The 57,671-nt window shown below is 50.1% G+C and carries 46 protein-coding genes, 1 pseudogene and 1 riboswitch (2 of these 48 only partly in view); of the genes and pseudogenes, 24 read left to right on the forward strand and 23 right to left on the reverse strand.

All coding sequences use genetic code 11. From position 1 onward, the window contains the following. Positions 1-1,079, reverse strand: the 5' portion of a protein-coding gene (locus tag GI364_RS00720) for an acyl-CoA dehydrogenase family protein (RefSeq protein WP_198851841.1). It extends 529 nt beyond the left edge of the window; the window shows 1,079 of its 1,608 coding nt (coding positions 1-1,079); the start codon lies at positions 1,077-1,079; its stop codon lies beyond the left edge, outside the window. A gap of 28 nt (positions 1,080-1,107) precedes the next feature. On the opposite strand from GI364_RS00720, the gene GI364_RS00725 reads away from it, so the two are divergent. Further along, positions 1,108-1,341 (forward strand): hypothetical protein, encoded by a 234-nt coding sequence (locus GI364_RS00725; RefSeq protein WP_198851842.1) that lies wholly within the window; start codon positions 1,108-1,110, stop codon positions 1,339-1,341. On the opposite strand, the gene GI364_RS00730 is transcribed toward GI364_RS00725, so the two are convergent. Then, positions 1,342-1,737, reverse strand: coding sequence for a MerR family transcriptional regulator (locus GI364_RS00730; RefSeq protein ID WP_198851843.1), 396 nt, complete (start codon positions 1,735-1,737; stop codon positions 1,342-1,344). Positions 1,738-2,770: 1,033 nt separating this feature from the next. Beyond that, positions 2,771-3,478, reverse strand: coding sequence for a LytR/AlgR family response regulator transcription factor (locus tag GI364_RS00735; protein WP_198851844.1), 708 nt, complete (start codon positions 3,476-3,478; stop codon positions 2,771-2,773). A gap of 333 nt (positions 3,479-3,811) precedes the next feature. Between GI364_RS00735 and GI364_RS00740 the strand changes: the two genes are divergently transcribed. Continuing rightward, on the forward strand, positions 3,812-5,401 hold the full coding sequence (locus GI364_RS00740; protein ID WP_198851845.1) for a succinyl-CoA:acetate CoA-transferase ScpC: 1,590 nt from the start codon (positions 3,812-3,814) through the stop codon (positions 5,399-5,401). Positions 5,402-5,661: 260 nt separating this feature from the next. On the opposite strand, the gene GI364_RS00745 is transcribed toward GI364_RS00740, so the two are convergent. After that, complete coding sequence (locus GI364_RS00745; RefSeq protein WP_198851846.1) at positions 5,662-6,066, reverse strand: alpha/beta hydrolase family protein; 405 nt, start codon at positions 6,064-6,066, stop codon at positions 5,662-5,664. Positions 6,067-6,162: 96 nt separating this feature from the next. Beyond that, positions 6,163-6,438, reverse strand: coding sequence for a hypothetical protein (locus tag GI364_RS00750; RefSeq protein WP_198851847.1), 276 nt, complete (start codon positions 6,436-6,438; stop codon positions 6,163-6,165). 278 nt (positions 6,439-6,716) lie between these two features. On the opposite strand from GI364_RS00750, the gene GI364_RS00755 reads away from it, so the two are divergent. Continuing rightward, positions 6,717-7,688: a Gfo/Idh/MocA family protein gene (locus GI364_RS00755; RefSeq protein ID WP_233095959.1), complete on the forward strand. Its 972-nt coding sequence runs from the start codon at positions 6,717-6,719 to the stop codon at positions 7,686-7,688. Beyond that, positions 7,685-8,710, forward strand: coding sequence for a S66 family peptidase (locus GI364_RS00760; RefSeq protein WP_198851848.1), 1,026 nt, complete (start codon positions 7,685-7,687; stop codon positions 8,708-8,710). The genes GI364_RS00755 and GI364_RS00760 overlap by 4 nt, the downstream gene beginning before the upstream one ends. Before the next feature lie 1,311 nt (positions 8,711-10,021). Here GI364_RS00760 and GI364_RS00765 read toward each other — a convergent pair. Further along, on the reverse strand, positions 10,022-11,014 hold the full coding sequence (locus GI364_RS00765) for an ABC transporter permease (RefSeq protein ID WP_198851849.1): 993 nt from the start codon (positions 11,012-11,014) through the stop codon (positions 10,022-10,024). Continuing rightward, entirely contained in the window at positions 11,015-12,043 is a 1,029-nt protein-coding gene (locus tag GI364_RS00770; protein ID WP_198851850.1) for an ABC transporter ATP-binding protein, read from the reverse strand. Between the two features lie 90 nt (positions 12,044-12,133). Here GI364_RS00770 and GI364_RS00775 point away from each other — a divergent pair, with 90 nt between their 5' ends. The 8 genes from GI364_RS00775 (at position 12,134) to GI364_RS00810 (ending at position 19,934) form a co-directional block, all read left to right on the forward strand. Further along, positions 12,134-13,108 carry a GDSL-type esterase/lipase family protein gene (locus GI364_RS00775; protein ID WP_198851851.1) on the forward strand — a complete coding sequence of 325 codons (975 nt, stop codon included), beginning with the start codon at positions 12,134-12,136 and terminating at the stop codon, positions 13,106-13,108. 49 nt (positions 13,109-13,157) lie between these two features. Further along, a complete protein-coding gene (locus tag GI364_RS00780) occupies positions 13,158-14,045 on the forward strand; it encodes a dihydrodipicolinate synthase family protein (RefSeq protein ID WP_233096120.1) in 888 nt (295 codons plus the stop codon). 29 nt (positions 14,046-14,074) lie between these two features. Next, a complete protein-coding gene (locus tag GI364_RS00785; protein WP_198851853.1) occupies positions 14,075-15,355 on the forward strand; it encodes a WD40/YVTN/BNR-like repeat-containing protein in 1,281 nt (426 codons plus the stop codon). Between the two features lie 567 nt (positions 15,356-15,922). After that, complete coding sequence (gene qoxA / locus GI364_RS00790) at positions 15,923-16,759, forward strand: cytochrome aa3 quinol oxidase subunit II (RefSeq protein ID WP_198853790.1); 837 nt, start codon at positions 15,923-15,925, stop codon at positions 16,757-16,759. 74 nt (positions 16,760-16,833) lie between these two features. Continuing rightward, positions 16,834-18,756: a cytochrome aa3 quinol oxidase subunit I gene (gene qoxB, locus GI364_RS00795; RefSeq protein WP_198853791.1), complete on the forward strand. Its 1,923-nt coding sequence runs from the start codon at positions 16,834-16,836 to the stop codon at positions 18,754-18,756. Between the two features lie 2 nt (positions 18,757-18,758). Beyond that, a complete protein-coding gene (gene qoxC / locus GI364_RS00800) occupies positions 18,759-19,400 on the forward strand; it encodes a cytochrome aa3 quinol oxidase subunit III (RefSeq protein WP_198851854.1) in 642 nt (213 codons plus the stop codon). A 2-nt stretch (positions 19,401-19,402) separates the two neighbouring features. After that, the gene (gene qoxD / locus GI364_RS00805; protein ID WP_198853792.1) at positions 19,403-19,735 is read left to right on the forward strand and encodes a cytochrome aa3 quinol oxidase subunit IV; all 333 of its coding nucleotides are present in this window, start codon (positions 19,403-19,405) and stop codon (positions 19,733-19,735) included. Then, positions 19,725-19,934 (forward strand): hypothetical protein, encoded by a 210-nt coding sequence (locus GI364_RS00810; protein ID WP_198851855.1) that lies wholly within the window; start codon positions 19,725-19,727, stop codon positions 19,932-19,934. The genes qoxD and GI364_RS00810 overlap by 11 nt, the downstream gene beginning before the upstream one ends. An 871-nt stretch (positions 19,935-20,805) precedes the next feature. Here GI364_RS00810 and GI364_RS00815 read toward each other — a convergent pair. Further along, positions 20,806-21,039: a hypothetical protein gene (locus GI364_RS00815; RefSeq protein WP_198851856.1), complete on the reverse strand. Its 234-nt coding sequence runs from the start codon at positions 21,037-21,039 to the stop codon at positions 20,806-20,808. Between the two features lie 856 nt (positions 21,040-21,895). On the opposite strand from GI364_RS00815, the gene GI364_RS00820 reads away from it, so the two are divergent. Next, positions 21,896-23,158, forward strand: a complete 1,263-nt coding sequence (locus GI364_RS00820) for a beta-ketoacyl-[acyl-carrier-protein] synthase family protein (RefSeq protein ID WP_198851857.1) — start codon at positions 21,896-21,898, stop codon at positions 23,156-23,158. A gap of 141 nt (positions 23,159-23,299) precedes the next feature. Here GI364_RS00820 and GI364_RS24790 read toward each other — a convergent pair whose 3' ends face one another. From GI364_RS24790 to GI364_RS00855, 8 genes are all read right to left on the reverse strand, one after another. After that, a complete protein-coding gene (locus GI364_RS24790) occupies positions 23,300-23,551 on the reverse strand; it encodes a hypothetical protein (protein WP_233095960.1) in 252 nt (83 codons plus the stop codon). Positions 23,552-23,616: 65 nt separating this feature from the next. Beyond that, the gene (locus GI364_RS00825; RefSeq protein WP_233095961.1) at positions 23,617-24,381 is read right to left on the reverse strand and encodes an SDR family oxidoreductase; all 765 of its coding nucleotides are present in this window, start codon (positions 24,379-24,381) and stop codon (positions 23,617-23,619) included. A gap of 104 nt (positions 24,382-24,485) precedes the next feature. Next, positions 24,486-26,264: an AMP-binding protein gene (locus tag GI364_RS00830; protein WP_198851859.1), complete on the reverse strand. Its 1,779-nt coding sequence runs from the start codon at positions 26,262-26,264 to the stop codon at positions 24,486-24,488. After that, the gene (locus tag GI364_RS00835) at positions 26,254-27,972 is read right to left on the reverse strand and encodes a class I adenylate-forming enzyme family protein (protein ID WP_198851860.1); all 1,719 of its coding nucleotides are present in this window, start codon (positions 27,970-27,972) and stop codon (positions 26,254-26,256) included. Before GI364_RS00835 ends, GI364_RS00830 begins: the two co-directional genes overlap by 11 nt. Before the next feature lie 262 nt (positions 27,973-28,234). Next, positions 28,235-29,485, reverse strand: a complete 1,251-nt coding sequence (locus GI364_RS00840) for a sensor histidine kinase (protein WP_198851861.1) — start codon at positions 29,483-29,485, stop codon at positions 28,235-28,237. After that, entirely contained in the window at positions 29,482-30,165 is a 684-nt protein-coding gene (locus GI364_RS00845) for a response regulator transcription factor (RefSeq protein ID WP_198851862.1), read from the reverse strand. Before GI364_RS00845 ends, GI364_RS00840 begins: the two co-directional genes overlap by 4 nt. 413 nt (positions 30,166-30,578) lie before the next feature. After that, positions 30,579-31,703 carry a hypothetical protein gene (locus tag GI364_RS00850; RefSeq protein ID WP_198851863.1) on the reverse strand — a complete coding sequence of 375 codons (1,125 nt, stop codon included), beginning with the start codon at positions 31,701-31,703 and terminating at the stop codon, positions 30,579-30,581. 122 nt (positions 31,704-31,825) lie between these two features. Next, positions 31,826-32,104 (reverse strand): hypothetical protein, encoded by a 279-nt coding sequence (locus GI364_RS00855; RefSeq protein WP_233095962.1) that lies wholly within the window; start codon positions 32,102-32,104, stop codon positions 31,826-31,828. A gap of 169 nt (positions 32,105-32,273) precedes the next feature. Between GI364_RS00855 and GI364_RS00860 the strand changes: the two genes are divergently transcribed. Further along, positions 32,274-33,626, forward strand: a complete 1,353-nt coding sequence (locus GI364_RS00860; protein ID WP_198851865.1) for an MFS transporter — start codon at positions 32,274-32,276, stop codon at positions 33,624-33,626. An 839-nt stretch (positions 33,627-34,465) separates the two neighbouring features. Continuing rightward, positions 34,466-36,133, forward strand: coding sequence for an IS1182 family transposase (locus tag GI364_RS00865; RefSeq protein ID WP_198850109.1), 1,668 nt, complete (start codon positions 34,466-34,468; stop codon positions 36,131-36,133). A 204-nt stretch (positions 36,134-36,337) separates the two neighbouring features. Here GI364_RS00865 and GI364_RS00870 read toward each other — a convergent pair whose 3' ends face one another. Together GI364_RS00870 and aspA are read right to left on the reverse strand one after the other, a co-directional pair. Further along, entirely contained in the window at positions 36,338-36,592 is a 255-nt protein-coding gene (locus GI364_RS00870; protein WP_198851866.1) for a hypothetical protein, read from the reverse strand. A gap of 74 nt (positions 36,593-36,666) precedes the next feature. After that, complete coding sequence (gene aspA / locus GI364_RS00875; protein WP_198851867.1) at positions 36,667-38,166, reverse strand: aspartate ammonia-lyase; 1,500 nt, start codon at positions 38,164-38,166, stop codon at positions 36,667-36,669. A gap of 458 nt (positions 38,167-38,624) precedes the next feature. Between aspA and GI364_RS00880 the strand changes: the two genes are divergently transcribed. Beyond that, the gene (locus tag GI364_RS00880) at positions 38,625-39,764 is read left to right on the forward strand and encodes a glycerate kinase (protein ID WP_198851868.1); all 1,140 of its coding nucleotides are present in this window, start codon (positions 38,625-38,627) and stop codon (positions 39,762-39,764) included. Between the two features lie 204 nt (positions 39,765-39,968). Next, positions 39,969-41,333: an APC family permease gene (locus tag GI364_RS00885; RefSeq protein WP_198851869.1), complete on the forward strand. Its 1,365-nt coding sequence runs from the start codon at positions 39,969-39,971 to the stop codon at positions 41,331-41,333. A 100-nt stretch (positions 41,334-41,433) separates the two neighbouring features. On the opposite strand, the gene GI364_RS00890 is transcribed toward GI364_RS00885, so the two are convergent. After that, a complete protein-coding gene (locus tag GI364_RS00890; RefSeq protein ID WP_198851870.1) occupies positions 41,434-43,017 on the reverse strand; it encodes a phospholipase C in 1,584 nt (527 codons plus the stop codon). Positions 43,018-43,286: 269 nt separating this feature from the next. On the opposite strand from GI364_RS00890, the gene GI364_RS00895 reads away from it, so the two are divergent. From GI364_RS00895 to GI364_RS00905, 3 genes are all read left to right on the forward strand, one after another. Next, the gene (locus tag GI364_RS00895; protein ID WP_198853793.1) at positions 43,287-44,153 is read left to right on the forward strand and encodes an acetamidase/formamidase family protein; all 867 of its coding nucleotides are present in this window, start codon (positions 43,287-43,289) and stop codon (positions 44,151-44,153) included. Between the two features lie 205 nt (positions 44,154-44,358). After that, positions 44,359-45,240: a proline iminopeptidase-family hydrolase gene (locus GI364_RS00900; RefSeq protein ID WP_198851871.1), complete on the forward strand. Its 882-nt coding sequence runs from the start codon at positions 44,359-44,361 to the stop codon at positions 45,238-45,240. 205 nt (positions 45,241-45,445) lie between these two features. Then, complete coding sequence (locus GI364_RS00905) at positions 45,446-45,898, forward strand: SRPBCC family protein (protein ID WP_198851872.1); 453 nt, start codon at positions 45,446-45,448, stop codon at positions 45,896-45,898. A gap of 1,868 nt (positions 45,899-47,766) precedes the next feature. Here GI364_RS00905 and GI364_RS25265 read toward each other — a convergent pair. The 3 genes and pseudogenes from GI364_RS25265 to GI364_RS00920 all read right to left on the reverse strand — a co-directional run. Then, positions 47,767-47,844, reverse strand: a pseudogene (locus GI364_RS25265) (SEC-C metal-binding domain-containing protein); the annotation flags it as partial. A gap of 385 nt (positions 47,845-48,229) precedes the next feature. After that, positions 48,230-49,693 carry a protoporphyrinogen oxidase gene (gene hemG / locus GI364_RS00915; protein ID WP_198851873.1) on the reverse strand — a complete coding sequence of 488 codons (1,464 nt, stop codon included), beginning with the start codon at positions 49,691-49,693 and terminating at the stop codon, positions 48,230-48,232. A 187-nt stretch (positions 49,694-49,880) separates the two neighbouring features. Continuing rightward, positions 49,881-50,978: an LCP family glycopolymer transferase gene (locus GI364_RS00920; protein ID WP_198851874.1), complete on the reverse strand. Its 1,098-nt coding sequence runs from the start codon at positions 50,976-50,978 to the stop codon at positions 49,881-49,883. Between the two features lie 378 nt (positions 50,979-51,356). Next, positions 51,357-51,488, forward strand: a riboswitch (cyclic di-AMP (ydaO/yuaA leader). A gap of 307 nt (positions 51,489-51,795) precedes the next feature. Here GI364_RS00920 and GI364_RS00925 point away from each other — a divergent pair. From GI364_RS00925 to GI364_RS00935, 3 genes are all read left to right on the forward strand, one after another. Beyond that, positions 51,796-52,731 (forward strand): glycine betaine ABC transporter substrate-binding protein, encoded by a 936-nt coding sequence (locus tag GI364_RS00925; RefSeq protein WP_198851875.1) that lies wholly within the window; start codon positions 51,796-51,798, stop codon positions 52,729-52,731. 337 nt (positions 52,732-53,068) lie between these two features. Further along, complete coding sequence (locus GI364_RS00930) at positions 53,069-53,959, forward strand: RluA family pseudouridine synthase (protein ID WP_233095963.1); 891 nt, start codon at positions 53,069-53,071, stop codon at positions 53,957-53,959. 250 nt (positions 53,960-54,209) lie between these two features. Further along, on the forward strand, positions 54,210-54,710 hold the full coding sequence (locus GI364_RS00935) for a hypothetical protein (RefSeq protein ID WP_198851876.1): 501 nt from the start codon (positions 54,210-54,212) through the stop codon (positions 54,708-54,710). A 1,070-nt stretch (positions 54,711-55,780) separates the two neighbouring features. Here GI364_RS00935 and GI364_RS00940 read toward each other — a convergent pair. Then, the gene (locus tag GI364_RS00940; protein WP_198851877.1) at positions 55,781-56,293 is read right to left on the reverse strand and encodes a hypothetical protein; all 513 of its coding nucleotides are present in this window, start codon (positions 56,291-56,293) and stop codon (positions 55,781-55,783) included. Between the two features lie 242 nt (positions 56,294-56,535). Between GI364_RS00940 and GI364_RS00945 the strand changes: the two genes are divergently transcribed. Further along, on the forward strand, positions 56,536-57,671 hold the 5' portion of the coding sequence (locus GI364_RS00945) for a sensor histidine kinase (protein WP_198851878.1). Its footprint extends 34 nt past the window's final position; the window shows 1,136 of its 1,170 coding nt (coding positions 1-1,136); it begins with the start codon at positions 56,536-56,538; the stop codon falls past the right edge of the window.

Here is a 57,671-nt window from a genome sequence, read left to right on the forward strand (position 1 = left end):
AACCGAGCGTAATGGTATTCCGGTGTGTAAGGTGGGCGAGCATCCCATGCGTTATCAAACTTTTCAATGGCATGAAAAGCGAGCGCCAGACCTCCGGCTAGACGAACAGCCATATCTGTCAGGTCTCTGCGAATCAGCGGATGTTCATGAAGCAGTTTGCCAAAGGTTTTGCGGTGCCCGACACGTGCGATGACTTCCAGATGAGCCTTACGTGCGGTACCCATGGCCCCAACAGAATTGGCCAGGCGCGAAACCGTCAGATTTTCCAGCGTATAATAGATACCTTCCTCTTTCTTTCCAATTAAATAGGCTTCACTGTTGTTCAGCTCTGCTTCACCGGATGGTACGCTCCTTGTTGCAGATTTGTCTTTCAAGCGGCGGATGTTGAAGTTCAATTCGCCTTTCTGATTTAGGCGCGGCATCAGGTATAGCGCCAGCCCTTTTGGTCCGCCCTTGCCGCCTTCCGGTCGGGCTGTGGTGATAGCCACATCAGTCAGTCCGGCACCGCTGGCAAAGTATTTGTCAGCAGTGATGTGCCAAGTATCGCCGTCCGGGTCCTGGGTTGCAACGGCTTCGTTGGCCCCTAAATCACTCCCGCCTTGTGACTCGGTCATCCAGGTTGCGCCAAACGCTTGCCCTGATATGAGCTGCTCCTTCCACTCTGAGAATTCCGGTGCATACTTGTGGATCGCGTAGACTGTCTGGCCCGTAATGGTGAGGACGCAGTAGAGGCCGGGATCGCCGATTAGGTACCCGAGAGCATAATGATGGTGCCAACTGCCGCCTTCATACTGCGGACGGTTGATATGTGCGGTCTGCTGCAGGGCCTGACGATGGACTGGGCTGAGCCGGACTCTATCCACCCGATTGCCGTCCAAGTCGTGGGTGACCAGGATGGGTGGGGCATCGTGATCGACGTGGTAAACGCTTTCATAGATTTCAGTTCCAACCAATTTTCCAAAGTCTAGCAGTTCGCCCTCATGCGTCTCGTAGTCTTTCCAGTAGTGCTGCAAAACCGTCTGCAAGTCGACATCAGAGGCAAAGTGGTTCTGGCCGTAGGCGTAGGAGATGTGTTTCAAGTCGACAACACCCTTTCGGTGAAAGATTATGGAGATTCAAGTGTTGATTGGAGTCGGAGTCAGCGACGGGGTCAGCGCAAGAGCAAGTGCAAGCTGGCGAGTACAAACAGTGTGCGGATTCAAGATGAATTTTGGATTCGAGCGAAATTTGGATTGGAGTAAATTTTGGATTGCGGAAAGTCTCCCATTGGAGCAAAATTTCGGATTGGAGCAAATTATTGAACTCAAATCTGAGCGGTTTACGGAACGAGACTTTACCTAATCATTCATCTCCTCTCGTCCGGCGTTTTTCTTCCAAGGTTTGTTGCATTCTTTGGCGAAGTTCCAGCAATTCGTCTCGTACTGCTGTAAGGTCTTGAATCTGCCGATTGATCTCGCTAATCTTCACATCACCGCGTTCGATGACTTCTTCCAACTGTGTGACTTCAGTAGGATCCGTGTTGTACAAATCAATCATTTCTGCAATCTCCTGAAGTGAAAAGCCAAGGCGACGGCCTCTCAGGATGAGTTGGATACGGACTCTGTCGCTGTCGTGGTAAAGCCGCTGTCCGCCTCGCCGCTCTGGTGCGATGAGTCCGATTTCTTCGTAATACCGCAGGGTTCTGGCTGTAATATCAAAGCGGTTGGTGAGGTCAGAAATAGTGTATATCGGATCCACTCTGTACTTCACCTTCCTTCAGAATGAATATACTGAAAATTTACGTTAACGTCAACGGCAAGCGGAGGTGAAGGGAGGTGAAGGGAGGTGAAGGGAGAGGCCCGCGACCTCACTCTGGCCGAAGAAATAAGCCTCTCAAACAAGCTTATTTGGCTGAATCAGAGTGAGGAGCGGCAATAAGCTTGTCTCGGATCCTTATATGCAGTTTATTGGCGTTTTTTCGGCTAAATTGACCTATTAAGCACTTGCGGAGAGCTTATTTCAGTAGAGGTATCGATTGATTTGAGTATAAGCGCGTGTGGGATCGCTATTTTGGAAATTTCACCGCTAGTTTCGCTTTGGTGTATCCGTGGACACATTTCTGCCACACTATGGACGCGTTTTGCAGACGTTTGTGACCCATCTGTGAACAAACAGTCGAGTTCCGAATTGATGAGGCCCGTGCCACTGGAATTATAGTAAATATTGGAATAATTTTAGTGGTTTTGCAATTCACAAACTCAGGCTTTGTGCCGCCCCCCTGTACTACGTTGCGTTTCCTTTATTCATCTCTCTCTTTTTTCTCCAGTGTACTGAGTCAACTGGATGCTGATGATGCTGCCATGCTGGGTCAGAGGGTCAGTGCAGTGACCCTGTGAGGCAGTAGCCGTATCAGGCAGAGGGTCAGAGGTTCAGATAGTGCCTGGAAAGATCACTAGTGGCCAAAGGGCGATGGATTTGTGATCGCGATGATCCTTAATGCCCCGCGCCCCCACACATTAGTGATCGGAGTGATCACTAATGTGTGGGAGCCAGTGTGGGGCGTTGGGTGATAGGGAGCAGCGGGATCCCTATTTTAGACGGCTGTTGGTCTTAGTGATCGAATCGATCACTATGGTTTAGCGCTCATCATAATAAGGCGCAAAAGGGTCCTTAACAACAAGCGTGACTCCAGACAACCAACGTGCTCCGCCGGTCCCCTAACTCCAATCCAACTCCCGTCAGCCGGATGTCCCAGCCGGATGCCCTCCCCCTCAACTGGCAAGCTTTACATCTAGAATCCCAACTTAGTGCGGACTTCTCGCAGGTAGGATTGGCTGACAGGCAGCCTTTTGTCTTTCGGTGAAGAGAGTGTAATGGTGAGCGGGGATGATAAATCGCGGCTGATATGATGGATCGCCGCAATATTGACAATGTACGAACGATGAATTCGTAAAAAGGACTGTGGCAGTTGCGTTTCCAGGGATTGAAGGGTGAACTGCGTGGTGTAGGCGGCGGAAGCGGTGTGCAGCCAGGTTTTCTTTGCGTAACTCTCGAAGTATGCAACCTCTTCAACCGGAATTGGGCGCCACACGTTGTCGCTCTGTCCCGTGATGTAGGACAGAGTGGGTTGGGGCATAGCTACCTGGCCGTTAGAGGGCAGCAGCAGTCTCTGTTGTCCAGAGTCGATTGTCTTTCCCGGCGGGAAAATTACCGTTACGGCTCCCCAACTGCTTTCCAGATGAAAGGGATAGCCCCGTCCGAAGTAAGGGACGCCGAATAGCGACTCGTCAATAAAGGATTCAATGTTAGACTTTTGATTTACCACACGGGCTGAAATACTCCCAGATGGAATTTCCGATCCCGGTTGGATATGGATATCATGCTTCCCCGCCCGATAGTCTAGATACTGGTGTTCGTCAGCAATCGCAATGGACGCTTCGGGCGGGAGGAAGTCACGCAAAATGCGGCTGATTTGTAACCAAAGTTCCTCGCGATCCACCACTCCACCCCCAGTCACCAGTCTTACCTTAAAATGTATCCCATGTCGTAAGTGTTTGTCATGTTTTCGTTCGCTCGGGGCAGTCCCAGCTCATTCTAGCCGTCTTGGTCGACCGCACTCGTCTGGCTCCGGAATGCCCTACTTCAAACGCCCCGCTCCGAGCCGTCCGGGTCCGGAACGTCCTGAGCACAAACCCAGAAAGCCAGACTGTTTTATCCATCATATTTGCACTCCATCACTAAATGCAACGGTCTGTCACCAAATTGAGACAAAATCCGGTGAGTCTCTATATATTTCAGATAAATCAAATTGTAACCGTTTACGTAAGGAGTGATGAACGTGTACGAGGAGAGAATTCGCCATGAGGGTCTTCGTTCACAGGTGATCAGCGCGGGAGTAGCACAAGCGCTGATTCAGGATGGTATGAGTGTAGGCGTAAGCGGTTTTACCCGAAGTGGTGACGCAAAGGCCGTTCCCAGGGCGTTGGCGCACCGACTGGAGACCGATACTGATAACGATATGCAACCCCTTCGCATCAACTTGTATTCCGGCGCATCACTGGCAGAGACGGACACCATATTAAGTCAAAAAAACATGATTGAAAGACGGTTGCCTTATCAAAGTGACGCAACGCTTCGCGCGCGTATCAATCGCGGTGAGGTAGCGTATGTCGATCAACACCTCAGCCACACAGCAGAATGGACTCGTTCAGGTATCCTAGGCGAATTTGACATTGCAATTATAGAAGCTGTGGCCATTACCGAAGAGGGAGGCATCATACCCACCACATCCGTTGGCAACAGCGCAATTTTCGTAGAGCAGGCGAAAAAGGTCATCGTTGAATTGAATCTTGCCATTCCTCAGGAATTTGAAGGCATTCATGATATTTACGATCCCGGTCCCCGCCCCCACCGCCAACCGATACCAATCGTTAATCCGTCTGATCGAATTGGCACAACCTACATTCCCTGCCACCCGGAGAAAATAGCCGGTATCGTCATCACTAACGAGTACGATTCACCGTCTACCATTGTTCAACCTGATGCTGAAACACAGTTAATGGCAAACTACATTTTGGAATTCCTTGAGAACGAAGTAAAGAACGGTCGCCTTCCGCAAAACCTGGCACCCCTTCAAAGCGGCGTCGGGTCTGTTGCCAATGCTGTACTGTCTGGACTGAAGGATTCTTCTTTTGAAAACTTGGAGATTTATACGGAAGTCATGCAGGATGCAGTGTTTGAACTGTTTGAAGCAGGCAAAGTCTCTTTTGCATCAAGCTGCTCATTTACACTCTCAGACCACATGCTGCAAAAGGTCGTAGGGAACATCGGTGCTTATAAAGACAAAGTCATTCTCCGTCCGCAGGAGATTTCAAATCATCCCGAAGTCATTCGCAGACTGGGAATCATCGCAATTAATGCCGCCCTCGAAGTGGATATCTTCGGTAATGTGAATTCTACGCATGTAGGCGGTACTCATATGATGAACGGTCTCGGCGGCTCAGGCGACTTTGCCCGCAACGCAGGAATCGGGATCTTCGTGACCAAATCGATTGCCAAAGGCGGCCAAATTTCCAGTGTGGTTCCGTTTGTCAGCCATGTTGACCACACAGAGCACGATGTCGATGTTCTTGTGACAGAACGCGGCATTGCTGACTTGCGCGGATTGGCACCCAGAGAGCGTGCTCGTGCAATTATTGAAAAGCTTGCACACCCCATGTATCAAGATGCGTTGTGGGATTACTTCGACAGGGCGTCTGAGAACGGCGGAAACACTCCGCATCTCCTCGATGAAGCATTGAGTTGGCATCAGTGCTATGCAGAGACGAAGGATATGCGTGCAGTCAAAACCTGGAGGCGGCGTAAGCAAGGTGCGTCGAAAGAGATCCAGCGCAAGGAAGTTGCCACGGCTTCTTCACTCTAATGAGGAAATTATAAGGCGTTGCGGGAAGTCCTCATCGGACAATGTGGATCGTCACATTTCTCGCTTTTTTCAATAACAGTGTGAACAACCGTAATGTATCGGTTTGTATAGTCGCCAAGTTCTGAAAAAAGAGCTTCGAGCAAGTTCTAGCGTCGGTGTTCACCCCCATGAACATAAATGATTTCACGGACTGTCACGGAGATTTCACGGGCAGTCCTCTTTTCTGTTCCTTGCACCACTTACCCCCTTGCTCTTGATAGTCAGCCATTGAGTTGTCCTTTGATCCATTTGTACGCATACTCAAACATTCCAAGACTGATATAGTGATTCGTTCTAGGGATTTCTTGAAATTCGACTAAATTTATACTTTTCCCCTCGTAAACCTTTCGTAATTCCTTATAGAACTTACGCTGCCCGTCTATCGGAACGATGCAATCGGAAGTACCGTGTTGCAGGAGAATAGGACGATGCGGTAGGTCTGCTATCTTCCGTATAGGGTCAAACACGCGAATCAGATACAATTCTTTATATTGGTCTTTAGCTGAATCCCAACCGTGATACAGAAAAAGTGTAGGCAGCGATTCCGATGCACACTGTTTAGGTGCGAATTGAGAGAGCGGGATCCCGTCAACCATTGAATCTTCGTGTATGACCATTGAATGCATTCAGCACACCCTCAATATGCTTTCCTGTTAAATACTTCTCCCGTTTGAATCGAACTGTTCATTGAACTGTTCATACCTACCCCTACTTTAGTTGCTTCAGTTTCCACTAGCAGATTGTGAGGATGATGTAGCCGATGTTCCATGTGCTGTAGCCAGTGGATATACAGAACTAAGTGACACCAGTATCCCTAAGACGCACGCCCCAATCCATATCCAAGACCGGCTCCGTTTCTTGAAAACAGATACAATGATTGCGATGCACAGGCTAATCAGTGCCGGAATCCTTACAACAACACCGGCAAAGCTAATGACTGAAAACAAAACCAATAACACTGTCAGAACCCACAAGATCATAAGCAGAATTTTTGACACGAATTTCACCACCTTCTTCAAGACCGTAGTCTCATCCCAGAACCTTGTAAGTTTCTAAAGACTCTTGGAGCTTCCGTGATCACATCACCTCGCTTGCAGTCGTTGTATGGAGAAGAGACAGAGACAAGAGAGCGTCCGAGTGTACGTATTTGATTTCCATTTTATAGAACAAACCAATAAATATCTATAATTGACAAAAGATTTCCGCCCCTTTTTTGGATGCAGGAGTTTTCTGATAACATAGAGTGAAATGGATACGCAAAAGAGGAGGAATACATATGATTCGGTGGGGCATTTTGGGGGCGGCTCGAATTGCAGAAGGCGAGCTCATTCCGGCCATAAAGCAGGCGAGTAACGCGGAGTTGGTGGCAGTGGCCAGTCGAGACGCAGCCAAAGGACAAGCTTATGCAGAGAAGAATGGTATCGGCAAAGTCTACTCAAGCTACGAAGACTTGCTTGACAGCCCTGACATTGATGCGGTCTACATTCCGTTGCCCAACCATTTGCATGCGAAGTGGTCGATTGAAGCAGCGAAGCGAGGCAAACACGTGCTGTGTGAAAAACCTGCAGCTCTGACAGCTGATGAAACGAGAGCAATGGTAGAGGCAGCGAACCAGCACTCTGTCCTGTGGATGGAGGCATTTATGTATCAGTTTCATCCGCAATGGCAACGCGTCGGAGAAATTATTGACTCTGGAGAAATCGGCGATGTAAAGCTGATTGAAGCTCACTTCTCATTCAAGCTGGACAGACCTGGTGATATTCGCTGGGATCCCGCTAAAGGCGGCGGCTCCTTATATGACGTGGGCAGCTATGCGGTACATGTATGCCGGGCGCTGGCGGGGGATGAGGTCCCTTCGCAAATCGAAGGTGCTGCGGTGTTTAAGGAAGATGGGATGGTGGACCTTACGGCGTCTGCAGTCATGAAGTTTCCAAACGGCATTATTGCTCATCTGGACAGCTCCTTTGACGTGGCAGGCAGACAGGAAGTGGAGTTGGCAGGGAGCAAGGGGAGTTTGGTGATAAGCCATGCGTTCCGACCGGATCAAGGGGACGCAAAACTACGTATCACAACCTCCGACGGCTATCGAGAGGAGTCGGTGGAACAGGAGAACATGTATAGACTGCAAGTCGAACACTTCGGTAACGCAGTGGAACAAGGTCTTCCACTGCGAAATACTCCAGAGCAGTCTATACGCAATATGGAGATCATCGATGCCATCTACGCTGCTGCAGGGAGAAAAGAATGAGGTATCCTGTCTTAAAACCAGGGGCTGTCGTTGGCGTCACAGCCCCCTCCTCCGGGGTACAAACTGCATTGCATAACATACTGAAACTTGCCTGCCGGAGAATGGAGGAAAAAGGCTACGGCATTCAGTGCGGAGAGACGATATGGACGCAGCACAAGGCCAAGTCCGCAGCAGCGAAAGTCCGTGCAGATGAATTCAACGCCATGATGAAAGATGATGAGGTCGATATCATCATTCCTCCTTGGGGAGGAGAATTGTTGATTGAAATCCTGGAATACATCGAGTTTGACTCCATTCCCGCAAAATGGATATTGGGGTACTCCGATGTGAGTGCACTACTGTTCACAGTGACCGTTAAGACTGGCATTGCCACTGCACACGGCACGAATCTGATGGACTTAAGAGGCGAGTATTCGGATGAGACAACGGCAGCTTGGGAGGCTGTTTTAGCTGCGGGTGGGGGTGGCACCGTGATCCAATATTCGTCAGAGAAGTATCAAACGGAATGGGATCACGATAATCCATCTCCCTGCATTTACCATCTGACAGAGCCTACAATGTGGAAGACGGTGTCTGGTATCACAGAACATTTGAAGGGACGCCTGCTTGGCGGGTGCATCGACGTCATCAGGCATTTGGTCGGAACACCATTTGGCGATGTGGCTGCGTTTCGAGAGAAATTCACACGCAACGAGCCCATCCTGTGGTACTTCGAGAATGCGGAGATGAACACTGTTGAGTTACGCAGATCGTTAGTCCAAATGAGACTAGCCGGCTGGTTTGACCACGCTGCCGGAATTATGTTTGGCCGCAGCAGCGCGAATCAAGCGGTAGACGGCTACACGGTAGAAGACGTCTATCGCGAACTTTCAGCAGAACTCCAACTTCCAATCGTCTATGACGTGGACTGCGGCCACGTTCCGCCCCAAGTGACGCTGATAAACGGTGCGCGTGCAGAGGTGGAGGTGGAAGTGGAGGTGAATGGAGAGGGCAGAGGAAAGCTGGTTCAGCATTTCGTCTGACGACTCGTCTGGGGATGACTGGGGTGCCCGCGCTCGCCGACACACTTCTGACACATTGTGATGCATTCCTGCTGCTTATGTGTCCGATTTGTGAACAGGTGGGGGTCTGCCGGGAAAGAGGGGGTGCCATGGCGTTTGTTAAGGATCCCATTGATCCCTATGACGATACTCGCCAGACATTAGTGATCAATTCGATCCCTACTCCCAATGAGCCATTTCAATTAGGGATCCCATTGATCCCTATCACCCAGGCTGCATTTTGACGCTACCCAGTTTAGGGATCATTCATGACACTAATGTCTCAGGCAAGGGGGCATTAGGGATCGTTGCGATCCCTATCCCACGTCACTCCGGGCAATAGGGATCTTTCGAGTCACTAAGCGCCGCGGGCCGCGCCCCAGCCCGCGCCCCAGCCCGCGCCCCAGCCTCCCAGCAGCCCAACTTGGGAACCACCAGTTAATGCCCCTTAATGCAGAGGATAAACGGGAGGCCCGTTTATCTCCTTCTCATGTTCGTCTACATCTCACTTGTGCCACAAAACTCCGTTTTGGTCCCTTTCTAAGTGGCCGTCGCAAAATGTCAGGTACGCTGAAACTGTGGTTGAGTCCACATAATTGGAGGCAGATACTGGTGCAGGCTGCGAATTGGTGCGCCATGGAGTTTGCTGCCATGGCGTTTGTTAAGGATCCCATTGATCCCTATGACGATACTCGCCAGACATTAGTGATCAATTCGATCCCTACTGCCCAATGAGCCATTTCAATTAGGGATCCCGTTGATCCCTATCACCCAGGCTGCATTTTGACGCTACCCAGTTTAGTGATCATTCATGACACTAATGTCTCAGGCAAGGGGGCATTAGGGATCATTGCGATCCCTATCCCACGTCACTCCGGGCAATAGGGATCTTTCGAGTCACTAAGCGCCGCGCCCCAGCCTCAGCCCGCCTAAGCGCCGCGCCCCAGCCCGCGCCCCAGCCTCCCAGCAGCCCAGCTTGGGAACCACCCGTTAATGCCCCTTAATGCAGAGGATAAACGGGAGGCCCGTTTATCTCCTTCTCATGTTCGTCTACATCTCACTTGTGCCACAAAAGTCCGGCTAGGCCTCCTCCAGGTCGCCAAACTGGCCATAGCCGGGAAGGTGCGTGTCCGCTCGGTCCTATTTCGCTGCAGTGTGTCCTTTCGGTTCTCCGTCAGATTGCCCAACTGGCTGCTGCCGCCGCCGCGGGGTGCACGTCCGCTCAGTCCGCTGCGGCGCATCTTCCGAGCCCGGTAAGGTGCTGTGGAGAATCCTAGGTTAAAGAGTAAATGTCTATCCCAGGATGTCTCGTTGCGTGAAGACCCAGAAGCTCACTGCCAATGCTGCAATGCTCCACACAGTCAGGATTACCATGGAGAAAGAGAAGTTCATGCCTGCCACGGGCGGCGGACTGCCGTTAAGATAGGTACTCAGCTGCAGATTGACGACGGGCAGGTATTTTGCTGTCTGCCAGGAACTTGCCAGGCTCGTCAGGAGTGTACCGGAAATCAGGGCCGCCATCATAATCCCCATACTAGAGGCAGTGGAGCGAACCAGAACAGAGACCATGAACGATAGAACCGCTACGGCAAGGCTGGATATGAACCCGAGCCCATAGGTCATAATCAGATACTTCCACTGGGTAATGGTATAGACGTGAGTGACACTGATGGTACCGTTAGCCAGCGTATGGAATCCCATGGGTATGGGCAAGTGAAAACCCTGGTAACCGAAGAAGATGCCCGAGACCACATAGGCGGATAAACCGACGGCGCCAATCAGCATGGCAGTTAAAAAGACTAATGCCACTAACTTGCTGGCGAGGACCTTCCACCTGGGAACGCCTCTAGTCAGCAGGACTTTAATGGTACCTCCGCTCATCTCCGAAGACACCATGTCTGATGCAATGACCACAACCAGCATCGGAATCAGCAAAAGGCTGCCTTCATCCATGAAGGTTTTCATGAAACTGGGAGCCCCCGGTGCATAAGGGTCAATGTTGTGGTTTAATTCGTACTGAAACTCGGACATCTGTGCCTTAATAACTGCTGATTCGGTACCCGTCAGAAACGGGCTCTTCAATCTGTTTGCATCGTGTGTAATCTGCTTTTGGACGTGTACATGCCAGTCTGCAGTTCCAAGTTGCTTTGTGACTTGTATGCTGGCCTGGTGTTCTGCATAGGAAAACACGGCCATCAAGACAAACAAAATAGCAAGGACAACGTGAAACCGGCGCTTTTTCAACATTTTTGTCAATTCGTTTTGAACGAGGTGGATGAAATTCACTTAAGCGTCAACTCCCGTTGTCTCAAGAAAGACGTCTTCAAGCGTGGCTTTCTGTTTTATAATTTGCTGGATTTGGCACCCGGCTGCAATTAATTTCTCGGTTGCGGCAGTTATCTTCGATTCAGGCAGGTTACAGCGCAAGTGCTGATGAGATCCTTGGCCGACGACTTCAATCGAGAAGTCGGAGCCAGCGGAACTGGAGCCAGCGGAATCAGACTGAGCCGACTCCACTCCAGCCGAACTGGAGCCAGAGTCGGCGGGATCAGAAGACATCCCTGTTGTGCTCTCCGCCAGAGCTTCCTGCAGAACCTGTTGGGCCGTATCCAATGGATAGACATACAAGTCAACGGATTGTGAGGATTCGGCCAAGAGGGCCTGAATTTCTCCGGTCCGAATCAATTCACCGTTTCGAATCATGGCTACGTAATTGCACAACAACTCCACTTCAGACAATAGGTGACTGCTGATGATGATGCTCATGCCATCCCGTGCAAGCTCTTGGAGAAAGGTTCTGAGTTCGCGGATGCCGGCGGGATCGAGACCATTTGTCGGTTCGTCCAGAATGAGCAACTTTGGGTTGTTCAAGAGCGCTTGCGCAATGCCCAAGCGTTGACGCATGCCAAGGGAGTATGTACCCACTTTGTCGTAAATCCGATCCGTTAATCGAACCATATCAACGACTTCTTCAATGCGTGAAACGGCTCCTGGCCCTTGCATCTGTGCCAGCTGGTACAAGTTGTCATAACCGGACAAATAGGGGTACAAGTCAGGATTCTCCACGATACAACCGACTTGCCTCAATGCGGCGAGAGAATTTTTGCGAAGATTGTGGCCGTTAATGGTAATACTGCCTGCAGTGGGGCGGATCAGACCGACAAGCATTCGCATGGTTGTCGTCTTTCCTGCACCGTTCGGTCCGAGAAATCCCAGAATTTGTCCTGCCTCAACGGTAAAGGAGATGTCTTTTACAATCTCATGGCGTCCAATGGTCTTTTTAAGTCCGTTCACTTCCAATACCGGTTGTGTCATGTAGTGTCCCCCTTTCCGGAAACTTTTTTGAGAAAATGTAGATCTCGTTTCAGTATAGTACAATAGAGCGCAAATAAGGAGGAACTCATCGTGGCTGACAAGGGCAATTCACATCAGACTTTGAATATACATAAGAAACGTCGAACTCCATCCCACACCCTCATTCGTATGGCCAGTGTACTCAGTGTTGCAATTGCCCTGTTCCTCGCAGGTGGATTTGTATATGGTGCGTATGCTGCTTCGGGTCATACAGTTGGATCCCGTCAGAAGCCTGCACCTTCAACGATCTCAGGCACCGGCTCTGGTACCGGAGCCTCACAGGGATCCGCATCAAATGGCGGCATAGGCACCTCACAGTCAGGCACCTCACAGGGACAATCATCAGGGTCGGGCAGTCAGGGAGCCGGAGGCGGGAAGGCAGCGGGATCGAACACGGTGCGCGTTGTGGCTTTGGGTGACTCTTTAACCCACGGGTTTGGAGATACATCCGGAAAAGGATATGTTGGCGATGTCATTGGACACTTAAAGCAACAGCACTACAAAGTTGTGCAGTCCAATCTGGGTGTGGACGGATTGACTTCGGCCGGATTACTGAAACAATTGAAGCAACCTCAAGTACAGCAGGAGATAAGGAAGGCTAACCTCGTACTCATCTCCATCGGCGGAAACGATTTAAACGATGCTGCAGGACTGCCTGCCATTCATACCAAGAAGATTCAAGCTGCAGAAAAGCAGTTTGATGCGAACCTCGGCCAAATTATGTCGAAGCTTCGCAAGTGGAATCAGAAGGCCCCTGTTTTACTGGTTGGGCTGTACAATCCGTACGGTGATATTCAAAAGATCCGCAACCAAACCAACCGCATTGTTGAGCAGTGGAATGCAGATGAACTGCAAATTACTCGAAAATATGCAGATACAGTCGTTGTACAAACCTACGATCTCTTCGAGCTGAACCCAGCAAAGTTCCTTTATTACGATCACTTTCATCCAAATCAACTGGGCTACGAACGCATCGCCGAGCGGTTATGGCAGGACATTCAAGGCATCCCGCTGGCTCAAAAGTAAAGGTTGACGCGGTCAATTTCAGTGCGAAAGGAAGTGAACTATCTTGACCATGATGGGCGTTATACCAGCGATGGTGACACCAATGCATTCCAACAACCAAGTGAATTTCCGTGCATTGATGAAGTATGCAAAATGGCTGGTTCAATACGATATTGCCGGGCTGTTTGCTTTGGGTACGACGGGTGAGGGGCTGTTGATACCAAGAGACGACTGGGCCCGTACAGTTTTGGTTACTGTGCAATCTGCTGAAGGAAAATGCCCGGTCATCATCCAGTGCGGCGGAGCGTCGTTTCCGGATACGCAGTGGCGAATTGAAACCGCAGTAGAAAGCGGTGCTGATGCCGTCGCAATAATAGCTCCATACTTCTATCGGCACAGTGAGAAGGCTTTGGAACGGTATTTTTCCGAAATTTTTCAGCGTTGGCCAGAGGTCGATTTCTACCTCTACAACATACCCGTTTACTCCAATAATGTAATTTCGCCAGAGTTGTTTGGAACACTGTTTCACAGGTTTGCGAACTTGAAGGGCATAAAGGATTCCACAGGCAGTGAAAAATCCTTGGAATCGTTTGTGCGCGCAGCACCTGATGCGGTCGTTTACACAGGCAGTGAAGCGATTTTGCAGGAAGCCTATGAACTGGGGGCAGCGGGGTCGATTTCCGGGATCGCTGCGGCACTCCCCGAAATCGTCATCAGTGCTTGGAAGGACGTCGAGACTGAGGACTTTGCCAGGGCACATCAACTGAAAGAAGCAGTCAATCTGTTTGACTCATATTCAACCATCGCGTCTGTAAAAGCTGTGCTTGCAGAGCTGGGATTCGACGTAGGCAAAGCTTTGCCGCCGCTGCGGACCCTGGATAAGTCTGCGCGAGTACAACTTGTGCAAGCGCTGGCTGATATTGGACTGGATATCAAGAAACTCAATCTGAATTCCTGATTGAGCACACTCTGGAGGTACAATTGTTCATGCTGGTAAATCGGATTAGGACCTTCGCAGTTCCACTGACTGTACTGCTTGCCGTGACAGGCTGCAGCACTGGAGGAGGCACTGGATCAACAAATCACGCGAAAAACGCCGTCAGCAACCAGACGATACATCAAGGCGGGGGAACAGCAAACTCAGTTACCGGTAACAGTACCGCCAGTCGGCCGCTGAAAGGACCAAACAGGACTGCCGTGGCGAAGGGATTTATGCCTACCGCCGTTCAGGTAATCGGGACGCAGCAGGCGTATATTGCAGCACGCAACACGTTGTACGAAACGATTGACGGAGGCCGTGATTGGACTGTGAACTGGAGCGGCCAGGGCCAAATCCTGAAACTGGACTTTGAAAATGGAGTCGACGGATTTGCCTTGGTCAACAAGGGACAGACGCAATCCGGACACCTGACCGATGTGCAGTTGTGGCACACTACGGACGGTGGAACAACTTGGTCCAAAATTGCAGACTCATCGACCATGCAACTCTCATCGGTTCCGGCCAATGCATATTTTACTGTTAGTTTTCAAAACCGCGAAGTTGGAATTGTTACAATCACTCCCCTTGGAGGAACCAAGCAGTCTGCATCTGTGCTTATGACAACAGACGGCGGCACTACGTGGACGCACACACCTTTACCGAGTCAAACTGCTGCAGCGGCGTTTTTAAGCACTGGGACCGGGTACGCTTTGTCTCATACAGGGAACACCTACAGTATCGACAAGACAACGGATGGCGGGCAAAGTTGGACGGAATTAAAATCGATTCCGCTGACACGGCTGATGTCGGCGCGCATACAAACTTTTGGCAGCAGCAGTGTTTGGGTGATGGCGTCGCGAGGGCAGAACATGTATCAGGCATCGTATGTCCTTTATCGGAGTACGGACAGCGGTGCGAGTTGGACAGCCATTATAAACCAGCATAATGCTGTAAACTATGGTTCTTCCAAACCAGTCGGCCAGCCATTTGCAACCAGGGGGCCGGGCACAATTCCTGTCATGCTCGATCCCGTTAGCAAAACGTCAGCCATCCTCCTCGGCGCTTCACCCGCCCGCGGGCAGGGGCAATCTCAAATTGCCAAACTCAACAGCAACAGCGTGCACATCCTCAGTCACTATTTCCCGGGAACCAAAGGGTGGGTGCTGTTTCTAAACAGTCATGCTGGTTGGGTTGTGACGGGAGAAGACGGTCAGCCGACGCATGTTTACCGGACTATTAACAGTGGTGCAACCTGGAAACTGCAATTTCAGTTCGTACCAACCGGATGAGCTGTGACCAGATGAGCACAGACCGGATGAGCTGCGACCAGATGAGCATAGACCGGATGAGCATAGACCGGATGAGCACCGCGCTGTACTTCAGCAAGCCTCCTTTTCATGCGCCCTAGCGACATTTCATGGTACCTTTCTCCTCCTTGTTTCCCTCTTGCTATATGGAAGTTACTTCTCTTTTGAGACTTAAAAAGCCCGTCAATTCAGAAAATAGAACAGTTTAAATGCCTAGTTTTTCTATTAGCTAGAGCTAATTGTGAACAAGGTGTTACACTTTGTTTCTGCCCCCCTTTATACAAGCTTGTAATCATATCACTTTCACAAGTGTACTGATATGATACAGATCACACTGGTCCTTATGAACTAGTCGTAACCACCTAGTTAACGTTAGAGCATTTAGTCTTGACGTTGCATGGGAATACATCCAGAGGTGTATCAGTTGGTGCTTTGGTGCTACTCGTGGATTTCTCAAGGCAGTGTAATGTCGGGTTCTATGTACTCTAGCGATGCTTCAATTGCAAGCCCCATTTTATTACCGAAAGGAGAGGAGCATAAGTGCAGAAAATGAGACGGTTCGGGAAACTTCTCATAGCAACACTGGTTCCTGTCTTGGCGTTAACTGGTTGTGGGCAGAACATTCAAGTGTTTCATCCCCAAGGCCCGGTTGCCAAACAGGAGCTCGACCTGATTCTCTGGTCTTTTGCTCTTATGTTCTTAGTGGTTTTGGCCGTCTTTATCCTGTTTTTCTACGTCATGATAAAGTACCGGGCGAAGCCTGAGAACGAAGGTTATGAGCCGCCTGAGATTTCAGGAAACAGAAAACTGGAGACGATTTGGACGATCATCCCGATTATCGTTGTCATCGCGCTGGCGATTCCTACAGTAGCAACAACGTATCGATTGCAGAAACCGCCTAAAAACGCCTCTAAGGATCCACTAGTGATTAATGTTACATCCGTGGATTGGAAATGGCTGTTCAGCTATCCGAAGCAGGGCATCGAGACAGTCAACTATGTCGTGATTCCTGCGGGGCAACCGGTTAAGTTTGAGCAGAATGCGATTGGTCCAATGAACTCTTTCTGGGTACCTGAACTTGGCGGTATGGAAATGGATATGCCAGGACGGCGTCTGGGACTGTGGCTGCAGGCGAACAAGCCTGGCGACTACCTTGGCCGATCCGCAAACTTTTCCGGAAAAGGTTTCGCTCACATGACATTCCATGTGATATCCAAGAATCCGAACCAGTTTAATCAATGGGCACAGCAAGTCAAGTCGACAAAATCGCCTCTTACCAAGGCTGAGTACAAAACCTTGCTGAAGCCGGGGACAACGGGTCGTCATACCTATTCTACTAACCAGCCGCCCCCGAAAATGGAGCATCACAGTATTACCGTACAGTAAATTGATGACCTTTAGAGCAAAAGGAGGGTGTGGTCCTCATGATTAATTGGCAATACTTGACGCAGGATATTCTGATGTGGAAAGAGGGTCCTCTGATTATCGGATCCGACTTGGCCATTCTTTTGACGAGTATCGGCGTTGTGGCCGTAGTGACATATTTCAAGAAATGGCGCTATTTGTGGACTGAGTGGCTGACAACTACCGATCATAAAAAAATCGGGATCATGTACATCATCGCAGCACTTTTGATGCTCTTCCGAGGCGGTACAGACGCGCTCCTGATGCGAACGCAGTTGGCCCTGCCAAATGAACATTTCTTGTCAGCGCAGCACTATGACGGCATTTTTACAACACACGGAACCATCATGATTTTGTTCATGGCTATGCCCTTTATCATTGGGCTGATGAATGTCGCGGTTCCACTCCAAATTGGAGCGAGAGACGTAGCGTTTCCTTATTTAAATGCAATTAGTTTTTGGCTGTTCTTCTTTGCAGCAATGTTGTTTAATCTATCGTTTGTCATCGGGGGTTCACCCGTTGCAGGCTGGACCAGTTACGCACCTCTGGCAGGACTTCAGTTCAGTCCTGGACCTGGTGAAAACTACTATCTAATTGCTTTGCAGATGACCGGTATTGGTACGATTGCCACAGGTGTCAACTTCCTGGTTACAATTCTCAAGATGCGTGCACCGGGAATGAAACTCATGCGGATGCCGATGTTTACCTGGTCGGTCCTTATTACATCACTGATTATCCTGTTCGCTTTCCCGGTACTGGCCGTCGCATTGGCGATGTTGACAATCGACAGGCTGTTCGGAGCCCACTTCTTTACCGTAGCTGCAGGCGGAATGCCGATGCAGTGGGTAAACTTGTTCTGGATTTGGGGACATCCCGAGGTTTACATCGTAATCTTGCCGGCCTTTGGCGTACTGTCTGAAGTGGTTGCCACTTTCTCCAGCAAACGGCTGTTTGGTTACGGCGCGATGGTGGCTTCGATGGTTGCAATTTCCGTACTCAGCTTCGTTGTCTGGGTTCACCACTTCTTTACGATGGGTGCAGGCCCAGGTGTCAACGCATTCTTCGGTATTGCAACAATGGCAATTGCAATTCCAACAGGCGTGAAAGTGTTTAACTGGCTGCTTACGATGTATAAGGGAAGGATTCGGCTGACGGTGCCAATGTTGTGGGCGACCGCCTTTATTCCCAACTTCCTGATTGGCGGATTGACAGGTGTCATGCTGGCCATCGCACCTGCTGACTACCAGTATCACAACAGTTACTTCCTAGTCTCTCACTTCCACTACACGCTGATTGGCGGTACTGTCTTCGGTGTGATGTCTGGGTTGTTCTACTGGTGGCCAAAAATGTTTGGGACACACTTAAATGAACGCATCGGAAAGCATGCATTTTGGTGGTTCATGATTGGCTTCAATGTCTGCTTCCTGCCGCAGTACTTGCTTGGCTTTGAAGGTATGACGCGGCGTATGTACACCTATCCAGCCGGTTTGGGATGGGGACCATGGAACTTTATTTCCACCATTGGCGCGTTTATGCAAGGCGTCGGGTTCCTGCTCATCGTTTGGAATGTGGTGTACAGCCTCCGTCATCCGGAACGTGATTTGACAGGAGACCCGTGGAATGGACGTACGTTGGAGTGGTCCTTGCCGTCACCCGCACCGGAGTACAATTTTGCACGTATTCCAGTTGTCCATGACCGGGATGAGTTCTGGGAAATCAAGAAGGGTCGCGTAGAAGCGGAATATGCAGAAGAGCTGAAGCCCATTCATATGCCCAACAGTTCCGGGCGGCCGTTTATTCTCTCGTTCATTTTCTTTGTCGCAGGATTTGCTCTTGTCTTCGAAATCTACTGGCTGGCCATTGCAGCTTTGGCAGGTATTCTGCTGATGTTGCTGCGCCGATCGTTTGAATTTGACTACTATCACCACATACCGGTGGAAGAAGTCAAAGAAACAGAAGCCGCATGGGGGAGGTTGTAATTATGGGCACAGGTACTATTGAAAACGCACCAGTCCACGACCACCATGGGCAAGGCTCAAGTGAATTTCTCGAGTACTCTACTGAAGACGGAAGTCTAAGAATCATTGGTTTCTGGGTCTTCCTCGCTGCTGAAGTGGTCCTGTTCTCCTGCTTGTTTGCCACGTACATTCTCTACCACGGGCAGACAGCAGGAGGCCCGACCTCCAAGCAATTGTTCGATGTACCCGGATTTGCAATCGAAACAATTCTGTTGTTAACAAGTTCGTTTACCTATGGAATTGCCACCTACTTCATGCGCAAGATGAACAAGACCGCCGTCGTTGGCTGGCTCATCTTCACAGCTCTCTTGGGCATGGGCTTTGTGGGAATGGAAATCTCAGAGTTTACGACCTACGTTGGCCAAGGTGCTACCATGCAGACCAGCGCGTTTCTGACAGCGTTCTATACGTTGGTCGGTACGCATGGTGCGCACGTAAGCCTCGGTATCCTGTGGATGATCGCGGTAATTATCCAGGTAGCCATACGCGGCATCGACAACATGACATCTCGTAAGGTGTTCATTGTCGGTTTGTACTGGCACTTTCTTGACGTCGTATGGGTATTCATCTTTACGGTGGTCTACCTGACAGGGAAGGTGTTGTAGTGATGGAAAACGCAAATCCAAACACCAACGTTCACCAAGGGCATGACGGGTTTCCGTGGAAGCACGTGATTGGGTATATTCTATCCATCATTCTCACCGCCCTGGCATTTTGGTTTGTCCTTTCCGTTCACATGACAAAAGCAGCAACCATTGTTTCCATACTAGTGCTTGCTGTGTTTCAGGTTTTAGTCCAGTTGCTCATGTTTATGCACTTCACAGAACGAGATAAAGGCCCCGCATATCAGGTGACTGCCGTGCTGTTCGGCTTCTTTATCGCCTTTACTGTTGTCGGCGGAAGCATCTGGATTATGGCGTTTAAAGCAATTGTCTCATAGCGTCAAGTCGGCTGAGGTCCGACTGGCTGAGGCAGAAGTGGCTGAGGTAGAAGTGACTGAGGTCCGACTGGCTGAGGCAGAAGTGGCTGAGGTAGAAGTGACTGAGGTAGAAGTGACTGAGGTAGAAGTGACTCGAACGGTACCAGCGATGTCCCGCCTCGCCAGCCGGAGTGAGATACAGGCTCTGAGGCAGACATAGATGCGGTTGAAGCGTAGACCGCAACGAAAAGCGGAGTAGGAACGATAGAAGAGCGGAGAACGAACGGAGAACGAACGGAGAACGAACGGAGAACGAACGGAGAACGAACGGAGAACGAACGAGCGCGGGCTCTACTGAAACGCGAGTGAATCTTATGACGGGCTGTCCCAGACTGTTGACACAGTTAGGGCAGCCCTTTTTTTAAGTGGCCACGTGTACGCCGGGCAGCAATGGTGGCAGTGAGGCAGCATTCTTCCCTGATGTGGAAAAAATCAGAGTGGAAGGTGGGGGGCTGGGTGCCAGGAGGGGAGCGGTGAGTTGGTTAGTGATCCGAAAGATCACTATCAGTCGCGGTGACGTGGGATAGGGATCCCAATGATCATTAATGCTACCGCACCCAAGACATTAGTGTCATAAATGGACACTAATGTGGGGAGCGCCGGGGTGGGGGGTGGGAGATAGGGAGCAGCGGGATCCTTATTGCGGACGGCCATTGGCCATAGGGATCGCAGAGATCACTATTCTTTGGCCGGGCTCGTGATAGGGAGCGAAAGGATCACTAACAAGCGCTACCGCCGACACACTCGCACGCTGACAACCGTGACCGCCGACAAGCTCCTTCGCCAACAACCGTGACCGCCAACCAACGCGCCCGCCGACACACTCGCACGCCGACAACCGTGGTCGCCGACACACTCGCTTGGGAGCCAACGAGCTATGGAGGTTGTCGTTTTAGTGTTCAGATTCGATTTCCATTATGATGCTCCAAAATATGATGCTCCAGAATTTCAACGGGTTTCATGAGCATCATTGTATATGTTTGTTTCCTATTGAAGGCAGTGGGCTTACGCGATTGTTCTATGCAGGGAAACTACTTTGAAGGCTTTAACGTGAGTGTTTCGTGTTTTCCACGGTAATTCACGGTTAGTTGATACTTGTCCCGCGCATAGGTTTTGAAATTGACTGTCCCCACCAGGAAACCAATTGTGTTGCCCTGTGTCTTGGTATCCATGGCTTGGAGGTTCCCTCGTAAGGTTCCATCTCTGCTTTTCAAGAGAATGCTGATATCAGCAAGGGGTGGCAGTTGTCGACCTTTGCACGTCATGTAAACCCAGTTGATTTTTTTCTTCTCATACAGATCAGGGTTGTAGACATACTCGGCCTTCCAATTCGGAGCATATCCCACAAATTTGATGTTGTGTTGCGCCGGGATCTGCCTCTGAACAGTCCCTCAAGCCGGTAGCAGCAATACTGCCGCAGAACACAGTAGAAGTCTTATTCTCATCTGCTCCCCCCTGTGAACGAGTTCATGTACAATGTAGTGTTTTTGAACGTGAATCTCAACGAGTCAGAATGATTCCACTTATCCTTTTCGTCGATCACGCTATTCTCACCAGCCTCGCTGCCAAGCGGTGGAGCGGTGAGTTGGTTAGTGATCCGAAAGATCACTATCAGTCGCGGTGACGTGGGATAGGGATCCCAATGATCATTAATGCTACCGCACCCAAGACATTAGTGTCATAAATGGACACTAATGTGGGGAGCGCCGGGGTGGGGGTGGGAGATAGGGAGCAGCGGGATCCTTATTGCGGAGGGCCATTGGCCATAGGGATCGCAGCGATCACTATTCTTTGGCCGGGCTCGTGATAGGGAGCGAAAGGATCACTAACAAGCGCTACCGCCAACACACTCGCACGCTGACAACCGTGACCGCCGACAAGCTCCTTCGCCAACAACCGTGATCGCCGGACAACCGTGATCACTAACAAGCACGATTGGAAACAAGCGCAACTAGATTGAAAGCCGGCATCAGCATTTTTAGTGCACATGGTCAAACGACCTAAAACATCCCATAATTGGGCTGTGCAACTGTCCGGATGAGGGGTTCGTGTCCGATTTATGCTATGGTAAGAAGGAACTATTTTATACATATCGTTGGCGTCTCGAAAGGGGAATGAAGCATGTCGCAGGCTGTACAAATTGCGATAACCGGACTGGGCGCGGTTACTCCCTACGGGGCAGGAACATCCGCATTCTGGAACGGAATACTAGAAGGTAACTCCGTGACAACGAAAATGGAAGACGAGGAACTTGCTCGTTGGACACCGGTTGCGGCACAAGTTACGAATGTGGACTTCGAATCTTACTTAGGCCGAAAGACTGTTAAAGATACAGATAGGTTCACGCAGTTGGCCCTCGTCGCTGCACAGGAAGCACTGCGTGATGCAGATCTAATTGACTCGAGCCAAAACGTGAAGTCCCATATGGTAAAGGCAGACGATGTGGGGATTGCTCTGGGTTCGGCTTTTGGGGGTGTCCAGTCGCTGGAAGCGGGATCAGCCAAATTGGCACGATTAAACACTGCACGGGTCAGCCCTCGCATTGTCTCAAAGTCCATACCGAATGCTGCAGCCGCAGCCATTGCCAAGGAATACAGTTTTCGCGGTCCGGTTATGACATACGCGACTGCCTGTGCATCTGCCGCAAATGCAATTGGAGAATCGGTTCATTGGATCTTGCAAGGGAACGCCGAAGTGATTGTTGCCGGCGGGGCAGAGTGTCTCTTCACCCCATCGGTTTTGGCGGGTTTGCGGGCCGCAGGTGCTGTAGCCACAACGGGACCGGAGGATGTGCGTCAGTGGTCCCGGCCCTTCCATCGTGACAGAAAAGGCATGGTAATGGGTGAAGGATCGGCACTGTTGGTTCTGGAGACGTTGGAACACGCCAAAGCCCGCGGTGCCAAGGTCTACGGGGTACTGTCAGGATATGGTGCTTCCAATGATGCCTACCACGAGACTTCACCTCACCCTGAAGGGGCAGGCGGTTTGCTGGCTATGCAACGAGCCTTGCGGGGTGCCGGGTTGGACCCAGCAGATATTGATTATGTCAACGCTCATGCAACCGCAACACCAGCCGGGGACGCTGCAGAGTCGATCGCGCTGAGGACCTTGTTTGGAGACAACGTGGGGGCAACCCCTGTCAGTTCCATTAAGGGTGCTGTCGGTCATATGTTGGGTACGGCCGGTGCGATAGAAAGTATTGCTTGTGTCAAGGCATTGGAGACAGGATGGTTACCTCCGACGATAAATTGTGACATACCGGATGAGCTCGCTCCACCGGATATTGTCCCGCAGGCGCGACGCGCACCGGTGCGCCACGTAATGAGCAATTCTTTTGGATTCGGCGGACAGAACGGTGTGCTTATCTGGAGTCAGCCAGAATAGGTACTGTGGTTCGTGCATGGGCTTCTGCGGATGGTGGAGCCTTGGAGGCGAGGAATAAGCATCGCTCAGGTGCTTATTTGAGTTTTAATTGATGAATGGAGAAATATAAGCGCTTGTGGAGCGCTTATATACCAATTTTCTTTAGATTTCTCTCGTTTTCTGGCTAATAGGCTTCTCTGGAGCGCTTATTTGTGTCCGTGGTGCATGGTTTAGGTAAATAAGCGCTTGCCGAGAGCTTATTTGCCCGCTGGCTGCTCGCCCGCTGGCTGCCCGCTGCCCGCTGCTCGCTGGCTGCTCGCTGGCTGCTCGCTGGCTGCCCGCTGGCTGCTCGCCCGCTGCTCGCCCGCTGCTCGCCCGCTGCCCGCTGCCCGCCCGCTGGCCGGCGGCCGCCATCGCCGGTCGGCCGACTGGCTACCGCCGCCGACCGGCTTCAGCGGGATCGTCTGGGTGAGCGGGACTTATGGAACCTTCAACGTAAGGCCGCCGTCTAGACGAACAGACTGGCCGCGAATCATTTCAGCTTCAGGGGAACAGAGGAACAACGCTAAGTTAGCCACATCATCTGCATTGACCATGCGTGGATAAGGTAGTTTTTTCTCCATCTGTGCCCACGTTGTTTCTATATCAGGGAAGTTTTTCAATTCACCAGTTACGACAGCTCCGGCAGAAATGGCGTTTGCATTGATACGCTTGTCCGCCAGTTCGACTGCAAAATATCGAACAAGCGATTCCAGTGCAGCTTTGGATGCGCCGACGCTTGTGTAGTAGGGAAAAACGTGATCGGAACCGAACGAAGAAATGGCTAGCAAAGCACCGCCGTCCTTCATGAGCTTGGCAGCGTGTTGGGCACCGAGCAAGAACGCTCTCGCGTTAACGTCTTGTGTCCAGTCCCATCCTTTTATATCGAGATCCATCGCTTGTCGATTGCGGCTGGAAGCTGCATTGTGAATAAAAACGTCAAGTTGTCCAAATTTGGCACGAATTTCTTGGAACATGACTTGAATTCTATCTGGTTGCGTCAAATTAGCTTTGACCACCAATGCTTCCTGGCCAGCCTCTTCAACCATTCTCGCTGTTTCCTTTGCTCCCGCCGTATTGCGGAAACAGTGGACGGCAACATTGGCCCCTTCTTCTGCGAAACGGACGGCAAGTTTCTGCCCAATTCCGCGGGAACTCCCGGTAATACATACGACTTTTCCTGCATACCGCTGTACTGTTGTCACAGGCACACCTCGTTTCCGGTACTTAAATCCATCAAGCCGCTACATCATGTTAGGTCTTATGTCATATTTTCGAGGGGCGGCTTGTGTTGAACCAGTATACATGTTTATCGGCTTGGTAGAACACCCTCTTGTTCCAACTTTTTCTGAATTTCTTTACGCAGGACGAATTTTTGAATCTTCCCGCTGGGCGTCCTCGGGAAGTCGGCAACGACTTCCAACCGTTCCGGCCAGTCCTGCTGCCTGATGCCGTTGTTGCGCAGAAACTCTCGCATTTTATCAATGGTGAACCGTTCGTTAGACGATGAGGACAGCCATCCGCCTGCCGATGTGCCCGATGACCCGCCTGTCGATCCGCCTGTCGATCCGTTTGCCGATCCGTTTGTCAATCCGCTCCCCGCCCGCGCACCGGACCGTGCACTCTTTCTGAGGCTGACCAAGGCGCAGCCTACCTCGGCGCTGGGATCTGCGGGGTCCGCCATAGCGACTACTTGTGCGACAGCGACGTCGGGGTGTTCGTGGAGCAGGTTTTCCAGCAGAGTCACAGGAACCTGTTCACCGTGATGTCGAATGATATCGCTGCTTCTCCCAGCTAAACGAATGTATCCGTCTGAATCCATTACGGCTCTGTCACCTGTCTTGAACCAGTCGCCCACATACTGCTCACGTGTAAACTCAATTCTGTCCAGGTATCCGACAAACATTGCCGGGCCGCGGCACCACAAGTCTCCTTCTGTGTCCGCAGGACAGGGGTTGCCTTCCAGATTGACAACGCTCAGTTCCATGCCGGGACAAGGGTACCCGGCAGTATTGCAAAGCTTGTCTTCCGAGTCATCGAGATAGGTTAAAGTCACGAGACCGTTCTCTGACTGACCCCATCCTGCCAGAATGGTACACGGAAGTTTTTTTGCGGCTTCTTTGACCAGAGACGGCGGGACTGGGGCGCCGGCAGTGCAGAATGCGCGGAAAGAACTTAAGTCTCTGTCTTCAATGTCTTCTACATTAACGGCGTCAGACAAATACGGAGTGGCACCCATTGTAACGGACACACCGTCCTGTTCAATTCTGTCCAGGAATTCAGAGGCATTCCATTCATCCTGATAAATGGCCGTACAGCCGCAGTGCACTTGGATTCTTGCACCGTATAGAAATCCCGTCTGGTGAGCAAAAGTCGATGCCATGAATACGACGTCTTCACTGGTAATGTTCAGCCTCTCCTTAAAATACTCGGTAGAGACACACAACGAGTTGTGCGTGTGCATGACACCTTTTGGTTCGCCGGTGGTTCCTGAGGTAAACACAATTTCCGTGACATCGTTTGGATCCACATACAGCAGATCCAACTCTGCTTTGTCGTCCCGCTCTTCCCATGGTTCATCCATGAGTTTGCTGAAGGATTCCATGGGCTCGGGGACTTTGTCGCCGATAACCAGGACATGTTCCATCATTGGCCAGCCGTCTTTTAATCTGTCGACCATTGCCGTGAAATCAAAGCCGCCAAACTCATCTGGGATGACCAGCAGCTTTGATTTGGCAGCTTTGACCATATAGTCTATCTGTTCGTCTCGGTAAATAGGAATGAGAGGATTACTGATAGCACCAATGCGCGTTGCGGCAAAGTGCAAGATAACAAACTCATTCCAGTTTGGCAGTTGGAAGGAGATGACGTCATCGGGGACTACCCCCATGGCTTTGAGACCCAATGCAACTCTGTCTACTTGACGGGAGAGTTCACGAAAGGTGTAGCTGGATCTGCCGTCTGAAATGGCTGTTTTATCCGGTTGTGCTGCAGCTGATTCCTTGAGATAGTCAATAATAGTCTTGTTCGGCCAGCGTGACTTGTATTTGTCTATGAGTTCTGCCGTTAGCGTCGTTTCAAGATTCATACGTAACAACCTCCTCAGATTCTGCAATAAGCTGCAACAGGTGGCTGCGGCTAAGAGCGGATGTTTGTTTTTCTTTGGGCACCGTTACGAACGCGAGTCTGTCAGGTACTTGCCATGATGCGAGCCCTTTCTCCAATAAGTACAAACGCAAATCTTCCAGTGTTAGTTTTGCTGTCTCTGGACTCAGTACCAAATAGGCAAGAGTCCGTTTCCCGAGCGTTTTGTCAGGTATACCGATTACCGCAGCCGCATCAATCAGCGGGTGGGTGAGGCACATCGTTTCTACTTCTTTCGGATCAATTTTCGTGCCGCCCCGGTTAATCACCGCATCTCGGCGGCCCCTGTATCGGAACCGTCCTTCACTGTCCTGCTGCAGCAGGTCTCCCGAGTGGAACCAGCCGTCTGCATCCCACCGATTACGGGAAAACTCAGGCTGCTTGTAGTACCCGGCACTGAAACTAGGACCCTTGCACCACACCTCGCCAATCATGCCCTGCCTGACGGTGTCCCCTTTGTCATCCACCAGCTTAACCTGCATACCCGGAATGGCAGTACCTACTGTTTCGTTGACAGCTTCAACGGGGCTATCCGGTCGTGTTGCCGACGCAAGGAAGCCTTCACTCCAGCCAAACATGGCTCCAACTTTCCAGCCTGTGTCTCGCTGCAGTTGCTTCAAAGTATTTGTTGGAACGGGGGCTCCCGCGTAGAAAAACATTTTGGCTGAGGACACGTCTGCCTTCTGCAAGTGAGGCGATTCTGCGATGTGTATTAAGTGCGGCGGAGCTCCTACCATGTAACGGACCTGATACGATTCAATCCACTTCAACGTTGTTCGAACGGAAAAGCGATTTTGCAGCAGTATCCTGCCATTGCTTACAATCGGCATAGTCAGTCCGACCAGAAAACCGGTGAGGTGGTAGAGGGGGGCCAGACACAGCATCGCTTCTTCGGCTTCCAGACCGTATAAGTTGGCATAAGTCCGCGCTGCCCACAGGGTGTTTGCGTGTAAGTGGACAATTCCCTTCGGCCGGCCTGTCGTACCAGCGGTAAATACCATGACAAAGGGACTCAGAGCCTGGGGCCGATTTTCATTCTCGGCTGTCGGAGCAAGCTTCTTGCCGCTCAACTTGGCCCCGGTGTAAGACAACACACGGACTCCAGTGACATCACCGCTGGCGTCATCATGGCGGGTGTCATCCAGGTTGTCAGCACTGTGTTGCTCACTGCGGTTGTCGTCCCGGATGAGAATGGTCTCTAGGTGCGGCAAGTCAGGAGCCATGGTTATGGCTGTCTGGGCGACATCGTGGCCTTTGATATTGTCTGCCACAATCAATACGGAGGCTTCAGCCAGGTGGAGGCTGTCTTTGATGGCTTGGGAACCGAGATCGGCCTGGAGAATCACTGCAATTGCCCCAATCCGTGCTGCCGCAAACACAGCAACGACGAAATCCAGTGACGTGGGGAGTTGAATAGCGACCTTGCTGCCTCTATGTATGCCGAGCTCCAGCAAAACAGTGGCAACAGATTCCGCTTCTTGCCACAATTCCTTGTTGCTAAGCGTGCGGCTGTCGTCCCCATGCATGAGATGCGGGTATGCCTGAACGTTTTGCGCAAAGACATCCACAAATGTCTCCTCCGGCCAGGTCCCTGTGTCCAGCCAATTTTGTGCTTCCTCCATGTTTAGCACACTTCCGGGAAATAAGTCCATTTTATCCCTCCTGTCACGAGTGATATTCTTACCGATTTCGCTGACAAAGTACGGGCTCCATTCCCCTATTATATCGAAAGAACAACTATAGTTCGAATATTCGGTGACAATTGATAGTTGTGGTATGCATCAGCCGACCGGGGTCATGGGCTGACAGGGCAGCGATGGTAGGGAGTGGCCCACCTGGACAATCGGTTGGCAGGGCAGCGATGGGAACGGCTGACGGTTGTGACGGCAGCTGTTCAATGAGGGCATCCGGTGCTTAGAGCACAACGGTCACCGTTGTGCCTTTGTCCGGAGTGCTGGTGAGGGAGATGTCTCCGCCGTGAGCGTCCACAATCCACTTGGCGATGGAGAGGCCTAATCCGCTGCCGCCGGTCTTTCGTGATCGGGCCTTGTCAGCACGGTAAAATCGATGAAAAACATTTGGAATATCCGCTTCATCAATGCCAATCCCGGTATCCTCTACAGTCACTTCAATGCCCTTGCCGCGGCGGTTGCACACGACATGAATCTTGCCGCCGGGGCGATTGTACTTCACTGCATTGTCCAAAAGGATATAGAGTAACTGCCGAAACCGCTCGTCGTCCAGTTCTGCAGTGAGGGGGCGATGACATTCCAACGAGATCCCGATATCTTCACTTTTGCAAAGGGGCACAAAATTATCTATGGTCTTATCCAGCACCTCAGGAACAGACACCTGGTGCTTTTCAATTTGGATTGCATTTGAATCGCCCCTCGACAAGGTCAACAGGTTGTCCACCAGCCGTGATACACGCTTTGCCTCCTGATAGATACTGCCAATTTTCTCCGACTCTTCATCGATTGTCTTGTCTGGATTATGCAGGAGCATCTCAGCTCGGGCCTGAATTGCCATGAGCGGCGTGCGCAGTTCATGGGATGCATCAGCTACGAATTGTGTTTGCCTGTCCCAAGACTTTCGAATGGGAATCAGGGCTCTGTCGGCTAACATGAAGCCGATAAAAACGGATAATGCTGCCGCAATCACCGTGCCCAAAATCAAGAGGAACAGCAAGTTATGCAAAGTAGAACGCAGTTGGTCTTCGTTGCGCACAAGCTGGAGAATGAGATGCCGTTTGTTGACGATGACGGCTGCGTTGATCACACGGTAGTAGTGTCCGTCAAAGCTGATTGTCAGGTGGTTGTCGTTCAAATGGGATTTCAATACCTCAACTTGATTGGATGAGGCAAAGAGGGGCTGTTTGGAAATCAGGTGCCCTTTTTTGTTCCATAGAAACATAGCCAAGGGAGCACGCATTGCCCCCTGACTCGTTTGTGTACTCAGCGTATCGCCGCGAATCAATTTTTTTGGAATCCGTCCTGCTTCCAGCGCTCGAGTCATGGGCCTGGCTTGTGCAGTCATATTTTTGTCGAAATCCTTGTACGATTTGTTCAACATGAAACCGTATAGAATGGAACCCAGAATCAGCAAAACAACGAAGATGAGGACGGATGTAAGTAGTGTGAATTTGAAGCGAATTCGCGCAATCATGAGGACGGCTCCCGAAGGATAAAGCCGACGCCGCGCTTGGTCACCAGATACGCATCTGCTCCCGCTTGCGCCAGCTTTTTGCGGATATAGTGAATGTAGACGTCCACTACAGATTCCCCTGAATCAGAATCGAATCCCCAAATTCTGCTGAAAATCTGGTCCCGTGTAACTATTCTTCCCTGGTTTCGTACCAAAAACTCCAATACTTCATACTCTTTGCCTCGTAAATTCAAGGGTGTTCCATCAACATAACCTTCCAGTGTATCGATATACAGAAGTAGGCGGCCGCAGCCTAATCGGTTGTTCTCATTACTGTAGCCTGCGTTTCTGCGAAGTAAGGCCCGTACTCTGGCCAGCAATTCCGTCACGGCGAAGGGCTTGACCAGATAGTCGTCAGCTCCCACATCCAGACCCCGAACCCTGTCCGTCACACTGTCTTTGGCGGTGACCAGCAACACGGGTGTTGTAACGCCTTTTGCTCGGAGTTCTGTCACCAGCGAAAGGCCGTCCAGTTCGGGGAGCATGATGTCGAGGACAACGAGATCGTAAATAGCTTCCCCGGCTTTCCACAGTCCGTCGAGTCCGTCTACCGCCTCATCTGTATCATAAAGGTCTTCTTGAAGTGCTTCGCAAATGATTGCACGAATCGTTGCATCGTCTTCAACTACAAGAATTTTCATTCCGAATCCTGCCTTTGTCGCACTCATTATCCTCATTATAAGAGATAGCGGGGCAAGGGTCACACCTTGGCTCGACTCTCCCTTTTTTCGAGGCTGTCGATTGGGTTGTTTGGCTGTCTGACGCTTTGGTTAATGATAACCAGCTTAGACGACAAACTTTAGGATAGTCTTAAACCACATTTCTTATTGGGCGGCGCCGGCCATGGGCAACAGGCAACGCGAAACAGGCAGCGCAAAACAGGCAACGGGAAATCAAAATATACTAAAACAGACTGCCTGCAGCGCACAGACTTCGGTAGAAGTCCAGAGCATGCGCTGTGGCAGCCTGTCTTTTGAATCTATGTGAAATTCGGGGGATACCTCTCCTCTAAGCTATTTGAAATGGGCAGAGAGTGAAGAGAGGTGAGATAAACTCAATCTCCCGAATTGAACTGAAACTTTACGTTGCCGGAGCCTTTCAGACTGTGGCCGAGCAAGCTGCCCGAGAGCATTCCCCATGCTCCTGTGTTCGAGTTCAAGTTAAAATTGTCGTCAGATGACTTCTGGCTGTCGCTCGTCTTGGTTGATGTCTTGCTGGACTCCTGTTCCTGATTTTGCCCAGTTTGATTGTCTTCGGTCGTTGCCTGGACAGTGCTCTGAACCGTATTTACGATGCTAGAAGTTACGGTATTAGCGCCGGCTGATGTCTTCGTTCCTGTGTGAGTCGAGGCGCTTGTGCTGCCGGATGCGGTCGATCCCGATGTCGATCCGCTTGCACTTTGCTTTGAGAAAGCCTGATTGCTGGCTTGGAGCGCACTCGTTACGCTCTGCAGCTTGGAAACCGCCGTTTTCATTGCTTGTGTCTTTTGTTTCAGGCGCGCATCTGCGTTGTCAATGGCCTGAATTGCGTTTGTCAGATGTCCGTCTTTTTGGAATGTGGCACCGGATGCTGCATTTTTCATTTCCGAGAGCTGAGCTTTCGCTGCCTGTCTCAAAGTCGAAATAATCTGCTGGGCCTGGGTCACTGCTGTACTTAATCCTGATGTATTCCCCATTGAAACAGCTTGTTCAACTTGTGCAATATAGGCGTGCAGTGCCTGAATGAGTTGCTGGTGTTCTGCCTTATCGAGCTTTTGGTTAACATGCAGTTGGTTGATTGCCTTATGCAAGTCCGCAACAGCTTGCATGTGCTGGGTATGTTTGGCTTGTGCAGCCGCTTTCTGGTTCATCCCATTATTTGAATTTCCATGGGCTTTTGTTTGACCACTGTTACTGCTTGTATTCTGTGTATTTACGGAGACATTGCCGTCTGTGTTAGTTTGTGCCTTCATGTTGAAGTCTCCAGCTTTGAAAGAGCCTTTTCCGTTCATATGGAAATCTGCTTTCATTTTTCCTGAGTGATCCAATCCCAGCCCATGTCCGCGCAGGATACCCAATCCCTGGCCCTGACCGTGGCTATTGTTGCCCTGGCCGTGTCCGTTATCGGCTGCAAAAGCTACAATAGGCGAGAACATCAGGGCAGCGACAGCTCCAGTTGCAAGAAGTTTTGATCTTTTCATAATGAAATTCCTCCCTTTTTCCAATTTCGTCCCAAACCTGCGGCTTGCTTCGAGGGACAGTGAATTTTTTTAATTCTTCTTGTACTTTCTGCATGTCTTCGGAGTTGTTCTATGCCGGAAATCTAGTGCAACTGGTTCACCGAGTTCACCAGCTTATTGACGGTGGATTGAGCTTTTCCAACCTGAGCTTTTGAGACTTTCGGACTTACGCCTTTGGCCGAAACCTTGGCGTCACTCTGCGAAACGCTGTTGCTGTTGTTTTTAGTCGTTGCGGTGCTCGCACTGCCCGAACTCCCTGGTTGATTAATAGCGTTGGCTTCCTGCTTCGAATCACACGCTGTCAATACTGTTAGTGATGAAATCAACACGGCTGCAACTACGATTCCTCTTCGCATCTTCACAACCCCTTCACCCTTCCTGTCTAGAAATAAGGTTTCGGCAAACTTGTATGTTTTCTGTCGGTAGTAGGCTGGATTTTTTCGGCAAGTCATGAATTGGATGCAAAGATTGTTCCATACGCGGGCACCATGAGTTTGAGCCAGATAGGATAGGTGGAAGGAGTCGAGAGCTATGCCTGTAAAGCGTGCCGTTGTTCGCTCCGGGTCAAAGGGAACAAGTATCGAAGATGCACCATTAACGCCTTTTCATCAAAGACTTACAGTGTATTCTTCGGGCGGTCCGTTTCTTGATGGATATACACTTAGCATTATCGGTGTCGCTCTCACACAATTGGGTCCGCAGTTAAATCTCGGTCCCGTCTGGAGCGGTTTGATTGGTGCCTCCGCATTAGTGGGATTATTTATTGGAGGCTTCTTTGGCTATCTGACCGATCTCGTCGGCCGCCAAGTCATGTACACCATCGACCTCATGGTGTTCATCGTGGGTTCCGTCTTGCAGATGTTCATTACCAATGCTCCTGAATTGTTTACTTTGCGGCTCATCCTCGGGATTGCAGTAGGGGCCGATTACCCCATTGCAACATCCCTGCTTGCAGAATTCGCGCCCAAGAAATACCGCGGCGGTATGCTTGGCATGCAGATTCTAGCCTGGTACGTCGGTGCTACAGCAGCCTATATTGTAGGCGGGATACTGGCCTATTACGGCGGAATGAATGCCTGGCGCTGGATGCTTGGAAGTAGTGCTGTCCCTGCATTGGTCTTGGTATTCATGCGGTGGGGTACACCAGAATCACCCCGCTGGTTGATGAGTAAAGGAAGACAGAAAGAGGCAGACAAAATTGTGAAGGATGTCTTTGGCGATCACGCCAATGCACACGATATTGTTGAAGATACTGGTGAAACATCCTTTGGTACCGTGTTTTCCAAAGGCTACTTAAACAGAATTCTGTTTGTCGGCTTGTTTGAAATGCTGCAGGTCGCCCCCTTGTTTGCACTCTACACGTTTGGACCGCAGGTTCTCAAAGCCTACGGTGTAACCTCCGGGAGTTTCGCGAACTTAGGACTGATTGTTATCAGCATTTTGTTTCTCATTGGCTGTATTCCAGCCCTGTTTCTAGTGAACAAACTCGGCCGCAGGCCCATGATAATCTGGTCTTTTGCGCTCATGACCTTCGGGATTTTCTTACTTGGCATCTTTCCCAAAGGACCAACGTGGATTGTATTCTTCGGATTTTTGGTATACGCCTTCTTCTCTGGCGGACCCAATGTACTTGACTGGATCTACCCAAATGAGATCTTCCCAACAGAAGTACGCGGAACGGCAGTTGGAATCGCAACATCTATCAGCCGTATCGGAGCCTTTCTCGGCACCTTTGTGCTCCCCATCGGACTTGCCAGAATAGGGATCGGTCCAACCATGTTAATCGGAGCCGCAGTCACTTTCGCAGGCCTGCTCATCTCCATCTTCATGGCACCAGAAACAACCAACAAAACGTTGATTGAGGCAAGCTCGGTTGACGAGTAAGACTGAGGCAGCCAGCGGTCCTCTTGAGTAGGCCAGAGGCAAAGGAAGGAAGGGCAAAGGAAGGAGAAGCATAAGGAGGAGAAGCATAAGGAGGAGAAGCATAAGGAGGAGAATAAACGGATTTTCCGTTTATTTCCTTTCCAAGGCACAAATGCAGCAAAATCGAGTTAGGAAATCCGCGTAAATAGGGGCAAGCAGCAGAACGGTTGGCAGTGGAGGCTCCCAGTTCAAGCGAGGTCGTTCCGATACCGTTTGTTAATGATCCTTTTGCGCACTATCAACGTCCTCGCCAAAAAATAGTGATCTTTCCAGTCACTATTCCAGTGGACAGTCTCAAATAGGGATCCCATTGATCCCTATCCCCCACAGTCCCAGGTAGACCTCCCGATATTAGTGTCCATTCATGACACTAATATCTTGGACAACTGGCATTAGGGATCATTGCGATCACAATCACATCATCACTTCGGCAATAGGGATCTTTCGGGTCACTAACCGCCTCAGTTACACCCACTACTAGAGCACTCCGTTCACAAATCCGCCACAAATGGGTACCTGAAGTGGTGGGATGTGACCAGGCTGTGACGAGACTGTGACCAGATTGTGGCGAGGGGTGGTCCCATGAAGCTGGTCAGCACAAATAGCGATCCCTGGGATGCTTATACGGGATTGGGGCTATTCGCCCGCACAAATAAGCTCCTGCCAGAGACTGTCGATGAACTAGATAGGATAAGAGTCTCCAATTTTTGAATTTAACTCGTTATATCTTGATATTTATCCATAATTCGCTTGTTTTCGTGTATAATTGAATTATCAAAAAACAAGCGGGAGTTGGAGATATGAGCGGGGTTAAGTACAAGAACTTTGAGCAGGCTTCCTTCGAAGACCTAATGGTGTACTCGGCGATACCACCTCACCCATTCTGGGATATGGTGGCGAAACACATTGACTTTTCCTTCGCAAATAAGCTGTGTGCTCCTTTGTACTCGCCGCTCGGCCAGCACCCCTACGCCCCGTCGTTGAAACTGAAAATCCATCTCATACAGCGATACTACAATATTTCCGACCGAGAGATGGAATTAAAGATCGTCGGTGACATCTTTATCAAGCGATTCTTGGGTGTTCCGGTTTCGCTCGCCAAATTTGACCATAGCACAATTGCATTAGACAGGAGTCGACTTGGGGCGGACATATTTCATGCCTGTCATATGAACATCCTTGCTCAAGCCCTAAACCACGGTATGTGGGGCCAAGACGATGACCGTTGGTTGGTGGATGCGTTCCACACCTATGCCAATGTTGCCGCGCCAAGTACATACGAGCTTATTCAACAGGCTGCCCAAAAGCTTGTACGTCACCTGAAACGTAGGAGCCCAGCACATTATGCACAACTGAAAGCAGACATGGATGTGGGGGTGTTCTTCCGCAAGCTCAAACGTGATGTTCGGGGGACTGAAAGGAATCTCGCCTTCAGTAACCTATGCGTTTTAGGGTTTGGATTGGTGGCATGGATGAAACGCACAGAGGCTGACGAGGGGGTTACAAAATGGGAAGACCCCAGTGAACAGGAGACGGCAGAGCAACAATGCGAGGTGCTGCTGCGCATTTTGCGTGAAAATGTGGACTCAAAGGAACAGGATGAGGACTCATCCGGTTCATCTGACAGCAGTGGACCACAGAATAGAGGCTTTCAATACGCTGAACTGGGTCAAAAGGAGAAACCCGCCGACCGCGTAGTCAGTGCCCATGACCCAGAGGTACGTATAGGGCACAAATCCAAGAAGCTGGCGTTTCTGGGTGACAAGACGCAAGTAGTGGAATCTGCAAGCTCTCACTTAGTCCTCAATGCAGAGCCGATCCCTGGTAATGAAGCGGATGGGGTTACACTGGAAAACGTGGTGAAGACGGTCGTGGAGCAGTTCGACAAACGCCCCAAGGAAGTGGTGGCAGACGCAGCTTACGGAAGCGGGGAGAATCGCGATAAACTTGTCAACGGGTTACACATTCATCTGACCGCACCATTGACTAAAGTCACCAACCCTTCTGGCAAGGCATTTCGAACGGAGGACTTCACATATTTACCGGAAGATGACGTGGTCGTGTGTCCTGAAGGGCAGAGATCGGTTCGCAGGACTCACATTAAGAAATCTAAGGGTTCGCAATATGGATTTGCCGAACAAGTTTGTGGACAATGTTCTCTACGTGGGCAGTGTACCGACCATGCCAAAGGTCGCACTGTATTTGTAAGTGACTATTGGGCACTGCTGCAAGAGGCAAAGAAGTATAATGCGAGCGCGCAAGGGCAAGAGGCGTTACGAGCTCGGTACGAAATTGAGCGCACCAATAACGAGATGAAACGCCACCACGGGCTCGAAAGACCGCGAACCCGTGGCCGAAAGAAATTGCGAATTGACGTCAAAATTACGTCCATGGTCGTCAACGTCAAAGTCATGGTAAAGACCCTGGTGGAACGTTGTAAACCGTTAGAGGCCCCCGTCTGCTCTTAGAAGAAAGCGAGAGTAAAAAATGGAGGGATTGACAGTGGAAATCCCACGATTTCTGTTACTGACAACCAAAAATATACCATTTGCATCCAATTCCTTTGAAAAAATTCCCTAACGAAGGAAAACAGGAGCCTTACAGCTCCTGTTAATAGACTGTCTCTGCCAAGTGCTTAAGTACCCCAAAGGGTGTCGAATCCTGAGACAAACTTAGAAATAAGCTTGTCTCAGGAGTTTATTTGGGTGGTCAGACCCTGATTTTAGACGATAAGCGCTTCTCGGATCTCTATTTCCCAGCCCTCCCGCTCCAGCGCTGGCCTCCGGCTCCAGCCCTCCGGCTCCAGCGCTGGCCCCCGAAGCTTTTGCCCGTCGGTCCCAGACCTCTGCAGTCGCTTTGTCTCCGCCCCCGGCGTCCCCCAGCGCCCCCAGCGCCCCCAGCAACCCAGCAACCCAGCAACCCAGCAACCCAGCGCCCCACCTCGAGCCTTCCCCTCGTCACACTCCAGCCCTCCGATTCCGGCCCCGTCCTTCCCCAGTGCCTACACCGGCCTTCCGCCTGCATCTGGAGATGCATCTCCAGATGCGCCGGCGATGCCAGGGTGCGTCATGGCGAACACGTCCAAAATCTGATTCAACTGTTCCTCACTCAAAATTCCGTCTCGCAGACACAAGTCGCGCACAGACTCTCCCGTGGCGATGGCTTCATGCGCCAGTCGAGAGGCAGTTTCGTAGCCAATGTGCGGGTTGAGGGCAGTGATGATTCCTACACTGTTATCCACATACTCCTTGCATCGCGCTTCGTTCGCTTCCATTCCCTCAATGGCATAGCTTCGAAATACTGTCGCAGCTTGCGTCATGATGTTGATGCTCTCAATCAGGTTGAACACGAGCACGGGTTCCATCACGTTCAGTTCCAATTGGCCCGCGCCTGCAGCGTGTGTGACAGTCGCATCATTTCCAATCACTTGAAACGCTACTTGGTTTACAACTTCGCAGATAACGGGATTGACTTTGCCTGGCATGATGGACGATCCCGGTTGTCTCTCCGGCAACCGAATCTCCGCAAACCCTGCCCTCGGTCCGGAAGCCAGGAGGCGTAAATCGTTGGCGATTTTGGAGAGGCTGACCGCGCAGACCTTTAAAGCTGATGAGAGTTCCGTGTAGGCATCCGTGTTTTGTGTAGCGTCAACCATGTCGCGTGCTGAAGTGAGGGGGAAGCCGGTGTTTTCAGCCAGAAGCTGCGACACGCGCCGGATGTACCGTAAGTCTGCATTGAGTCCGGTTCCGACCGCAGTGGCACCCATGTTAATCGTGTACAGGTTGCTTTGTGTTGCACGGATACGGAGAATGTCTCGATTCAACACTTCAGCGTATGCCTTCAACTCCTGCCCCAGGCGAATTGGGACGGCGTCCTGAAGGTGTGTGCGGCCAAGTTTGATGACGCCGTCGAAGGCTTCTGCCTTTTTGTAAAAGGCATCGCGCAAGCTTGTCAAAGCCGACAAAAGTTTCTGTAACAAAGTCAACAGAGCAATATGTGTGGCTGTCGGGAAGGAATCGTTGGTGGATTCGCTCATGTTCACATGGGTGTTGGGACTAATAATGGTGTAGTCGCCTTTCTGTCCGCCAAGGAGTTCAATCGATCGGTTTGCCAGAACCTCGTTTGTGTTCATGTTGATGGACGTGCCGGCGCCGCCTTGAATCGGATCGACCAGAAAATGGTGGTGCCACTGACCGCCGATGACCTCGTCAGCCGCTTGCACAATGACATTTCCAATCCGCCGCTCAAGTAAACCCAGTTCCATGTTAGCAAGGGCAGCACAGCGCTTGACGATAGCCATGGACTGAATCAAAATCGGATGAAGTCGATATCCGGTTATTGGGAAGTTCTCCACAGCACGCATCGTTTGAATACCGTAATAAGCCTCCTGAGGCAACTGCTTGCTGCCGAGAAAATCACGTTCAATTCGCGTACTGGTATTGCCAGCGTTATTTCCGTTGGAACCTCTGCCGTGAGGATAACTCGCTTCTCCAAAATCCATGTGTCGACACGCCTTTCCCTAAGGTTCGAGCCTAACAGTATATATTTTCAGCTCCGGCTCAATCCCAATCCCAATCCCAATCTCAATCCCAAACTCAATATCAATATCAATATCAATATCAATATCAATATCAATATCAATCTCAATCTCAATCTCCAAATTGCTGCGTTAAGCACTTATAGTGTGGTTGATGAAGATTGATGTATGCATCGCCGACGACTTCCAGGCAAGGATATGAAATTGTTTGACAGGCAAGCGTATGAAATTGCCCAAACAGTGGAGTTGAAGGTCGAATTGCCGCCATACCAGAGCGAGTGAACCAGAGTTCGGGTACAATCCAAAGAGAAGCAATCTGATTCTCAATGATAGGGCTAATGCCTGAATGTAACCGGTTTTCTATAATGAATCCAATCCAACAGCACAGAGCCATCAGAACGAATGAGTAGGAAGTGAAGCGTGTGAAAGTCGTTATTGCGCCAGACTCGTTTAAAGGAAGTCTCACTGCCTCCCAAGTTGCAAACACCATTCAGAGAGCGTTTATCGCCGTTATGCCGGACGCATCGGTTGTGACGGTACCGATGGCAGACGGAGGAGAGGGGACATTGGATGCCCTCATCAACGCGACAAACGGCAAGAAGGTTGCTTGTACCGCACAGGGGCCACTGATGCATCCGGTTTCGACTCATTTCGGCGTGTTGGGGGACGGGGTAACAGCTGTCATTGAAATGGCACAAGTATCAGGGTTAACGATGGTGCCGAAAGATCAGCTGAATCCTGAGTACACCTCCACTTACGGGGTTGGAGAACTGGTCACGCGTGCTCTGGACGAGGGCTACAGGAAGTTTGTCATTGGCGTTGGCGGCAGCGCTACAAACGACGGAGGTCTGGGACTGCTTCAGGCACTCGGCGGGAGGTTTCTTGATGCACAGGGGCGCAACGTATCTCCCGTTGCAGGATCTCTATTCCAGATTCAGCATGTAGATTTGAGCGGACTTGACAGTCGGCTGCAAGAAAGCAAAATCTCCATTGCCAGCGACGTCGAGAATCCGCTGTGCGGGTCAAATGGTGCATCCGCTGTGTTCGGTCCGCAAAAGGGTGCGACACCTCATCAAGTGAAAACACTGGATGCCGCATTGTCTCACTACGCTGGACTTGTCGAAGAGAGCCTGGGGAAATCGTTGCAAGACTTGCCCGGTGCGGGTGCTGCGGGGGGAATCGGATTTGCCTTGATGGCACTCGGAGCTGTCTTTGCGTCAGGCGGAAAATTAGTTGCATTCACGGCAGGCTTGGATAAGCAATTGGAAGGGGCCGACTACGTAATTACGGGCGAAGGACAAACAGACAGCCAAACTCTGTTTGGCAAGGTCCCGTATGTCGTGGCCCAGCTTGCACAGGCACAAAAGGTTAAACCCATATTGCTCTCAGGCAGCTTAGCCGAGACCGCAGGTGAAAGCTTTCATCGGCTCAAGGAAACATTTGTCAGTATTCATTCCATTCTATCAAGGCCGATGACGACAGCCGAGGCAATGGCCGATGCAGAATCGCTTCTTTACACAAGTGCCTGGAATCTTGCGAAGCTTCTTGCTCTAACGTACTGACGATAAGATGCTTACGGTTCTTTTCTTCAACCTGTACAGGATTCGTGATATAGTATTTTGAAAATTGCATATATACCTAAAGAGAGACTGAAGACAAGGGTAGGGTAGTTTGGTTAGGACATGGCAAGTGCAACTGGTGCAGACAGGAAACAGCGCGATGAACAGGTCCTAACAAAACAAATTGGCGAGGAGGTATGTGGTTCTATGACTACGCAACCAACGGATGTCTCAGTGGAGAAGTATGGGTATAAGCAGGAATTGAAGAGATCGCTAAGCTTTTGGGACCTTCTGGTCTATGGATTAATTTTTATGGTTCCTATTGCTCCGATGGGAATTTACGGACAGGTGGTCACAACAGCCAACGGCATGGTGGTGTTTGCCTATTTTGTTGGCGTGGTCGGAATGATCTTTACGGCTTTCAGTTACTTTCGGATGTCGGAGGCGTTTCCGATAGCGGGATCGGCGTACGCGTACGTACAACGCGGATGGAATCCATACATCGGTTTTATGGCTGGCTGGATGATTCTAATGGACTACATTTTGATTCCGGCGCTGTTGTACTTAGTATCCGGTACCTGGTTGGCACAACTGGTTCCGGGCATCCCAATTTGGGGCTGGATTATTATTTTTGTGGGAATCAACACTATCATCAATATCCGCGGGATTGAAATGACAAACAAGGCCAACTGGGTCATGTTGATCCTCGAGGTCGGTATTTTTGTTCTCTTCTGCGTTATGGCGTTCGCATTTGTTGCCGCAGGAAAAGACGGTACGTCCTTCACCATGAATCCAATTATTAATCCCCATAAATTCAGTATGAGTATGGTTGGCGCCGCAACCTCTGTGGCTGTGCTCAGCTTCTTGGGCTTTGACGGTATCAGTACATTGTCCGAAGAGACGGTGGGCGGCAAGTCTACCGTTGGGAAGGCAACCGTCTGGTCTTTGATTATAGTCGCATTCTTTTTTATGATACTAACTTACCTGGCTGCTGTGGCGTATCCTCATTACAATCAGTTTCCAGACCCCAGCGTCGCCTTTTACTATGTGGCTCAAAAAGTCGGAGGCACCTGGCTCAAGATTTTGACACTGGTTGTTACGGTAGCCGCCTGGGGCATTGCTGACGCACTCGCCGCGCAAGCTGCCATTTCACGCCTTTTGTTCAGCATGGGCCGGGACCGAATGCTGCCAAAGTTTCTCTCAAAAGTACACACCAAGTACAAAACACCGTATGCGTCCACTCTGCTGGTTGGTGCGGTGTCCATCATTGTCAGTCTCGTCATGACCATTGGAAATCTGAGCAGGTTAGTGAACTTCGGTGCTCTGACCACGTTTATGGCGTTGAATCTGACCGTCATGATTTATTTCATGGGGAAGAAGAAGAGCAAGCACTGGTGGAAGCACCTCATCATGCCTCTGGTTGGGTTCTTTATTCTGCTCTACGTATGGCTCAATTTTGATAAGCTGACGTTCTACCTGGGGACATCCTGGTTTGTCGTCGGGTTGATTGTACTCGGCATTGCAACCAAGGGCTTTCGTTCCATGCCGCAAGGGTTAAAGCTTGACGCCTAGGAGTCAACACCCTGCGGCGAAGTACACGCGGCTGTACGAAGCGGTGAGCAGGCAACAATTGTTGCCTGCTCATCCTTCATGGTTGCCTGCTCATCCTTCGTTAGCGAACTTCTCTTCGCGGCATTTGTACACCGGCATCTGCATACAAAGACCGAAGCCAAGTGTAGAACTGACCGTACGCAGCATAAGGGTTTTCGGGTTCGCCGGTAGACGGACTTAAGAACAACTTGCGCTCATGCGGTCTTGAGAAATTGAACATATTGTCCAGTGTACCTGCGACTGAATCCATGGATGTACCGCCAATGCGGCCCAACTTCCAGTTGTTCTCGATGAACTTCGTAATCGAAGTCTGGTCTGTCAAGGTATTGTCTACGAAGTTCTTCTTTGCATATGGAGAGATGACCAACAACGGCAATCGCGGTCCATAGCCAAGACGGTTTGGATTGTGTGAGTTTGTGACAATCGGGGGCATAACGTGATCGTACCATCCATCTGAATCGTCATAGTTGATAATGACAGCTGTATTCTTCCACTGCGGGGACTGTTGCAGCCCATTAATTGTGTTGACAATCCACTGCTGTTCATCCAAAGGGCTGGAGACGCCAGCATGTCCAGACCACCCGGCAGGCGGCTTCAAAAAGCTCACCGACGGCAGGTTGCGAGATGCTACAGCAGTCCAAAAGTCTGTTAAATCATATTGATGATTGGCTTGGTCCGTGTGGCCAATCATCTCTGGAGAGGACGGGGGCAGGTGATTCGGGTTGGATGTTGATTTGTAGAACTGAAAGGGATCGGTGAAGGGCCATGCATAATCCTTCACAGAAGCACCAGCATAGTTCTTGTGGGTCTCGCTGGTGTTTCGGAATCCGCCAATAAACCATCCCCACGTAACACCTTTTGCATTCAGTAGATTACCGATGTTCTTTCCAGTCATTTCAGCGGTTTTGCCCGTCGATGCTTTGTCGAAGTAGGGGTTGATGTTACCAACCATCGTGTTGTTGACGATGGCTCCCTGCGGGTAACCCGGCTCACCAGGCTGCAATTGAACGGCTTTCCCAGTTGTGGAGTTCGAGCTGTAGACTTTCACGCCGGTTGTCTGGCCGGAAATGAGGTTCAGGTGTCCCGGAAGCGTGGGTCCCATCACGGTTCCAAAGGAATTGTCATTCATGGCGTAGTGTTGCGCATAATTCCACAAGCCTGTAACCGTGTTGCCGTCATAATAATCCATGACAAGTTTGTTGCCATGGCCAGTAGACGAAACAAACTTGTCCACTTTCCCGCCGTCATAGGCAGCTTGTTCAGCTTGATAGCTGTGATCCATATCCGCCGTAACCTCTTGGGAACGATTGAGACGCTGTGGATTCACGCCGTTCGGGTTGTGTGTGAGGAGGGGTCCTGACAACCCGTTCACGGTAGGTGTTCCCGGTGCTGCGTGGAACTGAGGCACACCTGGGGGATTCTTTGCATGAGGATAGGTTCCGAAGTAGTGATCAAAAGATATGTTCTCATCGAAAATTACCACTACGTGTTTGATAGGGGTCACTGTCTTGGCGTGAACATGCTCCGGAAACGGACTTGCAGATACGGTTCCTGCCGTCGTCATTAACAACAGTGATGCAATTGCAGAAGCACCAGTTACAACAGCCAACGGTCTTTGCTTCAGGTGACGCCATGCCTGGTTCATCTTCGTCCTCCTCTGGGGTATTTTGTCTATTTCGTACTATTTCGTTTATAAGGATAAATCGTTAAAATGAAATCACCGTAATAGAGGTGTTACAAAACATAATTTTGCGTAAAGACTTTGTAAATACCGTATATTTCGCTTGTTACATCTACTCAGAGTATTGCTAATATAATGGGAGTGGTGTGACGGTACAGAAACGGTATAATGCGTAAACTATAGGAGGGATCCCGTTGACCTTAACGGTACAAAAAGAACACATCGTCTATACTATGTCTCCCAACAATCAAGCTTCTCAAACCGTACCAACCGAACAGCCCGTGGTCTTTCAAACCTACGACTGTTTTGAGGACCAGATTCAGAACTCTGAACAGGATTTTGGCCGCCTCGATTGGGAGCGCATCAATCCTGCCACAGGGCCCGTATATGTAGAGGGTGCAGAACCCGGCGATTTGCTCGTTGTCCACATTCAGAACATTGATTTGGCCAACCAAGGCGTTATGACCACAGGCCCAGACCTGGGCGTCATGGGCAAGTCCCTGACCGAAAACGTCATTAAGATAGTCCCCGTTAAAGACGGTAAAGCACGCTTTGACGATGACCTGGAGATCCCGCTCAATCCCATGATTGGCGTGATTGGTACCGCGCCTGCACAGGGGCAGGTTCCATGTGGAACCCCGGGCGATCACGGCGGCAACATGGACTGCAAACGCATCACCGAGGGCGCCTACCTCATTCTTCCCGTCAATGTACCCGGAGCCCTGTTCGGCCTCGGTGACCTGCATGCCGCTATGGGCGACGGTGAAGTAGGTGTCAGCGGCATCGAAATTGCTGCGAATGTCACGGTAGAGTTCCACGTGCTAAAGGATAAGGAGTGGACAGCACCGATGATTGTCGACAGCGAGCGCATTATCACCATTGCCTCAGAGGACGATCTCGATGCCGCCGCCGAACGGGCCGTCTACAACATGGCCAAGTTTATGGAACTCGAGTTTGGCATGCCCAAAGCCGAATCCGCATTTCTCATGACCGCCCAGGCCAACTTGGCCATCTGCCAAATGGTCGATCCCAAAAAGACCGTACGCATGGAGCTTCCCCGCTGGATTGCCGAGAAGAAAGGATTCAAGTGGGACCTGTAGGAACTGCAAGCCACGCGCGATAAGCACGAAGAAGAAGGTACGAAGAAGAAGGTACGAAGAAGAAGGTACGAAGAAGAAGGTACGAAGAAGAAGGTACGAAGAAGAAGGTACGAAGAAGAAGGTACGAAGAAGGCACCGGTTGTTCTGACAACTGGTACCTTAGCACCTGAATCTGAATTATCACACCATAGGAGGAGACGAAGGTATGGGTAAATCACAGCTAGTTCCTATCAGCGGCGGGTTTCATGTCTGGACGCGCAAGATTGGGGACAGTCCCGTGAAGATGCTGATCTTGCATGGGGGACCGGGATCGAGCCATGAATACCTGGAGATTTTCGAAGACTACCTCCCGCCGGAGGGTGTGGAAATCTACTTCTACGATCAACTCGGCTCATACTACTCGGACCAACCAGACGACCTCTCGTTGTGGAATGTGGAGCGCTTCCGCGAAGAAGTAGAAGAAGTTCGAAACTACTTGGGGCTGGAGAACTTTTATCTGTGCGGCCAGTCCTGGGGCGGCATGCTGGCCATGGAATACGCACTGAAGTATCAAGACGCACTCAAAGGACTCATCATCTCCAATATGACAGCCAGCATTCCGTCCTATGTGAAGCATATCAACGCGTTGCGCGATGCACTTCCGGCTCATCTCGTTGCCACCATGAAACGCTACGAAGCCGCCGAGGACTATGAGGCGCCGGAGTATCAGAAGTTGATGGACGAGCACTTGAACAACAAGCATATCTGCCGGCTCGATCCTTGGCCCGACGCCGTCGTCCGCGGGTTCACACACATGAACCCAGCCGTCTACAACACAATGCAGGGCCCCAATGAGTTTTTGGTAACGGGATCGTTTAAGGACTGGGACAGGTGGGACGATATCCACAACATTCAAGTGCCCACCCTGCTGTTGGTCGGAAGGCACGACAGTATGGATCCCGCTGACATCGAGGAAATGGGCCGCCGCATCCCCGATTCCCGCGTCGGCATTTGTGAAACCGGCAGCCATTTGGCCATGTGGGACGACAGCGAGACTTACTTCGGCTTCATTCGCGACTTTGTCGATGAACTGGAGAAGAAGCACTAAGGCAGGGATTGAGGCAGGGATTGAGGCAGGGATTGAGGTAGGGAGCTAAGAGTCACGGCAACTCGTCACAATTTCCTGGTTCTGATTTCGGCGCAACGACCGTACACTCATAAAGGATTTGAAGGGGACGCAGCAGGTTTGTTAGATGGTCTCCTGTTGCCTCCCCTTTCAAATCACAAGCTCTCTACAGCAGGAGGTTATGTGTATGGCGTGGGAGCAGGGCGAAGTCAGTGTACTGATAAACAGGCCTGTGGACGAAGTATTTGCCTATGCAGAGAACGTCGAAAAACTCACCCATTGGGCTGGCGTGGAAGAGGCCACAATAACTTCAGGGAAACCTCATGAACTTGGCAGTCGCTTGAAAATAGTTACAAACATCATGGGAAAGAGAATGGAAGCTGATTCTGAACTCGTGGAATTTGAACGAAATCGAAGAAGTACATACAGGAACGAAAAGCCCTTTCCATCTGAAATCACCATGATTTATGAGGACTATTCGGGCAAGACGAAGGTTACCCGCCGTGTTGCTGGTAGTCCCAACGGGGCCTTCCGCGCTGCATATCCATTTATAAAAAAGAAAATCTTTAAGGAAGCCACGAAAATGATGGATAACCTAAAGGAAGCCTTGGAGCGGCGTGTGTCGGCGCAGAGCGTCTGAGATTTAAAGCGTCTGTGAGGGCCGGAATTGTATGGTTACGGAATTTGAGACGGCCCATTTAAATAGTGATCGCAAGGATCCCTATTCATTGGCGAGCATGGTGATAGGGATCAATGGGATCCTTAAGCGCCCGCCGCGCCCCCGAGCCCCCGAGTCCCAGCCGCCGCGAACGAACTCAGGTAGACTTTGGAGCCAACATCAGCGTCTCAAAAGTCAGCCCATTCTACGGACTGAACTGTCTTTCAATGAATAAAGGAACTTTTCTACTTATCCTCTTCGTTCAATACCGTTTATCACGGGGGCTTCTCTGCCGGAGCTGCCAGGAGCGGGGTTGCGGTCCGGTTAGTGCCTGGAAAGATCCCTATTGGCCGAAGGGGATCGCGATTGTGATCCCAATGATCCCTATCGTCCCCGCGCCCACGACAGTAGTGATCCGAATGATCACTACTGTCGGGAGAGCCGCCCCGGTACGTGGGGGATAAGGAGCAACGGGATCCCTATTTGAGACGGCCCATTTAAATAGTGATCGCAACGATCCCTATCCATTGGTGAGCATGGTGATAGGGATCAATGGGATCCTTAAGCGCCCGCCGCGCCCCCGAGCCCGAGAGCCCACACCCGAACGTGATCACCAATCGCTACAATCCGGCAGGATGCTACTTACCGGCACTGTCCAGCATCCTCAGTCTGTCTTCAATTGCATCTCGCTCGTCCGTCACGCTGCTGAGGCCGCGAGTGTAGATGGACCGGGATTTGGCGACATCTACAACACCTCTGTCTTTCCAGAACTCTGGGCTGTACTCGTCTCCCCACCCGATGTACGACCAGGCGTCATTGGGGAAGTCGCGAATGAGACGTTCGTAGACCGCATCGCCCTCATCCAGACGCTTTAGCAGGAATAGTGTCTCTCCTTCGGCTTGGCGAATTTGAAAGAGGAATTCGTCGCCCGATCCCGTTAAGCTCTGGTAAACTTCACACACATACTCCAGTCTTTTTTCTGCCCAACTGTTATCGCGAGCGGCTTGATTCCCGAGCACCATCTCTAAATCCAGCAGCCAATCGGCAATCTGCGTTTTTGTCATCCCGCCTTCTGGATAACTGTCACTGTCATCTGCGTAGGAGTAAGGTTCTTCGTTAGTTGCATTCACCTTGGCAGATACCACGCCTACACCCATAGCTCTTATAAAATCCTCGTCCAGTTGCTGCACAGAGTTGTACCCTTTGTCTTTGGCGTAGTCGCGCAAAGTCGGCCACCATGGAAGCCAGGTTTTCGCAGCCGCTAGTTCCGGTCCATCTGATTTGGTCCTTTCCAGCCGTGTCACGGAGGATTCGTCTGTCGTCTCCAGCTTTGCGTATCCCTCTGCTATAGCATCAGTCAGTTCATCATAACGGAACACATCTGGACACAGCGTATCCCACAGCAACTTGGTAAGGGCAGTAACTTCATCCTCATCAGCTTGCTTGTTGAGCTTCCATCCCTTTGCCAGTTTTCGATAAGACCGGGCCTTGGCTGCCAATCCTCTAAATTGGTCCACTTGTATCCGTACACCTTGTTGAGACAATGCTTTAGAGAGATCGGAGGATGATGAGTCTTTCCATTTCTCAATATAAGAATCAATTCTCCTGGCCTTATCGCGTTTTGCTCCCCGAATCGCCTTGTCCAACAACCGTTCATCGCGTGTTGTGATTGACTCGGATAGAGAAGATCGGGGCCTGGATGGCGTATTCGCAAACACTGCCTTATCGCTAGAGCTTTTCTCATTCCTGTTTTTGCTGCGAGCTTGGTTACTGTCTTTGTTATTGCCGTTGTTATTGTTATTGCCTTTGTTATTGCCTTTGTTATTGCCTCTATCGACACCAGACTGGAATTCTGGCTTGTCCATACAGCACTTTTTAAACTTCTTTCCGCTCCCGCAGGGGCATGGGTCATTTCGACCGATTTTCATTTTCACATCTCATTCCTCCAACCCGGGTTCCTATTCATCAAGCTATATCTGACGGATATATACAACCCTATTTTCGTTTTCACTACCAACACAAACTCTAGTATGAGGAGCAGTGGGCCAAGCCAAACGGTAAAGGTACAAATCAGTTGCTTTATTTGGAACTAGGAGAACATATATGAAACAGGATGGCAGATTGCCATCCTGTTGAGATGCTTCGGGCTGCGGCTCTTCGATGTGGCTCTTCGATGTACCTCTTTGATGTACCTCTTTGATGAGACTCTTTGATGCGGTTCTTTGATGCGGTTCTCTGATGTGACTGTTTCATTGCTTTGTAGTGCTGGTGTTGTGCAGTGCTTGTTTGCTAGTTGCGCAATCGGGGAAAGTCTTACTTTCCCACTGCACCCTGGGTCGTGGGGGTTCTGTTGAAGGCCACGACTGTATTATCCATGCATTCGCGCATGGCTTCACGGCCTTGGCGGATGCAGTCAGGAATCCCCATTCCGTTGTAGCCGGCGCCTGCTAAATACATTCCGGGGACATCTTGGGCTAATTGCCGCCGCAGTTTTGCGAGTTTTTCGCCGTGTCCGACTAGGTATTGAGGCATGGCGTGGGGCCATCTATCAACTTTGGACCAAACGGGATTTACTGTGAAGCCGAAGTATTCTCGCATTTTCTCGTCTACGTGCTTGATGATGGCTTTATCACTCTTTGCCATTCCGCGGTGTTCACCGTCACGGCCCACGTACCCGCGTACAATAATATTGCCGTTATGGGAAGAGTGGGACCATTTGCTTGAAACGACTGTACATGCGGTCAAAATTGTGTCTTCACCCCTGGGTACAAGAAAACCTGTATAGGGCAGTTCCATTTCGGATTCCTTGACGGGATACACGAGGCTCACAGCAGCTGTAGAAACATACGGAATTTGCTGCAGCCACTCGTAAATGGGTTGTGATGGAGCGGGAATGAGACGTTTCGCGGCGAAGGCGGGAACGCACAATAAGACTGAGTCGGCGTCCAATTTCTCTTTGTTTCCTGCGTCATCTCGATGATAGAGACGGAATTTACCCGTCTGGGTCCGTTCAATATTTGTCACGCTAGCATTTGTGCGCAAGGTGACGTCTGCCTGCAGTGTATCTACCAAGGTGTCTATTAACTGCTGTAATCCGTGCTTTAGAGATACAAAAGCAGGTTTCTTTGCTGCTGTTGAGGCTGCACTGGCTTTTCCCTGTTTCAGCATTGCGCGAATGAGGCTGCGATTGTCCTGTTCCATCTTCTTTAGGTAGGGAGCAACTGTGTTCAGGCTGAGCCTGTCAACACTGCCTGCGTGAATACCGGCCAGCATGGGTTCAGCGAGGATATCGACCAAATCATTGCCAATTCTTCTACGGAGCATTTTCCCGATGGTTTTATCTTCCTCATCTTTGTCACGCGGCAATAGAAAGTCCCACAATCCGCGGAGCTTTCCGGACAGTGGAATCAGTGAGTTGAATGCAAAACTGCGAATATTCGTCGGCAGACCAAAGGTCATGCCAGGCGGCAACGGAAACAAATTCCCGCGGCGCAGTATACCAGTCTTCATTTCTGTAGGAGAGTAGACAACATCGGATTCAAGACCGAGTTCTCTAATTAACTCCATTCCACCCTGCTTTTTTGTGTAAATGGAGTCTGGACCAGCCTCAATGACAAAATCGTCAGTCTCATGAGACTTGATTTTGCCGCCGAACCGATGACTCTGTTCCAGGACAGTTACCCGAACCGGTCTGTTTTCCTTTTTCGCACGTGACACGGCTTCATAGGCTGCAGCCAACCCAGTGATGCCGCCGCCTACAATTACGATGTTTTTCATTACCTTATCCCATCCCCGTTAACAATAGCAGTTAATGTAGTTTTCATCTTCCGCCCGAAAAATACCCTGAGTACTTCTCCGCATTATAATTCTCCATTACAAGAGTATATCACTTCCTATAATAACCACAACGGTTGAGAGGAAAAAAACGGGACTTATTTTTGCTATAGAGGAAAATTTTCATAATTTAGTGGGAAAAGTATTGTTTTACCACCCGCTTGAGTTGGCCTTTGTTGAGGACAATCTCATCGTTTTTTGCCTGAAGAATGGCATCATAGATGAGTTCGTTTTTACCTTTCACTTGGCGGTAATGAATCTGTGTTGTGGGGTGGAAGTCAGACTTTACGCCCATGGCCAGGCTGAGCATATCCTGAGAAGTCATATTTGTCGCCATGAGAAACTTAGGGAGCGTTCTGGCAAGAGAAGGGAGTTTGGGAATGTTTTTAGGTTTGAGCATGTCCTTTGCAATGCCAATTAGCGCCTGTTCCTGCAGCTTTTGGCGTCCGTAGTCTGTGCCTGGCACTCCATCGCGGATATGTACCAGTTCTGTGACCATGCGTCCGTTTAGAAAATGCATTCCCTTTGTAATCACCTTGCCGTTGTCCTTCGGATACCAGGCGTGATTGATGGTCACTTTAAATGGAACATACATGTTAATGCCGCCAATGGCGTTCACCATGTCCTGAAGCCCCCAGTAATCTGTTTCAGCATAGAAGTTGATGGGGACGCCTGTTAAGTTGGAGATGGTTTTGACCGCGTCGATAATGCCTTGTTTGGTTCCGTGTTTGACTTGGTCCATAAATTGGACGCTGGTGAGCTTTGTGTAGCCGTAACCGGGATCGTAGACACGTGTATCGCGAGGAAGACTGAGGATATTATACGTATGGGTGTTCAAGTTGACGTGAATTAACAGCATCGAGTCTGAATGACTAAACTTGTTGCCCGGCCGTGCATCAGACCCAATCAAGAGCATGTTAAACACGGCTTTCTGTTCCTTTGGTACTTGAAATGTGCTGCTTGTACTGTTGCTGCTTCGGGTTGAATTACTAGTTTGCCCAATAACCTTTAAATTTTGAAAGTGATGACTTGGCATTAACTGATAGTATTCGTATCCGCCTGCCCCCATTCCCGCGACTACCAGTACTGCCAATCCTATAAGTGAATTTCGCAGGATTCTGTGCTTTGCAAACCACTGGGGCGTTTCGCCAGCGTTTGAGCGATTTTCAGAGGCTGGATTCTTGCTGCTGTTGGTATTTTTCTGCTTTGAATCTTTGTTTTTCTTCATACCAGAAGCTCCTTTAATCCCCTTTTTCACACAAGTCCTCGCCACAATCTCTGCAGGTCAGTTCACACATATCGGACACAATATTTGACACATTGTGAATAAAATCGACTTTAATTTTCATACTTTAAACCCTCAACTTCAAGAAATTCTCATGAGTGCTCGTTCTGACTACCATACCTATCATTATGTCAACTTTTCTTTTGATTTATCCATGAAATATGTTATGATGAGATCGTGCGCAAATCCTCGGTAGTGTCAAACCATCTTCTTGTCAGTAGACACAAGTAGAAATACATGGCCTTGGTTGGGATTATTTAGAACGTTGCGCTTGGGGCTATGTTGAAGATTGTATCTAGTTTAGCAATCCCACTTAAAACTAAATTCTTTGTGCTGAGTTCCCGAACAGGGAAGCGGGGGAACCATTATAGGGGTGAGTTCAGATGAATTCTGATAAGGCCGCTCTGAGCCTGAACCCGACAGCTAACTTCGTAAGCACAGCAGAGGATGAGACATATGGATGATGGAAGGGTGAGTCTCCACACCTGGCAGGTCATGGTGTGAGATGATAAGCCGTTCTATAAGTACGTTGTGTCGGTATGATGCCAACGCACTTCGTCAAGCCATGTCTCAGTGATAAGGATTCTGTGTTAAAACATTTCCCTTATAGATTTGCTGTGGTTCAAAAGTTAGGATAGATTTTGCCCCCCGTCACAAAGTGTGAAGGGGGTCTTTATTTTCATATACGTATAGGCGAGATTCTAGACGCAGTACTCAATACACTCAATACAAAATTATGTACAGAAACAGGGGGACATAAATGAATAAGAAAAAATTTGCAATGTCATTGTCGGCGGTTGCTGCACTTGGCGCGATTTTAACCGGATGCGGGACGGCAAACAGCACGTCTGGCGGGGGAAACAGCAGCGGTAACACTTCGAGTCAAAACTCAACTGCGACCGGTGCCTCAAAAGGCAGCAAGACGATTACAATTGGCTGGATTCCTTGGACAGAAGACGTAGCCAACACTCACCTGTGGAAAGTCATTCTTGAACAAAAGGGTTACAAAGTGAATACGCCAGAGTTGGATGTTGGACCGTTGCTTCTCGGTATGTCTAAAAACAGCGTGAATTTCTTTATGGACCTGTGGATGCCCGCAGAGCAGCCGAATGTGAAAAAGTATCAGTCGAAATTGGTCGCATTGAAAAATTGGTACAAAGGTGAGTCCAGCACGGGCATTGCCGTACCGAGTTACATGAAGAACATCAATACGCCGGCAGACCTGAACAAACACGCCAAGGAATTTCAAAATAGAATTGTCGGCATCGATCCCGGTGCTATTGAAGAAAAACACACCCACCAGTTTGTAAAGACTTATCACTTGACGAATATTCATGTGCAGGACAGCAGTACAACAGCCATGATAACTGCAGTTAAACGTGCCTACGATCAGCACAAGCCAGTGGCCGTAGTCATGTGGACACCAATGTGGCCCTTTACCAAATACCATCTCAAATATCTGAAGGATCCCAAACACATTGTTGCAGAGAAGACGCCAAACAAGTTACTGATTGAAGCCAATAAGACCTGGGTGAAAAACAATCCGAAGGTGGCTGGCTGGTTGAAGAACTTCAGCTTGACAGCAAAGCAGCTTTCGTCACTTGAAGAAGATATGAGAAACAGTTCCAGCAAAGATGCTGCAGCGAAAAAATGGATTAAGGCTAATCAGTCTCTGGTGGACAGCTGGCTCAAGTAAGCTGATGAGCTTTATCAATCTCATTGCAGTACTGCATACCGCTTTTTTAGTCCAGGATGGGCTTCACATCATCCTGGGCTTTTTTAGTTCAGATTTTCAGTACCCCAAGGTACGAAGTGCGCTTGCGGCGTCGGCCAAATACCTTTGGCAAGGTCACCTGGAGACAAAGCCCGCCTCTGCAGTGAAAGTGGCAAACCACCAACATACGTCTAAAAGAGGGCTTGTTATAATGGACACAAGAGGCCACAATACAATCCAGAGCAACAAAGTAGTCAGCCATTGACGCTTCAAGGCAGTCTTGTACCCATATGTTTATATCCGATTTGGAGGAATTTCATTGCAAAAGCAGCCTGTATTTAGTGTGAGAGAAGAAATGCAGCTTCTCCCATTTCTTTTGGAAAAGTACCCCGGAAAGGGACGCAATAAGGTGAAGTCGTTATTGACCAGAGGACAGGTTATGGTCGGAAATCGTGTTGTTACAAGGCACGATCACCTGTTGGGTGCAGGGGATAAAGTGACGATTCTACAAACGGGATCGGTCAAACAAAGAGAGTTAATGGCAGGCATAAAAATCGTTTACGAGGACGAATTTTTGCTGGTCGTTGATAAACCTCCTGGACTACTGTCCATGGCAACCGACGAGGAAAAGGAACGGACAGCTTACCGGATTCTTAATGAGTATGTTCAGGGACACAATGGAGGGGCACGCATTTTCATTGTTCATCGGCTGGACCGGGACACTTCTGGGCTGATGATGTTTGCCAAGACTGCAGCCGTGAAAAATCAGCTTCAAGATAACTGGAAAGACATCATTTTGGAACGGTCCTACATGGCACTCGTGGAAGGTGAAGTGAAAGAAAAACAGGGAACTATCAAGACGTGGCTGAAAGAGTCGTCTACAAAGACCATGTATGTAAGCAGACCTGGAGAAGGTGTCATCGCAATTACCCACTATGTGGTTGTCGAGCAAACACCTGAGTATTCTTTGTTGGCTGTGCAGCTAGAGACGGGCAGGAAAAATCAAATTCGCGTACACATGCAGAGCATTGGACACAGCGTCGTGGGAGACAAACGATACGGATCAAAAAGAAACCCCCTTGAAAGGCTCGGGCTCCATGCACAAGTCCTGGCTTTTAAGCACCCAATTAGCGGGGAAACCCTTCGGTTTGAAACAAAGATTCCGAAGCGATTCAAGAGCCTATTCCCTGTGAACAAGCCCCCAGTCTGATGTAGTCCGGTCTGATGTAGTCTGGTCGGGATTAGTCCGGTCTGAGTTAGGCCCGCTCTGAGTTAGCCTGGTCTGATGTGTGCGAACCGGGATTTCTCTAAAACGGTATGTATGACCCAAGAGATGAATAATATGGGTGAAGGATAATCCAGATTGATGCCGAAGTGGTATCTCCGGATGTCATTTTATTGCACTTTTGTGAATTTGCTGTGTGTCATCCAAATCGAATCTTCTTGAAAGGAGTACCTGAATGCAAACCAACCCTATGCCGCCCCCACCGTTTCACATGGCAAATGGTGTACTTGGCGCCCTTCTTGCCGCGTATTTCACTATCATCTTCGTATTCAGTCTTGCTCTCTATATTGCGTACGTCATACCAATTTGGAAGTTGTACAAGAAAGCAGGGCAAGAGCATCCTTGGCTTGCCTTTATACCCATTGCGCAATACTGGCCCTTTTTCTGGACAATCAGGAAGAGTGCGTGGAATATTCTATGGTTCCTACTCCCCGTAGCTGCACTCATCGTGCTACACCCGCTTCATGTAGTCGGAATCGTCATTGCCATTTTGGCTGATATTGCTGTTTTTGTGCTGGAAATTACGTGGGCAGCCGCGTTTTTGCGCGCTTTTAACATGTCGCCGTATTGGCTGTTCTTGCTCCTCTTGCTGGTGATTCCACCCATTGGCGTCTTGGCCATTGTGATTTTGTTGTACATTATGGCATTCAGCGATGACTATCAGTATCAGTTGTAAGTTGATTTGAGACGAAATTCATCGCATCCGCTGGACAGCTGCAATTCAGTTTACAGGCAGCAGCGAAAATCCTTGCCCTGTACGGAATTTTGTACAGGGCATTTTAACGGCCTGGTTTCGATTGTGAAATAGAGGTGGCGTACGCTTTTGGGGGCGTACGCTTAAGGATCCTTTTGCTCCCTATTACGATGCGGGCCAGCCAATAGTGATCGATGCGATCACTATCACCAGCCGGCTTCTACAATAGGGATCCCGTTGCGCCTTATTACCTACGCTCCACCTTGCCCCTCTCCGCGGTAGTGATCATTTCGCTCCCTAATGTCTCGGGTGGGGTGGCAATAGGGATCATTGGGATCACAATTGCATCGCTCTTTGCCAAATAGGGATCATTCGAGGCACTAATCGGCTCGCTGACGGAGCCGGGGCCCGCCCTTCAGGCACTAATCGGCTCGCCGACGGAGCCCGGGCCCATCCCGTCAGCCATTCCGTCAGCATCAGACAGCGCGATCGACGAAGAAGATAAGCGGAAAAGTTCCCTTTATACGACTTATACGACCGGATTCCCATTGCACACCATAATATGATGAATTTGGTTCAAAATAGGATGGTACCACTCATGCAGGATCCCGGTTCAAACCACTGCGTTCGCAATCATCCACTCGCTTAAGGATCCTTTTGCTCCCTATTACGATGCGCACCAAGCGATTAGGATCATCGCGATCACTATCCGGATAGGCCGCCTGAAATAGGGATCCCGTCGCTCACTATTACCAAGGTCCCACTGTGCGCCTCCCATATTAGTGCCCATTTATGACACTAAGTTCTGGCGTAAGTTGCATTAGGGATCATCGCGATCACAATCGCATCAGCACTTCGACGAATAGGGATCTTTCCAGTCACTAACTGCCTTACCGCCTTACCGCCTTACTGCTCCACTGCCCCAGCCTGGCAGCGTCATCAGCATCCAGTTGAACCACTGCACTAACCCCCGTTTGTTGCATTACACGGATATTGAAGCAGAAATGAACCTCAACCCAAACAGAATTATCAGTTCTTATGTGGTAGACGATTTACTTCTGATATTCCATTAAGTTCCGTGATAGGAGTCTCACCCGAATAATAATTGCCACACTCCTTACCAAAACCATGGTGGCTGTCAGAAAAATAAAGGATGGGGCAATAATATTCGGAATACTTATCTCATGCTTAATCGCAAAATGCATCGTCTGAAGCCCGTGGTGAGTCATCCACTCAATTGGGATAATACGCATAAGGAAGGCGAACAATAGAACTGCAACGCCCCCCATCCCAAGGTGTAGGTATATTCCCCCATCATCTTGAACTATTTTCGTTAATATAGACCAAATCACTCCAAGGATTGCACCCATCAGGATAAAGGCGATTAGGGCAATGAGATTATTTCCGTTTGTTGGAATGCCCTTGATATACTTAAATGCAAAGTACGACAACACGGCTATTGGAATCAAGAATCGTCTTGTAATACTGTACTTCTTTCTACCGTACGACGCGGTTACGAGAACTACGAAAAGAACAACCATCTCAATCCATGTTGAAGTGGTCACGAGAGGTACCTCCTTTATTGTGGGAGCTGTGATAGCGTCCTCGTACAGAAGTGTAACCCGCACGACCTGTCGAAAACCTGTGGCATCGGTCACGAATGTGGGCCTAGTTCTGGTGCTAGTTAACGTGACCAGAGTCATGGGTCTGTGGGGCAAACCCATGACTCTAAACACTGGCATGCGGGAAGAAAAGTGAGATATGATGTAGAAAAGTAGGTACATCTCTCGAAATCGGTGGGTATACCATGACAAGAAAGCAAGAACAGACCATTGATACGCGACCACTCTCATTTGGATGGTTCCTTCGAGGTGCTGCTTATTGTGTTGGCGGTGCCGGATATCTCTTCGGACTCTTTTTGGAACGACATACGCTATTTAGCCTTTTGCTTCTTACAGTAACCTATGGTAGCTGGATTTTGATTTATCATGCCGGAAGAAGGCGCTCCCATCCCGCGTGGGTCATTGCCTTGTCGTGTCTAGCTTGTGCCTCTTTATTCGTCCCCACCCAGGCCAGCAATGTCTATTGGCTCCCGATTTTGCCATCAATGACCGCTTGCGTGACGGCGAAAGCTAAACCACGATTGTTCGTTCTACTGACTGCAGGTACACTCTGGCTCGCCACAGCCATCGCGTTGACCCTTGTAACCGGGCAGTTGGATTTTGGCAGCCAAGTGATTCTCCTAATCTCCTTTGCCTCCAACTGGGGCTTGGCTGCGTCCATTAGCAAACTCATGGCGGCCCATGTACAACTTCACGAGTATAGCGCTCAAATTGAGGAACTCTCGGTCGTCCGCGAGCGCAATCGGATTGCCCGTGATATCCATGATACTCTCGGCCACTCGCTGACATCGCTAGCCGTCCAGCTCGAAACAGCGATGCAGCTCGAAGTGCGCGGCGATAGCCGTCTGCATGAGGAATTGCTGGCGGCGCGTCAGGTGACAAAAGCTTGTCTACGAGAAGTCCGTCACTCCGTCGAAGCACTCCGACCCGGAGATGTCGACGCGCGCTCACTGCACGAGCAATTGCGTAGTCTGGTGTTACAATTTGAAACCACCTGCCCTCAGACGAAGATCACCCTGGATTTCGATGAGTATACGCACCCTGCGGATCCAGAAGTGGGAGTGGCACTGTATCGCTGTGCGCAGGAGGCACTGACGAATATTCGCAAACATGCGAACGCAACGAAGGTGCTGCTGCGTCTTTCAACGAGTGGTGGACGAAAGGATCATGTAGAACTGACCGTACTGGACAATGGCCGCGGGTCCACGCCTACGGACGAACACTCAGTGTCCGGGTTCGGATTGCTGGGCATGGGTGAGCGCATTACACCGCTAGGCGGCACATTGCGGGCCGGTCCTGAATCCGGACACGGATGGCGCGT

The sequence above is a fragment of the Alicyclobacillus sp. SO9 genome, from assembly GCF_016406125.1.
Classification (GTDB): domain Bacteria; phylum Bacillota; class Bacilli; order Alicyclobacillales; family Alicyclobacillaceae; genus SO9.

Coding starts and splice junctions, on each gene's coding strand:
- GI364_RS00820 (WP_198851857.1), top strand. CDS start 21,896: ATGTCGCAGGCTGTACAAATTGCGATAACCGGACTGGGCGCGGTTACT.
- GI364_RS00860 (WP_198851865.1), top strand. CDS start 32,274: ATGCCTGTAAAGCGTGCCGTTGTTCGCTCCGGGTCAAAGGGAACAAGT.
- GI364_RS00780 (WP_233096120.1), top strand. CDS start 13,158: ATGATGGGCGTTATACCAGCGATGGTGACACCAATGCATTCCAACAAC.
- qoxD (WP_198853792.1), top strand. CDS start 19,403: ATGGAAAACGCAAATCCAAACACCAACGTTCACCAAGGGCATGACGGG.
- GI364_RS00920 (WP_198851874.1), bottom strand. CDS start 50,978: ATGAAGAAAAACAAAGATTCAAAGCAGAAAAATACCAACAGCAGCAAG.
- GI364_RS00740 (WP_198851845.1), top strand. CDS start 3,812: ATGAACGTGTACGAGGAGAGAATTCGCCATGAGGGTCTTCGTTCACAG.
- GI364_RS00785 (WP_198851853.1), top strand. CDS start 14,075: ATGCTGGTAAATCGGATTAGGACCTTCGCAGTTCCACTGACTGTACTG.
- aspA (WP_198851867.1), bottom strand. CDS start 38,166: ATGGATTTTGGAGAAGCGAGTTATCCTCACGGCAGAGGTTCCAACGGA.
- GI364_RS00725 (WP_198851842.1), top strand. CDS start 1,108: ATGGAGATTCAAGTGTTGATTGGAGTCGGAGTCAGCGACGGGGTCAGC.
- GI364_RS00835 (WP_198851860.1), bottom strand. CDS start 27,972: ATGGACTTATTTCCCGGAAGTGTGCTAAACATGGAGGAAGCACAAAAT.
- GI364_RS00890 (WP_198851870.1), bottom strand. CDS start 43,017: ATGAACCAGGCATGGCGTCACCTGAAGCAAAGACCGTTGGCTGTTGTA.
- GI364_RS00895 (WP_198853793.1), top strand. CDS start 43,287: ATGTCTCCCAACAATCAAGCTTCTCAAACCGTACCAACCGAACAGCCC.
- GI364_RS00850 (WP_198851863.1), bottom strand. CDS start 31,703: ATGAAAAGATCAAAACTTCTTGCAACTGGAGCTGTCGCTGCCCTGATG.
- qoxB (WP_198853791.1), top strand. CDS start 16,834: ATGTGGAAAGAGGGTCCTCTGATTATCGGATCCGACTTGGCCATTCTT.
- GI364_RS00865 (WP_198850109.1), top strand. CDS start 34,466: ATGAGCGGGGTTAAGTACAAGAACTTTGAGCAGGCTTCCTTCGAAGAC.
- GI364_RS00745 (WP_198851846.1), bottom strand. CDS start 6,066: ATGCATTCAATGGTCATACACGAAGATTCAATGGTTGACGGGATCCCG.
- GI364_RS24790 (WP_233095960.1), bottom strand. CDS start 23,551: ATGGCGGCCGCCGGCCAGCGGGCGGGCAGCGGGCAGCGGGCGAGCAGC.
- GI364_RS00815 (WP_198851856.1), bottom strand. CDS start 21,039: ATGACGTGCAAAGGTCGACAACTGCCACCCCTTGCTGATATCAGCATT.
- hemG (WP_198851873.1), bottom strand. CDS start 49,693: ATGAAAAACATCGTAATTGTAGGCGGCGGCATCACTGGGTTGGCTGCA.
- GI364_RS00925 (WP_198851875.1), top strand. CDS start 51,796: ATGAATAAGAAAAAATTTGCAATGTCATTGTCGGCGGTTGCTGCACTT.
- GI364_RS00845 (WP_198851862.1), bottom strand. CDS start 30,165: ATGAAAATTCTTGTAGTTGAAGACGATGCAACGATTCGTGCAATCATT.
- GI364_RS00900 (WP_198851871.1), top strand. CDS start 44,359: ATGGGTAAATCACAGCTAGTTCCTATCAGCGGCGGGTTTCATGTCTGG.
- GI364_RS00760 (WP_198851848.1), top strand. CDS start 7,685: ATGAGGTATCCTGTCTTAAAACCAGGGGCTGTCGTTGGCGTCACAGCC.
- GI364_RS00935 (WP_198851876.1), top strand. CDS start 54,210: ATGCAAACCAACCCTATGCCGCCCCCACCGTTTCACATGGCAAATGGT.
- qoxA (WP_198853790.1), top strand. CDS start 15,923: ATGAGACGGTTCGGGAAACTTCTCATAGCAACACTGGTTCCTGTCTTG.
- GI364_RS00885 (WP_198851869.1), top strand. CDS start 39,969: ATGACTACGCAACCAACGGATGTCTCAGTGGAGAAGTATGGGTATAAG.
- GI364_RS00755 (WP_233095959.1), top strand. CDS start 6,717: ATGATTCGGTGGGGCATTTTGGGGGCGGCTCGAATTGCAGAAGGCGAG.
- GI364_RS00770 (WP_198851850.1), bottom strand. CDS start 12,043: ATGACACAACCGGTATTGGAAGTGAACGGACTTAAAAAGACCATTGGA.
- GI364_RS00830 (WP_198851859.1), bottom strand. CDS start 26,264: ATGAATCTTGAAACGACGCTAACGGCAGAACTCATAGACAAATACAAG.
- GI364_RS00905 (WP_198851872.1), top strand. CDS start 45,446: ATGGCGTGGGAGCAGGGCGAAGTCAGTGTACTGATAAACAGGCCTGTG.
- GI364_RS00840 (WP_198851861.1), bottom strand. CDS start 29,485: ATGATTGCGCGAATTCGCTTCAAATTCACACTACTTACATCCGTCCTC.
- qoxC (WP_198851854.1), top strand. CDS start 18,759: ATGGGCACAGGTACTATTGAAAACGCACCAGTCCACGACCACCATGGG.